Origin of the sequence: Streptomyces sp. NPDC059866 (assembly GCF_042731325.1) — a bacterium.
Taxonomy (GTDB): domain Bacteria; phylum Actinomycetota; class Actinomycetes; order Streptomycetales; family Streptomycetaceae; genus Streptomyces; species Streptomyces flavusporus.
Map to the genome: position 1 here is coordinate 1 of NZ_JBHWJT010000020.1, position 55,871 is coordinate 55,871.

A 55,871-nucleotide genomic window follows, 5' to 3' on the forward strand; every position below is an offset into this window, starting at 1 on the left:
GGACCGTCTTCCCCGATGTGGACGGCCGGCCCCACCAGGACATCCGTCCGGCCGGCCAGGCGCGGCCGGTGATGGAGGCCGAGACGGTCGCCGAGGCGGAGCTGGCCGGGGCGGTGGACCGGGCGGTGCGGTACGCGTTCGACCTGGCGACCGAACTGCCCGTCCGCGCAGCCCTGTTCACCATCGATGATGCCGTGGACGAGCATGTCCTGGTCCTGGTCATCCACCACATCGCCGGGGACGGCTGGTCGATGGGCCCGCTGGCCCGCGACCTGAGCACCGCCTACACCGCACGGCGCACGGGCCGGGCCCCGGTGTGGGAGCCGTTGCCGGTCCAGTACGCCGACTACACCCTGTGGCAGCGCCAGCTCCTCGGCGACGACAACGACCCCGACAGCCTCCTCGCCACCCAGCTCGGCTACTGGCGAAAGGCCCTGGCCGGGCTGCCGGAGCGCCTTGAGCTGCCCACCGACCGCCCCTACCCGGAGCAGGCCGGATACGACGGCGCATCCCTACCGGTGCAGGTGGACGCCGAGCTGCACCGGGCCCTGACTTCCCTGGCCCGCTCCAGCCAGACCACGGTGTTCATGGTGCTGCAGGCCGCTCTGGGTGTGCTGCTGCACCGTCTCGGCGCGGGGACGGACATCCCCATCGGCACGCCGGTCGCCGGCCGCGGTGAGGAGGAACTCGACGACCTGGTCGGCTTCTTCGTCAACACCCTCGTGCTGCGCACCGACCTGTCCGGCGACCCCACCTTCACCGAACTCCTCGACCGCGTCCGCGAGACGAACCTGAGCGCCTACGCCCACCAGGACATCCCCTTCGAGAGCCTGGTCGAAGCGGTCAACCCGACCCGGTCCCTGGCCCACCACCCCCTCTTCCAGGTCACCCTGGCCTTCAACAACACGCCGCGTGCGGCACTGGAGTTCGCGGGAGCCCAGGCCTCGGTGCAACCCGCAGCCGTGAGCGCGGCGCGTACGGACCTGGCACTGAGCCTGGCCGAGCGGCAGGACGAAGACGGTTCCCCCGACGGGATCGTCGGCTCCCTCACCTACCGCACCGACCTGTTCGAGCAGGACACGGTGACCGCCCTGGTGGAGCGGCTGCTTCAGGTGCTGCGCGCCGTCACGGACGCCCCCGGCCGGCGCGTCGGTTCGGTCGACATCCTGTCCGAGAGCGAGCGGCACCGGGTGCTGGACGAGTGGAACGACACCGCCACGCCCGTTCCCTGCGCCACGGTGCCCGAGCTGTTCCAGGCCCAGGCCCACGCCACCCCGGACGCCACCGCCCTGATCACCGACGGCACCCACACCACCTACGACGACCTCAACACCCGCGCCAACCGACTGGCCCGGCTGCTGACCGAGCACGGCGTGGGCCCCGAGCACATCGTCGCCCTCGCCCTGCCCCGCTCACCGGAACTGGTGATCGCACTCCTCGCAGTACTCAAAACAGGCGCCGCCTATCTGCCCATCGACACGGCCTACCCCGTCGACCGCATCCGCTTCATGATCCAGGACGCCCACCCCACCCTCGTCCTGACCCACACCACCACCTCCACCCCCTGGCCCGAGGACACCCCCACCCTCTGCCTCGACGACCCCACCCTCCAGGCCCGGTTGGCCGGGCTCGACGCGACCGACCCCGCCACCGCACCCGACCCCGCCCACCCGGCGTACGTCATCTACACCTCGGGCTCCACCGGCACCCCCAAGGGCGTCACCGTCCCGCACCGAGCGCTGGCCAACTTCATGGAGGACATGAAGAGCCGGGTCGGTGTCCGGGAGGGTGACCGGTTCCTGTCCGTGACGACGATCGCGTTCGACATCGCCGGGCTCGAGATCTACCTGCCGCTCCTGTGCGGCGCGGTGGTCGTCCTGCCCGGAGCCACGGTGGCGAACGATCCGCTCGCCATGGTCGAGCTGATCGCCGACGCCTCGGTCACCGTCGTCCAGGCGACGCCTTCGCTGTGGCGGGAGCTGGCGGCGGCATCCGGCGCGACGGGACTGGGGCTGCGTCGTGTGCTGGTGGGCGGTGAGGCGGTCTCCGCGCCCCTGGCGGAGACCCTCCGCGGGCTCGGCCGGTCGGTGACCAATGTGTACGGCCCCACCGAGACGACCATCTGGTCGACGGCTGTCGACCTGGACCGGCCCGGTGATGGAGCTGCTCCGTCGATCGGTCGACCGATCGCGAACACGCGGGTGTACGTGCTGGACGAGGGGCTGCGGCCGGTGGCGCCGGGAGTGCCCGGTGAGCTGTACATCGCGGGGGCGGGACTGGCCCGGGGTTATCTGAACCGGCCGGGGCTGACCGCGGAGCGGTTCACCGCCGATCCGTACGGCCCAGCTGGTGCGCGCATGTATCGGACCGGTGACCGGGCGTGCTGGAACGGCGATGGCACCCTGCGCTTCCTGGGCCGCGCCGACGATCAGGTGAAGTTGCGGGGCTTCCGTATCGAACTGGGGGAAGTCGAGGCCGCGTTGATGGCGTGTCCGGGTGTCGTGAACGCCGCCGTCGTGATCCGTGAGGACCGGCCCGGGGACCACCGCCTGGTGGGGTACACGGTGGTCGAGGAGGGAGCGGTCCTCGACCAGCAGGAAGTACGGGACCGGTTGGGCCGGCGTCTGCCCGAGTACATGGTGCCCACGGCCGTTGTCGGGCTCATCGAGCTGCCGTTGACGCCCAACGGGAAGCTGGACCGCAAGGCGCTGCCCGCGCCCGACCACGCCGGCGCCACCCCCACCCGGGCCCCCAGCACCCCGCACGAGCGGATCATCGCCGGCCTCTTCGCCGAAGTCCTCGGCCTGGACGTCGCCCGGGTCGGCAGCGACGACAGCTTCTTCGCCCTCGGCGGGCACTCGCTGCTGGCCATGCGCCTGATCGGGCGGATCCGTGCCGCGCTGGGTGCGCAGTTGCGGCCCAGGGACTTCTTCGAGGCGCCCACCGTGGCCGGGCTTGCCGAGCGGCTGCGCGGGGCGGCGAAGACGCAGGGCGACGTCCTGCTGCCGCTGCACCTGGAAGGGGAACGGGCACCGATCTTCTGTGTCCATCCGGCGGGTGGACACAGCTGGGGCTACTACCACCTCAAGGACCATCTGCCGCCGGGCCACCCGCTCTACGGCCTCCAGGCCCGCACCCTGCTGCAGGGCGCGGAACCCCCGGCCACGCTCGCGGCGATGGCGGCGGACTACGTCGAACAGCTGCGCTCCGTGCAGCCCAGCGGGCCGTACCACATCGTGGGGTGGTCGTTCGGCGGCCTGGTCGCCTTCGAGATGGCCACTCAACTCCAGGAGCAGGGCGAGGAGATCGCGCTCCTGGCGCTCCTTGACGCCTTCCCGGCCGTGGCGGAGGAGGGCGACGAGGTCGTACCCCCGGACGAGGACAGCATGCTCAGGATGATCGCAGCGAATGCCGGATACGACCCGAACACCATCAGCATCGTCGGTGCCGACGAGCAGCTGACCCCGACGGCCCTGAGCGAGTTCTTCCAGCAAGTCGGCGCGGTGATGGCGAACCTGACGGCGGACGACCTTCGCACCTTTGCGCACACGCTGCGGCACAACGCCGGCATCGGCGCCGCGTTCACACCCGGTGTGTTCCGCGGCGACCTGCTCCTGCTGACCGCGGCACTGGGCCGGGACGGGGCGCAGACCGTCCCCGACAAGGGACGTCAGGCCTGGATGGCACATGTCACCGGCCGGATCGACGAGCACCGCGTCCCGTGCCGCCACGACGACATGTTGATGCCTCACATCCTGGAAGTGGTGGGGGAGGCCGTCTCCCACGCCCTGGAGCAGGGGTCGGCGAACGTGCACGAGGCCCGGCTCCGGAGCCAGAACCAGAACCCATGAACAAGCACCCATGAACAAGCACCCATGAACAAGCACCCATGAACAAGCACCCATAAGCAAGCCCCCATCCACCAAGGAGCCAGGACATGACGAACCCCTTCGAGAACCCGGACGCCGCGTACATGGTTCTCGTCAACGACGAGAACCAGCACTCGCTCTGGCCGGTCGCCGTGGACGTGCCCGCGGGCTGGACCGTCGCGCACCCCAGCGACACGCGCGAGGCATGCCTGCGCTTCATCGAGGAGAACTGGACCGACATGCGTCCGCGCAGCCTTGCGCAGCGCATGGCGAGCAACTGACCACCGGGGGAAGGCAGGCATGTCCGTGTGAACCGGCCTTCCCTCGAGGAAGGGCAGATGATGACACCCAAGGACAAGGAGATGGAAAGAGCGTGGGGTCCTTGACCGCCCGTGCCGCTGCCGGCTACGACCGTGCGCGGCACGGCATCCACAATCTGCGCCGCGCCGAGGTCATAGCCGACCCCCGGAACTACTGGGAGGCGATTTCGGAGCTTCCGCCCGTCTTCTACGACGAGGTCGGAGGGGTCTGGGTCTGCTCCGGGTATGCCGAGTCGGTCGAGATCCTCGCCAACCACCGAGCGTTCTCGTCCGCCCGCCACCACGCCCCGGCCGACCTGGCGGCGCGCGGCATGAGCAGCATCGCGCCGATCGCCGAGATGCTGTCCGCCCAGTTCCTCTTCAACGATCCGCCCGAGCACACCCGGATCAGGAACGCCCTGCGCGGCGAGTTCTCACCGGCCAGCCTGCGCCGGCACGACCCGGCCCTGCGGAAGATCGCCGACGAGGTCCTGGACACGCTGCCCGAGGCCGGCACCATCGATCTGGTACGGGACTTCGCGGAGCGGCTGCCCGAGCACCTGATGACGTATCTGCTCGGTATGACGGGCCGCGGCGCCGAACTCACCGAGTGGGCCGACTCCTACGAGCGGCTGCTCAGCAGCGTCTCCACTTTTCCCAGCCGGGCCGACCTGGAGACGATCCCGCTCCTCGACAAGGCGCTCGACGGCCTGCGCCGACTGGCCGCCGAACGCCTCGCCGCGCCGGGCGACGACCTCGTCACCACACTGGCCACGGCCCTGCGGGACGACTTCGACGCCGGACCCTCGGGCGAACCGCCCGCCGAGCTCCTCCAGCTCGTCGCCGCCAACGCGATGGTGTTGGTCGCCGGCGGCTACCAGACGCTGACGCACCTCGTCTCCACCGGGCTGCTGCTGCTCGCCGAGCACCCGGAGCAGTTGCGGCGGCTGCGGCAGGACCCCTCGCTGGTCGACTCCGCCGTGGCCGAGGTGATGCGCATCGACGGGTCGAGCCAGTACGTGGGGCGGCACGCCGTCGGCGACATCGAGATCGGCGGGGTGCAGCTGACGGCCGGGGACGGAGTCCTCATCCTGCTCGCCGCGGCGAACCTCGACCCCCGCAAGTTCACCGACCCCACCGCCTTCGACATCGCGCGCAGCGAGGGCCGCCACCTCGGGTTCGGCTCCGGCGCGCACTACTGCCTGGGCGCGCCGTTCGCCGAACGCCTGGCGCGCTGGGCGATCCTCGGCTTCATCGACCGCTACCAGGAGTTCGGGCTCTCCCCGGTGGAGTCGGACCCGGTGGAGTGGGGGCCGCACTGCAACACCCGCTCCCGGCGCCGCGCCCTGGTGCTCGTCGGCTGCACGCCCGACTCCGTGATGCAGGACGGCCCGTCGGCCGGTCTTCCGCCCGCAGCCGAAGCGGCCGAAGCGGTGCCGGTGGCGAAGACGGTCAGCGATCTCGAACGGCACCAGATCGTCGCCGAGTGGAACGAAACCGGCGCCGACGACGGTGCTGCCCGGATCTGCTGGCAGCTGCTCTTCGAAGAGCGGGCCCGACTGGCGCCGGACAGCACGGCGGTCGAGGATGAGGGCGTCGCCTACTCGTACGCGGAGATCGACGCGCTGGCCAACGGGGCCGCGCACCGGCTGCGTGACCTCGGCGTGGAGCCCGAGACGGTCGTCGCGATCAGCATGGAACGCTCCGTGCAGCTCGTCGTCGCCATCCTCGCCGTGGCCAAGGCCGGCGGCGCCTTCCTGCTTGCCGCCGCCGACTGCCCCGGCGAGCGACTGAGGACCATGCTGGAGCAGACGTCGGCGCGGCTCGTCATCGCCGACGACGCCACCGCCGCCCGGATCGCGCCCCTGGACGTCCCGGCCGACGTCGTCCTTCTGGACCCGGCAGTGCGTGCCCCGGCCCCGCCGATCACCGGCGTCGTGCCGGGCAACACCGCCTATGTCGTGTTCACCAGCGGCACCACCGGGCGGCCGAAGGCCATCGCCAACAGCCACGAGGCGCTGACGAACCTGCACATCGCCCAGCGCAAGGTGTTCCGGATCCGGCCGCAGGACCGGGTGCTGCAGTTCCTGTCGCTGAACTTCGACGGCTGCATCTCCGAGGTCGTGCTCGCCCTGCTGTGCGGGGCGACCCTCGTCGTCGCACGGTCCGCACATCTGACGCCCGGACCGCCGCTGCTGCGGCTGCTGCGCGAGAGACGGGTGAGCGCCGCCATCATGACGCCGTCGGTGTGGTCGGTGCTTCCCCACGATCCGCTGCCCGACCTGCGCATCGCGGCCTTCGCGGGCGAGCGGCTGCCCGGTGACCTGGTCGGCCGCTGGACGGCGCCGGGCCGCAGGCTGCTCAACCTCTACGGGCCCGCCGAGGCGGCGATCTGGTCCACCTGGCACGAGTGCGCGGGTGAGGACGATCCGCCGATCGGGCGTCCGGTGGCGGGCAAGCGGGTCTACGTCCTGGACGACGAACAGCGGTTGCTGCCCGTCGGCAGCCCGGGCGAGCTGTACATCGCCGGTATCGGTGTCGGCCGTTATCTCGGCCGCCCCGACCTCATGGCCGACTCGTTCGTGCCCGACCCGTTCGCGGGGCGGCCGGGACGGCTGATGTACCGGACCGGTGACCTGGGCGTCTGGCGGGAGGACGGCTCCCTGGAGTACGTGGGCCGCCGCGACCGGCAGGTAAAGATCCGGGGGCAGCGGGTCGAGCTCGACGAGGTGGAGCGCGTGTTGGAGAAAGCGCCCGGGGTCGCAGCCTGTCACGCCGTCGAGCGCGACAACAGGCTGCACGCCCTTGTCGTGCCCAGGCAGCCGGGCTCCTGGGACGAGTCGGCGGTACGCCGCTATCTCGCCGAGCGTCTGCACGGCGGCATGATCCCGGCGACGTTCACCGTCATGGACCAGCTGCCGCTCACCACGAACGGCAAGGTGGGACAGCAGCAGGAAACAGCGACACCGGGGAACGGCGCTGTCCGGGCCGTGGGCTCGGCCGGGGCCGTCGCTCCCGCACCGGTGCCCGCGGCGCGTCCCGCTCCGGTGCTCGCGGTGCCTGCCGCACCCGTACGGGGCACCGGCGGGGGGCCCACCCGCGTCACATGGGAGCTGGCCCAGCTGTTCTCGTCGTGTCTGCGCGTGCCGCAGGCCCAGGTGAAGCTGGACACCGACTTCTTCTCGGCCGGGGGCGACTCACTGGCCATGGCCGAGTTCATGGCGGCCGCAGAGGACCGCTTCGGTGTGGTGATCGACGTACAGCGACTGCTCGACGAGCCGACCCTGGCCGGACTGGTGCAGCTCGTGAGCGAGGGGCGAGAGGCACAGTGAACGACACAGCGATACAGGCCGGGCCGGAACGGGCGCGGCCGACCGTCAACACCGTGGGAGGCGGAGCGGACACTGCTGCCCGGCCCGTGGTGATCGTGCACGGCTCCATGGACCGCAGCGCCGCCTTCCGCCGGGTGACCGACCACCTTCAAGACCGTACGGTGCTCGGCTACGACCGGCGCGGCTGGGGCCAGTCCCGCTCGCTCGGCGGTGCGGACGTCGACCACCAGGTGCACGTGGACGACCTGCACGCGGTCCTGGCGGAGCTGGATACGCCGGTCGTGCTCGGCCACAGCTACGGCGCTCTGGTGGCGATGGCCGCCGCGGCCGCCGCCCCCTCGCTCGTCGCCGGGATCGTCGCCGTCGAACCCCCGGTGCGCTGGCTGCCCTGGTGGCCCGCCGACGACCCCTGGGAGCAGACCGTGCGCAGGGCCGCCGCCGAGGGCGGCCCCGAACAGGCGACCCGGGCCCTGCTCACCGAACTCCTCGGCCCGGCAAGCCGGTTGCACCTGGCGCGCGCACAGCCGTCCGACCTCGCCGCGGACGGGGTGACCCTCATCTCCGAGATGACGGACCCCACCGTCGACCTGCCGCGCTTCGACCCGCTGACGTTCCCCACCCCCACCGTGGTGGTCGCCGGATCGCGGTCGGCCCCGCACCACCGGGACGTGGCGCGCCGGCTCGCCGAGCTGCTGCCGCACGGCCGGTTCGCCGAGATCCCCGGCGCGGGCCACGCATCGCACGTCAGCCACCCGCAGGAACTGGCCCGACTTGTACAAGAGATCGACCTGATCGAGGAGCAACGCCGATGATGCCCCCAGCGCTCGAGAACACCGTCTACGGACTCATCTCCACCCCGGTACTCCACATGGCCGTCAAGCGCGGAGTGTTCGCGTGCCTCATCGAGAACGGTCCGGACACCGCGGCGGGCCTCGCCGAGCGCCTCGGCATCGACCAGGACACCCTTGAGCGCATGCTGCTCGTCCTGACGTCCCTCGGGCTCGTCGAACGCGCTGGGGGCGGGGAGTTCTCCCTGATCTCCGATGCCGTGCCGTTCCTCGACCGCGGCAACAGCCGGTATCTGGGCGGCTTCATCGAGCACCTCACGCTGGAGACCCAGGGCCGCCTCGGCCGCCTGGACACCTACCTCACCGGAGGCAAGCCGGCCACGGAGGCATCCCCCTTCGACGACGTGTACCGCGACGCCGAGTCGTTGCGGGCCTTCATGCGCGCCATGTGGGACCTCAGCTTCGGCATGTCGCAGGAGCTCGCCGCCCTCGCGGGGATGGCCGGGACGAAGCGCCTCGTCGACGTCGGCGGCGCCACCGGGCCGTTCGCCGTGGCGGCACTGCTCGCCGAACCCGCTCTGCAGGCCACCGTCTTCGACATGCCGGCGGTCGGCCCCCTGGTCGGCGAGGATGCCGAGGCACGTCCGGTGGCCGACCGCCTCGACTTCGTCGGCGGCGACTTCTTCGCGGACGAACTTCCCCACGGTGACTGCCTCGCCTTCGGGTACATCCTCTCCGACTGGGACGACGACACCTGCGTCACGCTGCTGGAGAAGGCCTACCGCGCGTGCGAGACACCCGGCCGGGTCCTCGTCATGGACCGCCTCTTCGACGACGACCGCAGCGGTCCGCTGGCCACCGCCGCGATGAACCTGGTGATGCACATCGAGATGGCCGGGCGGCACCGCACCGCCGCCGAGTTCGTCGCACTGCTGGAGCGGGCCGGCTTCGGCGACTGCGAAGTACGGCGGGGCAACGGCGAGAAGCACCTGGTCATCGGGCACAAGAAGTAACCCGCAGGCGGTCGCCGGTGGCCAGGGCCGAACCCCCGTCGTGCGACGCGTCCGGCTCATTCGAGGACCGCGGCCCGCACGCACAGCACATCCGGCAGATGCGACGCCAACTGCCGCCAGCTGTCGCCGTCGTCGGCGGAGGCGTACAACTCGCCGTTCCGGTTGCCGAAGTACACGCCCGCCGGGTCCGCGTCGTCCGTGCACAGGGCGTCGCGCAGCACCGTGCCGTAGTGGTCCTCCTGCGGCAGACCGGCGGTGAGCGGCTCCCACGTGCTGCCCGCGTCCGCCGTGCGGAAGACCCGGCAGCGCCGGCCGGCGGGTACCCGGTCCGCGTCCGCGTTGATCGGGAACACGTACGCGGTGTCGCCGCGGTGGGGATGCGCGGCCGCGGCGAAACCGAACGTCGAGGGCAGGCCCTTGCCGATGTCGGTCCAGTGCGCACCGGCGTCGTCGCTGCGGTACACCCCCCAGTGGTTCTGCAGGTACAGCCGGTCCGGCGTCGACGCGTCCTGCGCGATCTTGTGCACGCACTGACCGAACTCCGGGCCGGGATCCGGCAGGAACACGGCGGAGACCCCGGAGTTGGACGGTGTCCAGCTGGCGCCGCCGTCCTTCGTACGGAACACCCCCGCCGTCGACACGGCGACCGTGACCGCCTGCGGATCGCGTCGGTCGGTGATCACGGTGTGCAGGCCCTCTCCGCCGCCGCCCGGCACCCACTTCGATCGCGTGGGGTGCTCCCACAGCGGACGGACGAGGTCGAAGTGCTCCCCGCGGTCCTCGGAGCGGTACAGCGCGGCCGGTTCCGTGCCCGCGTAGACCACGCCCGGCTCCGCGGCCGCCGGGTGCAGCTGCCACACCCGCTCCAGCGAAGCGCCCGTTTCCTTCGGGAACTTGACGGCCGGCTGGGCCGGTTCGGTCCACGTCCGGCCCAGGTCGTCGGAGTGGAACACCGACGGCCCCCAGTGCGCGCTGTCACCGCCCGCCAGTAGCCGCGGGGTGGCGCCGCGGGTGTCGATGGCGAGCGAGTACACGGCCTGTGCGTTGAAGTAGGGACTCTCGTCGAACTCCCAGGCGCCACCGCGCCGGCGCCCGATGAACAGGCCCTTGCGGGTGCCCACGGCGAGCAGTACCTCGGTCATTGCCGATCACCTCCGCGACGTCCTTGTCTCAGATACCGGCCAGTCTGCACCCCGGCACTGACAGTCCCCTCCCGGCATCGCTTCGTCGCAGGTCAGCGGGGTGTCGCCGGTCACTGCGCAGTCGCGCGCTGAGCATCGGCGAGCCGTTCGCCGTATGGGAGGGCGGTCGGTGATGTTCGTGCGCTCACAAGGAGGAAGCCTTCGATGGCGTTCCGTTGTCCGAAGGTGTGGCTGTGGCGCTGGCGGCGCAACCCGCTCAAGCGACGTGCCGACACGGTGGAGGCCTGGGTTCTGCTCGGCGCCGGGATGCTCACCGTCCTCGGCGGGGTGCTCGCCGGTCTGACGGTGGCTCGGTCCGTGGAACAGGAGCTCGCTCGTGAGCGTGCCGAGTGGCGGCCCGTGGCGGCGAGCCTGACCAAGGACGTCCCCGGAGCGTCGCGCGCGGCGGGCGGCGCGTCGAACGGTGAGCGGGTGTGGGCCGAGGTGCGCTGGACGGCGCCGGACGGTTCCTCGCGCACCGGCCAGGCCCGGGTCCGCCCCGGCAGCTCCGTCGGCACGCCGGTCACCGTGTGGACGGACCGCCGGGGCCGCCTGGTGACCGCGCCCGCCTCCGAGTCCCAGGCCCGGGTGCGGGCCTCGCTGACCGGCGGCCTCGCGGGTCTGAGCGCCGCCGTGGTGCCGTTGGCCGGCGGGCGCGCCCTGCTCGCCCGCCTGGAACGCCGCCGCCTGGACCAATGGGACCTCGACTGGGCGCGGTTCGATCCGCTGTGGGGGCGCAGGGCGGGCTGACGGGGCGGCGACGCGCCCCGCCGGCACGCTCAGTCCCCGCCGGGCAGCGCCCTGTTCAGGATCGCGTCGATGCCGGCCGCGTCGGGAAGCGTGCCGAACGCATGCCCCCAGTCGCCGCCGAGCCGTGTGGCGCAGAACGCGTCGGCGACCGCGGGCGGGGCGTACCGCACCAGCAGCGAGGCCTGCAGGGTGAGCGCCATCAGCTCCACGAGCCGCCGCGCACCGGTCGGCGAGGCCGTGGCCAGCCCCTGCTCCAGGCGGGACACGGCCGCGTCCAGCCGTGTGTCCGCGCCCTGCGCCAGGGCGAGCTCGTCGAACAGCGCCTGAGCGGTACCCGGCTCGCGGCTCAACGCCCGTAGCACATCGAGGGCGTTGACGTTCCCCGAGCCCTCCCAGATCGACAGCAGGGGCGCCTCACGGTAGTGGCGGGGCATGCCCGAGTCCTCCACATAGCCGTTGCCGCCCAGGCACTCCAGGGCCTCCGCGGTGAAGGCCGGTCCCCGCTTGGTCACCCAGTACTTGCCGACGGCGGTCGCGATCCGGCGGAACGCCGCCTCGCCCCTCTCCGCGCCCTCCCCGCGCACCGTCCGGTCGGCCGCACCGGCCAGCCGTAGCGTGAGCGTCGTGGCGGCCTCGGACTCCAGCGCGAGGTCGGCCAGGACGTTGCGCATCAGCGGCTGGTCGATCAGCCGCGCCCCGAACGCGCTGCGGTGCCGTACATGGTGGCCCGCCTCGACGAGTGTCTTGCGCATCAGCGTCGCCGAGGACATCACGCAGTCCAGCCGCGTGCAGTTGACCATCTCGATGATCGTCTTGACGCCTCGGCCCTCGGGCCCCACCAGCCAGGCCACGGTCCCGTCGAACTCGGGCTCGGAGGAGGCGTTCGAGCGGTTGCCCAGCTTGTCCTTCAGACGCTGGATGCGGAAGGTGTTGCGGCTGCCGTCGGGCAGGACGCGCGGCACGAAGAAGCAGGACAGGCCGCCCGGAGCCTGGGCCAGCACCAGGAAGACGTCGCACATGGGCGCCGAGGTGAACCACTTGTGCCCGCGCAGCGTGTACACGCCGGGCTCGGCGGTCGGCGTGGCCGTCGTCGTGTTCGTACGGACGTCGGAGCCGCCCTGCTTCTCGGTCATCCCCATCCCCGCGAGCAGACCGCGCTTCTCGGTCGGCACGCGCAGACCCGGGTCGTACTCCCGGCTGGTCAGCAGGGGTTCGTAGGCCTTCGCGAGCTCGGGCTGCCGACGCAGCACGGGGACGGCGGCGTACGTCATCGACGTCGGACAGCCGTGCCCCGCCTCGGTGTGTCCCCACACCATCCCGCCCGCGGTCCGGGCGACATGCGCTCCGGGCCGCTCGTCCGCCCAGGGCGCCCCCGCCAGCCCCTCGGCGACCGCGACCCGCATCAGGTGGTGCCAGCTCGGGTGGAACTCGACCTCGTCGACGCGGTGGCCGTACCGGTCGTGCGTGCGCAGCTCGGGCTCGTAGCGGTTGGCCTGCTCGCCCCACTCCTGCGCCTCGGCACTCCCGGCCCGCCGGCCGAGCCGCCGGATGTCCTCCTCGGCCCACGCCGCGCCCTCGCGGCGCAGCCCTTCGAGCAGGGCCGTGTCCTCGGACGCGTCATAGGGGGTCAGGGGAGGTGGCTGGTTGGTGACGTCGTGCGTCGCGGATCCCGGGTGCTGCTGCTCCTGCGCCGGTGTCGAGTGCGCCAGTGTCGAGGCCATACGCCGAGTGTTGCACTCCGGCTACAGCCGCAGCAATCCTGCAACATGAAAATCCACCGCGTACAGTACGTGGCCATGCGGGCGAACGTGACAGCGCAGCAGGTCGGCGGGGTCGAGCTGCGCCCGCTGTCCGCGAGGTCGGTCGTTCTCAGTCTGCTGCTGGGCTCGCACCCGCCCGAGCTGCCGGTGCGGGACCTCGTGCGCGGTGTGCAGCCGTTCGGCGTCGGCGGGTCCACGGTGCGGGCCGCGCTCAGCCGGATGGTGACCGCCGGTGATCTGCGGCGCGCGGGCGGCGTCTACCGGCTCAGCGAACGTCTGCTGGAGCGGCAACGCCGGCAGGACGAGGCCGTACACCCGCGCACGCGCGCGTGGGACGGCGACTGGGAGATGGTCGTGATCACCGCGACCGGGCGCGGAGCCGCGGAACGCGCCGACCTGCGCAGCCGGTTGACCGCCCTCCGGCTCGCCGAACTCCGCGAGGGTGTCTGGCTGCGGCCCGCCAACCTGCGCCGGTCTCTGCCGGACGACCTGGACCAGGTGGCCCAGCGCTACACGGCCCGTCCGGACGACCGCCCACCGCGCGAACTGGCCGCGAACCTCTGGCCGCTCGATGCCTGGTCCGCCACCGCCCGGGCCCTGCTCGCCCATGCCGCCGGGGCGGACCGCCCGGCCGACCGCTTCACCGCCTTCGCGGCCGTCGTACGCCATCTGCTCGCCGACCCCGTTCTGCCTCCCGAACTCCTCCCCGCCGACTGGCCGGGCACCGAGTTGCGCACCGTGTACGCGGACTACCAACGGGAGGTCACCGAGGCGGTACGCGCGCGTGGCCGCCGGGAATGACGCGGCGGCCGTCCGAAGCGCCGTGGGGGGACGCTTCGGACGGCCGCCTTCACCGTGGGGGGACTACCTGCCGGGTGGGGCTACCTGTAGGTGATGTCCGAGCTGGAGTACAGGCAGTTCGTACTGTCCGGGCCCGTGCCCACGGCGGTGTTGTTGTTGTACTTCTGGCAGGGGATGACCTTGCGGCCGGCGTCGTTGAGGATCGTGATGCCCCGCAGCGTCGCCACGTCGTTGCGGTTGACGTTGATGCCGACCAGGCGCGCGGTGGATCCGGTGCCGGTGACCTCGATGTTGCTGAGGTTGACCTTGCGCGTGTACTGCGTGGAGCAGTCACCGCACGAGCGGTACAGCGTCTTGAACTCCTGCACGGCGAAGTTGGAGATGTTCACCGTGCCGGGCCCGTTGTGCTGGAAGACCTTGTCGGCGGCCTTCTTGGCGCCACCGCCGATCACGTTGTAGGTGGAGCCGCCACGGAAGGTCGCGGCGTCCTCGCCGACATCCGCCCACCACACGTTCTGCAGGGTGCAGTTGCCCTCGCAGTGGATGCCGTCGGCGCCGGGCGCGCCGATGATGACGTTCTTCAGCGTCGCGCCGGGCGCGAGCTTGAAGATCGGGTCCTGGCCCTCCTCCTGGCCGTCACCGGCCAGGTCACCGGTGCCGTAGAACTGCTTCATGCCGTAGTCCTTGGTGCCGGACACGGAGATGGTGGAGGACGTCCCCTGGCTGCCGTTGGGTGTCGGCCAGGTGGCGGCGCTCGCCGGCGACACGCCGAGTGTCGTGATCATGACAGACGAGAGGCCGAGCGCGGCCAGCCCGCCGGTCAGTGCGCGCCGGCGGGCGCGGGGCTTTGCTGGTGAAGTCATGTCCCGATGCCTTCTTCCAGTTGGGGGGGGGTCAGATCTTTCCGGCGCCCGCGCCGGACGTCACCGAGGCGACGACGCCGGCCGCGGACTCCGCGGTGTAGCTGTAGGGCGGCGTGGTGAAGGTGCCGACCCGGGAGATCTCGGTCGCGGCCCCGCCGAGATCGTTGCCGCGCAGGTTCGCGTAGCCGTCCACGTCACTGCTGCGGTTCGTGGTCACAGCGGTCTTCGTGTCGCGGAAGACGTTGTTCTCCACGAGCATCTGGGCGCCCATGCGCGAGTGGCAGGCGGTGTCCGCGCCGGCCACGTAGTTGTTGTAGAAGTGCCCGGTGCCGAAGCGCAGGCTGGGGATGCGCGAGTAGACGTTGCTGAAGTGGTTGTGGTGGTACGTCACCTTCAGGTGCCCGGTGTCCTCGGACGCGTTGTTGTCGCTGTGGCCGACGAGTGAGCCCTTGAAGTGGTCCTTGAAGGTGTTCCAGGACACGGTGACGTCGTCCGAGCCGTGGTTGATGTCCAGCAGACCGTCGTAGTGGTCCTTGTCGTGCTCGCGGTCCGCCGAGAAGGAGTTGTGGTCGATCCACACCTTCGTCGACGCCTGGACGGTGATGCCGTCTGCGGGCGCGACCGGCTTGCTGATGTTCAGGTTGCGGACGACGACGTTGGAGACCTCCTTCAGGCGTAGTCCGCCACCGGTGAATCCCGACGACGAGCCGACGCCCAGGACGGTCGTGTTGGACCCGATGTCGACCTGACCGCTCAACGAGATCAGCCCGTTGACCCGGACGATCTTCGCCGTGTTGCCGGACACGGCCGACCTGAAGGCGTCGAGCGTCGAGACGGTCACCGCCGTGGCGCTGCCGCCGCCGGTCGCCCCGGCGCCGAACCCGATCGGTGAGCTCTCGGCCGCCCCGGCCGGCTGCGGGAGGGTGACGACGGCCGCCGTGGCGAGGGCCGCCGCGGCCGCCACCAGGGCAGATCTTTGCGCGGGTGTACGTGGGGGGACTGTGCGCATGGTGCGTCCCTTCGGGAGGGCTTGTTCGGTCCTGTACGTGAATGACGTACGCCATGGTGAACGCCTCGCGCGGGCAGGGTGGCGATTCCGGCCCAACGGGGCGTCGACCGGTCAGCCTGCTGAACGGAACGTAGGGGGCAAGCGCTTTCTAGTCAACGCTTTGCGCAGAACACATTCGGACACTCGGGAGCGCGCGCAGGAAGCGGCCGGAACCATGGTGGGGGAGCGCTTCTGTGACGGCCCGGCGCAGCCGCTGCGAGCCACACCGGTCACGCGGGTTCCCCTTCCGCGCGGATGACGTCGCGTTTCCCGGGAACACGGCGGGTGAAGAGAGCGGATCTCTCAGGGAGGCGTGGAGTGTCATGACAGCGCAGAAATCCTCGCCCGAGCCGGCGCAGCCGCTGCGCGCCACCGCTGCGACGCTGCGCGCCGTGCCGAGTGCCGCCGCCTCGACGCTGCGCAGGATGCCGGGTGCCGGGGTCGTGCGCAAGGTGCCCGAGACGGTGCGCCATGTGCCCGAGACGGTGCGCCATGCGCCCGAGACGGTGCGCCATGCGCCCGGAGCCGATGCGGTGCGCAAGCTGCCCGGTGCGGTGCGCAAGGTGCCCGGCGCCGACGCCGTGACCAAGGCGGCCGAAGGCGCACTGGACGCGGTCGGCGCCGTGTCGCCGCGTGGTCGGCGCATCGCCGTGTACACCGGCGCCGGCCTGCTCGGTGCCGCGGGACTCGTCGAGTGGCCCGTGGCCGTCACCGTCGCCGGCGTGGCCTGGCTCACCCAGCCCCGTCCGCACCACGACGGCGCCGCGGAAGAGAAGGGCGGGAAGGCCGAGAAGACGACGAAGGGCACCAAGACGGCCGCCGCCCGCCGTACGACAAGCGGTGGCAGCCGTTCGACGTCGACGAGCACGCGAACGTCCGGCAGCCGGAGCGGGACGTCCGCGCGCGGGAAGTCGGCAGCTGCCGGCAGCCGTACGTCGTCCACGGCGTCCACCAGCCGGCGTACGACTACGACGGCCAAGGGACGCACGTCCACGGCCAAGGGACGCACGTCGTCGACCGGCAGCCGTGCGTCGTCGTCCGCGAGTCGGAGCAAGGCGACCGCAGGCGGATAGGGAACGCGGGCCGGGAGCGCAGACTCCCGGCCCATCCGGAAACACGAGCTGAGGGATGAGATGGCGCTTGGGTTGCTGACGGGCTCGGCTGCGGTTCTCTCCGGCGGCGTACTGGCCGGGCCGGGGCTGCTGGTGAGCGGTGCCGCGCCCGCGGTCGGCGCGGCGGCGGGCGCCCTGGCCGGAACCGCACGGGCCGGGGTGCGTGGCGCGGACGCCCTGGTGCGGATGACGCGGGTCGCCCGTGCCGCAGTGCCGGGCGGCGATCGCCACTGGCGGTCGGGCCGGCGGGCACACCTCGCGCTGCGGCTCGCCGGACCGGAGACGGAACGGCAGGCGGTCGGGACGGCGCAGGCGGCGCGGCGGGTGGCCAGGGCGCTGGCGGAGCATCCGGACGTGGCGTCCGCCTACTGGGACGGTGGGCTGGCCCGGCTGGTGATCGTCGCGAGCGAGGACGCGCTGAGCGACCGGGTGGTGGAGAAGGCGAACGACCTCGCAGCCCGGCACGGACTGGTACCGGCGGACGACGACGTGGAGGAGTTCGCGCATCCGGGCGACCCGGGAGAGGTGCGGACCACTGCCGCGGCGCTCGCGGCCGATGCGGTGGGAGTCGTCGCCGCCGTCACCGGGTCGGCGCTCCGGTTGCCGGCCTCGCCCCGGTTCGTGACCGCGAGTGTGACGCTGCTGCGCGAGAACCCCCGCTTCCGCAGCTGGATGCGGTCCCGGTTCGGCCCTTCCCGTATGGACTTGATGCTGGCGGTCGTCAACGCGGCCGCCCACGGCGCGGGGCAGACACCGATCTCGCTGGTGCTCGACGGAGCCCTGCGTTCTTTCCAGCTCACCGAGACACTGGCCCGCGCGGCCGCCTTCGACGCGGTGCACGACCAGGTGTGCGGGCCCGGGCGCCAGGACGTGGCCGCGCACCGGTTCCCGCGCCCGCCGCTGCGGACCACACCGGTGCACGAGTACGCGGTCCACGCCGAGGCCGGCAGCCTGGCGGGCGCCGCCGCCACCTTGCTGGTCAAGCACAGCGGCACCGAGGCGGCCGAAGCGGTGCTCGCCGGCTCCCCGAAGGCCGCCCGCTACGGGCCCGCCTCCTTCCACGCCGTGCTGGGCTGTGCGCTCGCCCGCACCGGGGTGCTGGTGCGCAACATGCAACGGCTGCGGCAACTGGAGACGGTCCGGACGGTCTTCCTGCATCCCAGTGCGCTGCACACGGCCGAGGGCGACGCCGACCCGTGGGCCGAGGCCGTGCTGGACGCGACCCGGCGCGCCGGGCTGAAGGTCGTGGTCGTGGACGATCCGGCGCTCGGCGAGTTCACCGCCCTCGCCGACCACATCGTCGCCGCCGACCGGCCGGCCGACGAGGTGGTGAACGGGCTGCGCGGGCGCGGCGGTGTCCTGACGGTGGCCCGCCCGAGGTCGGCGACGGACACCGACGTCCTGGCCGGGCTGCTCGCCGGTGACGTGGCGGTCGCGCTCGCCGACGGGGACGCGGCCGTCGCGTGGGGTGCGGACCTCGTCGCCCCGGGCGGGCTGGTCGACGTGTGGCGGCTGCTCGCCGCGGTGCCGGCGGCCCGTAAGGTCGGCCGGCGTTCGCAGACCCTGGCCCGGTCGGGTGCCGCCCTGTCCGGGCTGCTGGTGGCTGTCGGGGAGTCCGGGAACGGTCCGCGCACCCCGCTGATCGGCCTGCGCCACGCACCCGTGGACGTGAGCGCGGCAGTCGCCCTGCTGAACGGGGCACGCGCCGCCGTCGGAGTGGCGGCCGCCCGGGCCCCGCACCCGCGGCCGCGGGTGGCCTGGCACGCCCTGAAGGTGAGCGACGTCCGTAAGCGGCTGGACCACGGGCCGGAACGACGGCCGACCCCCGTGCAGGAGGCGAGGAGCCGCGTCCGCAAGACGGCCGAGTCCGTCGCCCGCGTCCCCGCCCTGGCGCCGGCCCGGTGGTCGCTGCAACTCGGCCGGGCCGTACGCGGCGAACTGGACGACCCGCTCACCCCGGTCCTGGCGGTCGGCTCGGCCGCGTCGGCGATCCTCGGCTCCGTCGTGGACGCGCTGCTGGTCATCGGCGCCCTCGATCTGAACGCCCTGCTCGGCGGGGTGCAGCGGCTGCGGGCCGAGCGGGCGCTGTCCGGGCTGCTCGCGGAGCAGAAGCAGAAGGCCCGCGTCACCGCCGAGGACGCCTCGGCCGGGCCCCGCACGGTGGATGCCACCCGGCTGACGCCCGGTGATGTGATCGAGCTCGCGGCCGACGATGTCGTACCGGCCGACGCACGTCTGCTGTGGGAGGACGGCCTGGAGGTCGACGAGTCGGCGCTGACCGGCGAGTCCCTGCCGGTGAACAAGCAGACGGAGCCGACCCCGCGCGCCGCGGTGGCCGACCGCCGCTGCATGGTGTTCGAGGGCACGACCGTCGTCGCCGGACAGGCCAGGGCCGTCGTCGTGGAGACCGGCGACCGCACCGAGGCGGCCCGCGCCGTCCACCTCGCCGCCCGCACACCCCCCGCCGCCGGCGTCCAGGCCCGGCTGCAGGAACTCACCCGCAAGGCACTGCCGTTGACCATGGCGGGCGGCGCCGCGGTGACCGGCCTGTCGCTGGTGCGCGGCGCACCGATACGCCAGGCCGTCAGCGGCGGTGTCGCGGTGGCGGTGGCCGCCGTTCCCGAGGGACTGCCTCTGGTGGCCACGGTCGCGCAGCTGGCGGCCGCCCGCCGGCTCAGCCGACGTGGCGTCCTGGTCCGTGCTCCGCGCACGCTGGAGGCTCTCGGCCGGATGGACACGGTCTGCTTCGACAAGACCGGCACCCTCACCGAGAACAAGTTGCGCCTGGTCCGCGTGACCGACGTGGACGGTGCGGTCCGTACGCCGGACGAGGCCGCGGACTCGGTCACGATGCGGGTCGCGGTGCGCGCCTGCCCCCAGCCCGAGGAGGGGCCCGACCGGCCCGTGCACGCCACCGACGAGGCGGTCCTGGACGCGGCGCCGCGCGACCCCGAGTGGGTCCAGACCGAGGGCAGGCCGTTCGAGGCCGGCCGGGGCTACGCCGGCGCGGTGGGCCACGCGGCGGACGGTGAGCGCACGCTCGTCGTCAAGGGCGCGCCGGAGATCGTGCTGCCCGCCTGCCGCGACGTCCCCGACCACGCCTCCGGCAAGGCCCAGGAGCTGGCCCGCGACGGGCTGCGCGTCCTGGCGGTCGCCAGGCGGCGCCTGGCCGAGGACGAGAAGGACACCGAAGCGTGCGAAGCCCCCCTGGAGAAGCTGGAGTTCACCGGGCTGCTCGCGCTGGCCGACGTACCGCGCGAGACGTCCACGGCGCTCGTGCACGGGCTGCGCGAGGCGGGCGTACGACCGGTGATGCTGACCGGTGACCACCCGCAGACCGCCCGGGCGATCGCCCTCGACCTGGGCTGGCCCGAGGACACGGCTGTGATCACCGGCGACGAACTGGCCGCCGCCGACCGCTCGGAACGCTCCCGCATGCTGCACGACGTGGGCGTCGTGGCCAGGGTCGCGCCCGAGCAGAAGCTCCAGGTCGTCGAGGCGCTGATGGACGCCGGCCGAGTCGTCGGGATGGTCGGCGACGGCGCCAACGACGCCGCCGCCATCCGCGCCGCCGACATCGGCGTCGGGATCAGCGCCCGCGGCTCGGCGGCCGCCCGCAACGCCGCCGACCTGGTGCTCACCAACGGAGACCTCACCGTCCTCGTCGAGGCCGTCGCCGAGGGCCGCGCCCTGTGGCACAGCGTCGCCGACGCCGTCGCCATCCTGATCGGCGGCAACGCGGGCGAGGTCGGCTTCGGCATCCTGGGCACCCTCCTCCAGGGCGCGGCGCCGCTGTCGACCCGTCAGATGCTGCTGGTGAACCTGTTCACGGACCTGTTCCCGGCGATGGCCGTGGCGGTCACGCCGCAGAAGGACCCGGCCGAGGACGCGAGCGCCGGCAGCCAGCCGTTGGGGACGACGCTGCTCGGCAGCCCGCTGATGCGGCAGATCCGGCACCGCGCACTGACCACGTCTCTCGGCGCGGTCACGGCCTGGCTGATCGGCCGCTTCACGCCGGGCTCGGCCCGCCGGACGACCACGATGGCCCTGTGCGCCGTGGTCGGCAGCCAGCTCGCCCAGACCCTCGCCGACCGCCGCGACAGTCCACTGGTCCGCGTCACCGTGTTCGGCTCCGCCGCCGCCCTGGTCGCCCTGGTCGAGACGCCGGGTCTCAGCCAGGCCTTCGGCTGCACGCCGCTCGGCCCGTTCGCCTGGGCCGGCGTGCTGGCGGCGATCGCCCTGGCGGTGACCGGCCAGCGGGCGCTGCCCCCGCTGGAGCGAGCGGTCGTCCGGCTGAGCCACTGACCAGTGACGCGGCTGAACCGGACGAAGTGGAGCCGCCCTCTAGACGGCCTCTTCCCGGGGCTTTCCGACGTGCTTCCCGGCGCCGCCGACCGGCAGTCCTCCCGCCTCGGTGAGATCTGAACCCGCCTTCGCGGGAAGGTGGTTGAAGAGCAGGTTGAGTACGATCGCCGTCAGGCAGCCGGCGCTGATCCCGCTGTGCATGATCGTCTGGAACCAGTCCGGGAACCGGTCGTAGACCGTCGGCACACCGACCGGCAGCACACCCATGGCCACCGACACGGCCACGACCGTCAGGTTGTGATTGCCCCTGAAGTCGACCTCGGCCAGGGTCCTGAGGCCGCTGGCGGCGACCGTCCCGAACATCACCAGGCCCGCGCCGCCGAGGACCGGCGCCGGAATCGCCGCGACCACCGCGCCCAGCTTGGGCAGCAGGCCGAGCAGCACCAGGATGCCGCCCGCCGCCGCGACGACCCAGCGGCTGCGCACCCGGGTCATACCGACGAGGCCCACGTTCTGCGCGTACGCGGTGTAGGGAAAGGTGTTGAAGACACCGCCGAGAACGGTCGACAGACCGTCGGCGCGCAGCCCGTCCGCAAGAGAGCGGGGCTCGACCTTCCGCCCGGTCATCTCACCGACCGCGATGAAGTCACCGGTCGTCTCCGTCATGCACACCAGCGCGACCACCAGCATGGACACGATCGCCGACACCTCGAAGGTCGGCGCCCCGAAGTGGAACGGCGTGCTGATCCCGACCCAGTCCGCGTCGGAGACCCCGCCGAAGTCCGTGAACCCGAACGGCACCGCGACCGCGAGCCCCACCGCGATCCCGATCAGCACCGCGATCCGGCTCAGGAACACCGGCGCGAACCGCTGCACGCCCAGCACCACCGCCAGTACGAACGCGGCGAGCGCCAGGTTCTTCGGCTCCCCGAAGTCCTCGGCCCCCGCACCGCCGGCGGCCCAGTTGCCCGCCACCGGCAGCAGCGAGATACCGATGATCAGAATCACCGTGCCGGTGACCAGCGGCGGGAAGAACCGCAGCAGCTTGCCGAAAACGGGTGCGAGCAGCACGATCGCGAGTCCCGCGACGATCACCGAGCCGTAGATCGCGGGCAGTCCGCCGCCGGTCGTCCCGATCATGACCATCGGCGAAACGGCCGCGAACGTACAGCCCTGCATGATCGGCAGTCGCACGCCGAACCGCCAGAAGCCGATGCACTGGATGAGCGTGGCGATGCCGCACACCAGCAGATCGGCGGTGATCAGATACGCCAGATCCGCCGGCGGCAGCTTCATCGCACCGCCCACGATCAGCGGTACGGCCACCGCGCCCGCGTACATGGCGAGCACATGCTGCAGCCCGAAGGCGGCCAGCTGCCGTACGGGTGGGACCTCGTCGACGGGATGGACGGGCGCGGTCGATGCCATGGGCACTCCAGAGCGGCGGTGAGCGGGGAACATCCGAACTGCAGGAGACCGTAAGCAGCTTGAACAGTTTGTTGATTTCCGTCTCGTTGCAGCCGTGTGTCCTGCCCGCCGGCGGCGCCGGGTTCTGCTACGAGTCGACCCCGCGCGCCGCGGTCAGCAGCGACTCCCAGTCGGGCAGCTTGACCACGCTCCGCCCGAGCGAGGCCCCGAGTTCCGCCTCGGCCCGCTCGATGGCCCGCCACCCCGCCCACTCGACCGGCTCGACGCCCTCGGCCCGCAGCGCCGCGAGGGGATCCTCGGGGACTTCCTTCCCTACGAGAACGGGGGCGTCCTCGAGCAGCGACAGCACCGTCTCCTTGGCGCACGGGCGGTTGGTGCCGATGACACCCGTCGGACCCCGCTTGATCCAGCCCGCCACGTACTCGCCCGGCGCCACGACCCCGCCGCGCAGCACCCGGCCGGCCAGCTGCGGTACCGTGCCGGTCGCCGGGTCGAAGGGCAGCCCCTCCAGCGGCACTCCGCGATAGCCCACCGACCGCAGCACCAACTGGGCCTCGATCTCCTCGTACCGGCCCGTCCCCGTCACGCCGCCCTGCCCGTCCGGCAGCGTCCGTTCGAACCGCACCGCGCCCACGCGCCCGCCCTCGGCGAGCAACTCCACCGGGCGCAGGAAGAACCGCAGCCCGATCCGGCGCGGAAGATCCCTGGCCGGCTGGGCGGCCCAGCCCCGCAGCACCTCCACGTTGCGGCGCTGCGCGGCCGGCAGCGCGGACGGGTCGACGTACGCCGGATCCAGCGCCAACTCCTCCGGATCCACGTTCACTTCGGCACCCGGCAGAGAGCCCAGCTCGCGCAGCTCCTTGGTGGTGAAGCGGGCCTGCGAAGGGCCGCGCCGCCCCACCATGTGGATGTCCGTCACCCGGCTCGCCCCCAGCGCGGTCAGCGCCGACTGCGGCATATCGGTGGGGCTCAGCTCGGCCGCGCCGCGCGCCAGGATCCGGGTGACGTCCACGGCGACGTTCCCCACGCCGATGACCACGGCCGACCGGGCGCCGAGCACGAACCCGTCCTCCACGGCGTCCGGATGCGCGCTGTACCAGGACACGAACTCCGTCGCCGAGAAGCTGCCCGGCAGATCCTCCCCGGGGATCCCGAGATGCCGGTCGGTCGCGGCTCCCACGCAGTACACGACCGCGTGGTACAGCTCCCGCAGCCGGGCGGCCGGCACTCCGCCGGCGCCGACCTGGACGCCGCCGAGGAACCGCACCCGCTCGTGCTCCAGCACCGTCCGCAGATTGTTCTGCAGCGACTTGATCTTCTCGTGGTCGGGTGCCACGCCGTAGCGCACCAGACCGTACGGGCACGGCAGCCGGTCCAGGACGTCGACGAACACGGTGGGGTCCAGCTGGACAAGGCTCTGGGCGGAGTAGACCCCGCTCGGCCCGGAGCCGACGACGGCGACACGCAGCACGGCGGAACTCCTTCGTCCGGTGGCCCGGCGGATCGTCCGGTGCATCACAGGAGATCGCTGACGGCTCCAGCATGGCACCGCTGCCGCTCCGCTGACAGGGTGCCGCGCCAAGGACGGACGCGTGTCCGTTCGTATGGAGTGTGATCATGCGGTTACGTTGCGTGCGTGCTGGAAGCATCCTTTCTTGATCTTTCTGATCGCCGTCCGGAGGACGGTGCGGTGGCCGTGTGGCCCGCGTGGGAAGTGCGCGAGGAGAGCGGCGCGACGGCGTGGTTCCATGTGCGGCTCGACTTCGCCGACGGCGCCCGGGTCGACGCGCTCGCCGTGGCGGCCGACGGCTGCGTCAACCTCGAGGACGTCCGGGCCCGCCCCGCGCTGTCCCTCGACGATCTGGCGGTGTTCGCCGACTGGATCGAAGAGCCGCTGTTCTCGGTGTGCGGCGGCGTGGCGGCCGAGCCGTTGCAGAGGGAGCCGGCGGGCGGCAGGCGCGCCCGCCCCGCCTGGCCGCGCGGCATCGAGGGGAGCCGGCTGGTGGCGCAGGAATACCGCGCCGCGCAGCACGAGGGGCTCGACCCCGTCCTCGCGGTGATGTGCGCCACCGGGCACAGCCGCCGCCGGTCGCTCAGGCTGATCGCCCAGGCACGGGACGCGGGCTTCCTGACCCCGCGTCACGCACGGCGCTGAGCGGGCCCGGCGGGCGCAGAGGTCACCCGGGCGCGGAGGTCACAGCATTCCGCGCATGCGCGTGATCTCGCTCGTCTGCTGGGCGACCACGTCGTCGGCCATCTCCTCGATCCGCACGTTGTTGCCCTGCGACTTCACATCCGTGGCCATCGTGATCGCCCCTTCGTGATGGGTGATCATCAGCGTGACGAAGAGCTGGTCGAACGCCTTTCCCTCCGCCGCGCGCAGGTTCTTCAACTGCGCCTCGGTGGCCATCCCGGGCATCGGGCCGTGGTGGTGGCCGTCGCTCTTCTCGTCCTCGCCGTGCGTTTCCAGCCAGCTCCTCATCGCCGCGATCTCGGGACCCTGCGCGGCCTCGATCCGCTCCGCCAGCTTCTTCACCCGCGACGACTCGGCGCGTTCCGGGGCGAGTTCGGTCATCTCCAGGGCCTGGGAGTGGTGCTCGATCATCATCCGCGCGTAGTCGATGTCCGCCGAGTTGGGCGTGTCGTCGTCGGCGCGCTGCTGTGCGGCGTCCTCGGCGGACATCGTGCGGTTCGCCTCGCCGGGCTTGCCGGGCACGAGCACCGAGGGGCCGCTCGCCCGGTCCGGCTCCGCGTCGGAGCCGGAGTCGCAGCCCCCGAGCGCGAGGGCGGCCAGGGTGGCCAGTGAGGCCGCGGTGAGTGAAGCGCGCGACGCTCGACGGAAGGGCACAACGACCTCCTGTGGCAGGCGGAGTGAGGGGGCACCTTGTGGGTGCTGGTGACCGTCCTAACACACGCTTCCGCTCATGAACGAGCGAAAACCTTCATTACATGTTCGTTGCCCCCTGTTGATCTGTGCATGCTGAAGACGATACTTCGGGGGTCCGTGAACCGTTCCCTGGCGAACGGAACAAGGGAGGAAGCAGTGACCCTGTTGAACAACCCCCGAACGCGGCGCAGACGCCTGGGAGTTGCCGCGGCAGCGGCCGGACTCCTGGCCGCGCTGCTGACGGTCCATCCGGCGGCCGCGACCCCCGACCCGGGGGACGGCCCGGCGACCGACAAGGAGGTGTCCCGCAGCGCCCAGGCCGAGGTGCGCGAGGCCCTGGAGAGCGGGGAGATACCCGGCCAGGACGAGGTCGTCCACTCGGACAACATCGAGCACGTCACGAACATCCCCAAGGACGTGCTGCCCGGCACCAATTCGGATCTCGCCTTCCAGGGCAGGTACGCCTTCGCCGGCAACTACGACGGCTTCCGCATCTTCGACATCAGCAACCCGAAGTCGCCGAAGACGGTCGCCCAGGTGCTGTGCCCCGGCTCGCAGAACGACATCTCCGTCTCCGGCAACCTGCTGTTCCTGTCCACCGACTCCTCGCGCAGCGACAGCAGTTGCAACAGCACCACGCAGCCGGTGACCGAGAAGTCCTCCTGGGAGGGCATGAAGGTCTTCGACATCAGCGACAAGCGCAACCCGAAGTACGTCGCCGCCGTCGAGACCGCCTGCGGTTCCCACACCCACACGCTGGTGCCCGAGCGCAGGAACGTCTACATCTACGTCTCCTCGTACTCGCCGAACGCCGCGTACCCCGACTGCCAGCCGCCGCACGACGGCATCTCCGTCATCAAGGTGCCTCGCAACGCGCCGGAGAAGGCTGCGCTCGTGGGCTTCCCGGTGCTCTTCCCCGGTGAGGGCCCGGACGGCGGCGGCAACCCGGGCGGGCCGACCAACCCGGGTGTCTCCAAGACGACCGGCTGCCACGACATCACCGTGCTGCCCTCACAGGACCTGGCGGCGGGCGCCTGCATGGGTGACGGCATCCTGTTCTCCATCAAGGACCCGGAGCGCCCGAAGGTCATCGACCAGGTGCAGGACAACGTGAACTTCGCGTTCTGGCACTCGGCGACCTTCAACCAGGACGCCGACAAGGTCGTGTTCACCGACGAGCTGGGCGGCGGTGGCGCGGCCACCTGCAACGAGGAGATCGGCCCGAACCGCGGCGCCGACGGTATCTACGACATCGTCGGCAAGGGCGACAACCGCAAGCTCGTCTTCCGCAGCTACTTCAAGATCGACCGCCACCAGGCGGACACCGAGGTCTGTGTGGCTCACAACGGCTCGCTGATCCCGGTCAAGGGCAAGGACATCATGGTCCAGGCCTGGTATCAGGGCGGCGTCTCCGTCTGGGACTTCACCGACTCCGCCCACCCGAAGGAGATCGCCTACTTCGAGCGCGGTCCGCTGACCACCGACCGGGTCACGACGGCCGGCTCCTGGTCGGCGTACTACTACAACGGTTACATCTACTCGAACGACATCGCCAAGGGCTTCGACGTCCTGAAGCTCGACGACCGGCGCACGGACCCGGCGAAGCGTGTCCGTCTGCACGAGCTCAACGTGCAGACGCAGCCGGACTACTTCGACTGATCCGAGGCCGGCCGGCCGAGGGCCGGTGTGTCTGCCGGGTCTGTCGCGAAGAACCGTGACAGGTCCCCGTCGCGTGTCCCGTCGGGCGTTTCGGCGTCCGGCGGGCACCCGAGCTCCCAGTCGAGCCGGTAGCGCCGGAACAGCTCGGTGCGCAGGGGAGCGACCGGCATCCCCACGTTCGGCAGCACCATCGCGTAGACGGCCCCCATGAGCAGGGCGCGCAGCATCGCATAGTCGGCCTCGGCGTTCCGGGAGCCGTGCCGGGCCACGGTGTCCCGCAGCAGCTCGGCGAGCCGCTGCTGCTCCGGGCACTGCACGAAGCCCTCGGTGTCCAGCAGTCCCGCCATGTGCTGGCGCATCAGCACGGTCCGGTCCCGGGCCAGGCCCAGGATCGCGTCGATGGCACGCGCCATCCGCTCCCGGCCGTCCTCCGTGCGCGGTTCGCGCTCCAGCGCCTCCTCCAGCGTGCGGTGCATCAGCCGGTGCACGGCGGACTGCACGAGCTGGCGTTTGCCGGGGAAGTAGTACGACACCAGTCCGCGCGCCGAGCCGGCCCGGTCCGCGATGTCGCCGAGGGTCGTGGCCTCGTATCCCCGCTCACTGACCAGCTCGACCGCCGCCTGCAGGAGCCGCTCCCGGGAACGCCGCCGCAACTCTTCATTGACCGAAGCGCTGCGGGGGGTCATGCTGTAACTCCTGCGTTGACTGGCTGCCAGCCAACTATACTCGGAACGTCCGTCCCGGGCCCTGCGGGGCCGGGACCGGCGGTGCCGTCTGTCTCGGGCGACGCGGGGGATCGTCCGAGACAGACGGTCATGTCACGGGACGGTCGACCAGGTCCAGCACCGGGCGCAGCCCGTCGGGCCGCTCGTCGGCCGGCAGGTGGTGCACGAAGTGGACCGCGCAGCCCAGGGTGGCCGCGCCGCCGTCCGCCCGGGGTTCGTCACCCACCATCAGCACCTGCCGGGGATCGGCGCCGAGCTCCGCGCAGGCCGCAGCGAACAGCCGCGGATCCGGCTTGCGGATGCCGTGCTCGTAGGACAGGACGTACGTGCCCACGTAACGGTCGAGCCCGTGCGCGCGGAACACCGGGCGCAGGTCCCAGCCGATGTTGCTCACCACGCCGATGCCGACTCCCCGCTCGTGCAGCGTCCGAAGCACCTCGGCTGCGTCCGGGTACGGCGTCCACGCGGCCGGGGTCATATGGCGGTCGTAGAGCGCGTCGTGCAACCCGGGTTCGGGCAGCGGCACTTGGCGGGAGAGGCCGGTGTAGGCGGCCCGGTGCTGCGCCGAACTCTGGTCCCGGACCTCCCACACGTCGGCCAGTTCGACGGGCACCCGCTCCGGGAACGCGCCGCCGGGCAGCGCCCCGGCCGCCTGCAGCGCCTGCGCGGCCCTGCCGAACTCGGGCTCGGGCAGCGGGACATCGGCCTCGGTCAGTACGGCGCGCAGCCAGGACTCGGTGGACTCGACACGGAAGAGGGTTCCGGAGAAGTCGAACAGCACGGCGATCATGCGGCGATCCTATGAGCCCGCGTTCCACGCCGAAGGCGGTTCGCCTCCGGGTGTGGTCAGGGTCGCCACCGTTCGTGGGCGGTCACCGCGAGCGTCACCACCGTCGCGCCCAGCAGCCAGCCGCCGACGACGTCCGAGGTCCAGTGCACGCCGAGCCACACCCGGGTCAGCCCCACGCCGAGCACGGACACCGCGGCCACGACGAGGGCCGTACGGCGCAGGGCGCGATCGGCGCCGTGGCGGTGCAGGAGCCACAGGAGCAGGCCCAGTACCACCGTGGCGGTCATGGCGTGGCCGGAGGGAAAGGCCGCGTAGTGGGCGGAGTCGACCGGATCGGACCAGACGGGGCGCGGGCGGTCGACCGCGGCCTTCAGGAACTGTTGCGTCGCCGTGCTCAGGGTGACGGTGACCACCAGCCACGCCGCGGTCCACCACGCCGAGTGTCTCCACACCAGCCACACCACGACCGCCCCGCACAGGATGCGCATCGTCAGCGGGTCCCAGATCCAGTCCGTGAGGATGCGGCACACCTGCGTGATCCCGGACTCCTCGACCGCCCAGCGATGGGTGGTGCGGGAGACGTCGCCGTCCAGGTTCATGAGGGGGTGCCACTCGGCGGCGACCAGGACGAGGAGCAGGAGGGAGCACACCGCCAGCGTGAGGGGTGTCCGGTGGGCGGTGCGGTACTCCGGCGGTCGGGGTGGGGATTCGACGGTGGGGATGTGCATGGTGCGATCCTCGCCGACCGGTGGGGCAGGAGGCGACCCCCTCCCAGGATGCGCCTACCCCAGTGCCCGCAACCCCGGTACGAACGCCACCAGCACCGGCACGACCGGCACGAGCGCGGCCGTCGCCGTGAGCCGCAGCCGCCGGACAGCGGTGAGCCGGTCCGGGGGAGTGAGCAGCCGGTGCACCCGCTGCGGCACATGGGCCTGCGGTGTCGGGCAGGGACCGAACACGCCCCGGTCCTCGTTGACTCCCACCAGCGCGAGTGCAGTGGTCAGCCGCCCGAAGCGGCGGGAGGCCATGTCGTCCGCGGCGAGCTCCACCAGGCGGTGCATCTCGTCGCGGAACGCGGCGAACACCGGCACCCGCGGGAACCCGCACGCCAGTGCGGCCGAGCAGTGCAGCAGCCAGTCGTGCCGGGCCCGGGCATGTCCCTGCTCGTGTGCGAGGAGGGCGTCCAGTTGCTGTCCCTTCAGCCGGCGCAGGGCGGCGGTGGTGAGGACGAGCCGGGGTGCCGTGCCGGGCAGCCACCAGGCGTCCGGCCGCTCACCCTCCAGGACGACGAGCCGACCGTTCCCCGGCTCCTCACCCGGCAGCAGCGGGGCCCGCACGAGGAGTTCGGCGCGTCGCCGCCGACGCCGTGCCTGCGCCCGTACGACCTCCCGGACCAGCATCACCGCGGTCCAGACGGCGCCCGACGCGAGCGCGAGCGCTGTCGTCGCCGCCCAGGGGCCGGTCGTACTCAGCGCATAGGCCTCCACGACCGCGCGCGGTGCCGGTGCGAACACATGGCCGCGCACCGCCTGCCAGGCGGCTGCCGCGCTGAGCGTCATCGACAGCGCGCAGCACAGCAGTACGGCCACCACCACGCACTGCCAGACCCACAGGGCAACCACCGGTTCACGGTCCGGCCAGTCGGTCCGGGCGAGCAGCCGTGGGGCCAGGACGGCGGTCAGGGCGCCGAGCAGCAACAGTGCCGCGGGGACCATCATGAGGACACCTTATGAGCGCCGGCTCAGCGGGAGGCTCGCCTTCCCGCAAAGTGACACAGACCACGGGGCTCGTACCGTCCGCGTCCGCCGCCCCCTCACAGCGTCAGCAGCATCGCGACCATGGCGATGCCCATCGACAGCCGGCAGGCCCGCGCCAGCTCGGGCCGGTCGCCCCACCCCACGGTGCGGGGGGCGCCCGCCACGGCCGGGGCAGGTATCAGGCGCACTCCGCCGAGCAGCACATATCCGGTGAAGTAGAGCAGCAGGAGCCCGGTGAGCAGGGGGAGTCCGGCGCCGCCGTGTCCGTGTCCGGGGGCGTCGTTCGGGGTGCCGGCCATGACCACCGCCATGTAGACCATGGCCGAGGCGCCCACCAGGTGGTGCAGATGGCGGGCCCCGCCGCGGGCGGCCCACAGGGCGCGCAGTGCGGCCGCGCCGAACAGGGCCGCGAAGGCGGGCCAGGCCCAGGCCGGCGGTGTGTACACGGCCGTCGGTACGGCCATCGCGGCCATGCCGAAGCCCATCAGCGCCTCGTCTCCCGCGGCCCGGCGCTGTTCCTCGACGGTGCTGCGCAGCCGCAGCAGGCAGTAGGCGCCGGTCACCGCGCACAGCGCGACCAGCAGCCAGCCGGACGCAGCCGGTCCGTGCACGCGCACCTCCCTGCCCGAGGGGCCGTCGACAGGGTGTCGACGGTCGGTCTAGGGATGCCCGGTCCGTACGGCGCGCACGCGAGCGCAAGGGTGTACGCGGGGGGCATTCGCCGGAGCGGGGGCGGCACCGGGAGGCCGTCCCGCCCGATTTCTTTTACTGGTAAAACACCCGTTAAACTGTTTGATATGAGCAGTGCGACCCCCGCCCCCACAACCCAGCGCCTACGCCGGCTCCCGCTCACCGGTGTGCTGCGCCTCGGCCGTCCCTCCGACATCTGGTTCAAGCCCGCGCTGAGCGTGGTCGCCGCGGTCGCCCCGCCCAACCTGACCCTCCTGGCGCTCGGCCGCCTCGACCTGGCCGTCTACACGATGGCCGGATCCCTGTGCGCCCTGTACGCCCACAACCGTCCCTACGCCGCCCGGGCCAGGGCGCTGGCGTGGGTGGTGCTGGGCATGCTCGGCGGGCTCGCCGTCGCCCTGGTCACGGCCTCGCTCACCACGAACGCCGCCGTGCTGGTCACCGTCGGCGCCCTGCTGGCTGCCGTACAGAAGGTGCTGTGCGACGCGACGCGCATCGGACCGCCGGGCAACGTCATCCTCACCTTCGTCAGCTCCGCCGCGCTGTTCGCCCCGCAGACCCTGGCCCAGATCCCCGGCCACCTGGCGCTGGGCGTCGTGGCGGGCGTCTGGTCCTGGCTCGTCTGCATGGCGCCGGCCCTGGTCCGCCCGTACGGCCCGGAGCGCCGCGCCACCGCACACGCCCTGAACGCCGCCGCCGCGTACGCCGACACCCGCGGCACCGGAGACGCGCACGCCCGGGCCGTCGCGGCCGCCGCCGTGCAGGCCGCCTGGCAGTCGCTGCTGTCCGTCCGCGCCCGCTCCACGACCCGGCGTGCCCTGCAGCGTCTCGTCGTCCGCGCCGAGGCAGCCCTGGCAGCGCCCGCCGACACGGATCCGGCATGCCTGCGTGCCTGGGCCCGTGAACTGCGCGGCACCCGGTCCGTGCCGCACCCGGGTGACGTGGACGCCGACGAACTGCTCGGCGTGGACATCGACCTCGCTGCCCCGAAGCAGCCGCTGCGGCGCGCCCTCGCGCCCCTCGCCCCGATCGCCCTGCGTACCGCCCTCGGCTGCGCCCTCGCCGGATACGCCTCCCTCGCCCTCGGTATCGGCCGCCCGTACTGGGCCCTGGTCACCGCCGCCGCCCTCTACCAGGCCAACCTCACGCTCACCTGGAGCCGGGGCGTGCAGCGCGTCGTCGGCAACCTCGCGGGGGCCCTCCTCTTCGCCGCCGTCGCCCCGCTCGCCCACCTCGGCCCCGCGGCCCTCGTGCTGTGCTGTCTCGCCTTCAACTTCGGGGCGGAGGCGCTGATCGGCCGCAACTACTGGCTCGGCAGTGTCTGCGTGACCCCGATGGCGCTGCTCATCACCGAGTTCACCGGGTTCCAGGACCCCGGAACGCTGATCGTCGAGCGGGTCGTCGACACCCTCGTCGGCGCGCTGGTCGGCCTCGTGGCCGCCGTCGCCGTCACCAACCGGCGTGCGGGCGACCGCCTCGAACGTGCCGTGGCCGTCGCCGAGCGCGCCCGGGAGCGCACCGCCCGCCTGCTGGCCGAGCCGCACCCGGACGCCGGTGCTCTTCAGGCCGCCCGCCGAAGCCTCGCCGCCGCCCTGGCCGACCTGCGCGCCACCGCGGATGCCGCGTCCGGCGAGTGGTGGCAGCGGGCCCTGCCCCAGGAGCGGGTCGTGCTCGTCGAGCAGTCGGGACACCGTACGCTCGCGGCGACGGTACGGCGCCAAGGCCCGGACCTGGACCGGGACACGGGTATGACGACGGAGGACGCACGGCCATGACGGGGACGAACCGGCGGCGGACGACCGGGCACGAGACGACCGGCGCGACGGGGCGCGACGCCGGTGCTGCGCGGGGCGACACGGTCGCCGCGGTCGTCCGGCAGTGGCAGTCCGTGCGTCCCGACCTCGACACCGGCCCCATGGAGATCATCGGCCGGGTCAACCGCTGTGCGGCCCTGCTCCAGCAGGCCGAGGACGCACCGTTGCGCCGGGCCGGGCTCAGCCGGCCCGAGTTCGACCTGCTCGGCGCGTTGCGCCGCACCGGTCACGAGCTGACGCCGGGCGAACTGGCCCGGGAGACCTTCTCCTCCGGTGCCGCCGTCACCAAACGCCTCAAGCACCTCACCGAACGTGGCTTCGTGGAGCGACGCGGTGACGCCCGTGACCGCCGCGTCGCCCACCTTCGCCTCACGGACGCCGGACGCGACCTGGTCGACGCGATCCTGCCCGAGCAGCTCGCCTACGAGACCGCTGTTCTGTCCGGCATGGGCACCCCGGCGCAGGGCGAACTCGCCGCGCTGCTGGGTGAGTTGCTCGAGCAGCTGGAGGGGCGGCTCGGGGCACTGCGGGTCTGAGCGGCCACCCGGCGTTCACGACGGTGCGCTCAGAGCACGTCGAGCCGGTCGGTGCGCAGCCGCTCCAGACCGGCCCCGACCGACTGCACGAGGCTCTTGCGGTGGTTGCCCGCGGCATTGACGTCACCGTCGCGGATACCGCAGGTGTACTTGCCGGCCGGCACGAACTGGTCGCGCCGCCCTTCAGCAGGGCGCCGAGACTCGGCTCGCTCATGCGCAGTGCAACGCACGGTGCTCTCCCCTTCGGGCCCCTCGGGCGGATCGTGCTCACGACGCCAGGAGCTCGAGCACACTCCGGTGCAAACGCCCCGGTTCAGCCCTCGTGGCCTGCGAGATACACGCCGAAGACGGCACCCTGTGGATCGCGCAGCACCGCGATGCGCGGTCCGTCCGGCACGGAGGTGGGCTCCATGAGGGCCGTGCCGCCCGCCCCGGTCGCCGCGGCGGTGGTGTCGTCCACGTCGGCCACGGCGAAGTACGGCAGCCAGTGCGGCGGCACCTCGTGCGGGAACTTGTCGTCCATGGTCATCATGCCGCCGAAGTCCACCCCGGCGATGCCCCACTGGGTGTAGTGCTCCGAGGCGTTGACGGTCCAGCCGAAGACGGTGGTGTAGAAGTCCCGCGCCCGCGCGGGCTCCCGGGTCATCAGCTCCACCCAGCCGAGCGAGCCCGGCGCGTTGAACAGCCCGGCGCCCTCGAAGGCGCGGGGCTGCCACAGGGTGAAGGCGGCGCCGGACGAGTCGGCGGCCACCGCGAAACGGCCCATGTCGAACACGTCCATCGGCCCCAACAGCACCGTCCCGCCGGCCGCCGTGATCTCCCGTGCGCTCTCGTCCGCGTCCCGGACCGAGAACGACACGGTCCAGGCGACCGGCTGTCCCTCCTGGTACAGCGGCGACAGCGCGGCGACCGGTGCGTCGCCCAGATACGCGACCGTGTAGCCGCCGGCCTCCTGACGTGGATCCGTCTCGGCCCGCCAGCCGAACAGCTCGCCGTAGAACCGCTTGGCGGACTCCAGATCGCTGGTCCCCAACTCGGCCCAGCAGGGCCCGCCGACCACCGGCTTGTCGAGCCTCATCCGACGTCCCTTCCGCAGCGCGAACCCACACCAGCACGCTAGCGCCGCCCACTGACAGCGGCCATCCGGGACTCCCTCGCGCCGGGCGCCGCGCCCGGCGCACGCTCACCGGGGATCAGGTCCCGGGCCGGTACCGGATCGGATGGTCCGCGGGCACCTCCACCAGCACGATCGGCGTGCCGTCCGGATCCGCGATCCACATCTCGATCAGCCCCCACGGCTCGCGCAGCGGCGGCCGCACGATGTCGACGCCCTTGGCCCGCAGCTCCTCCTCGGCCGCGGTCACGTCGTCGACCTGGAGCCAGAGCCGTACGGCCGGGGACGGCGGGGTCTCGGACCGGCCCGAGATCTCCAGGAAGCCGCCGCCGAGGAAGTAGACGGTGCCGCGGTCCGGCCCCGTACCGAACTCGCGGTAGACGGCGAGGCCCAGCTGTTCGCCGTAGAAGACTCGGGACCGCTCGGCGTCGGTGGGGCGGAGCAGGGTCCGGCTGCTGAGTACGTGCACCATGCACCCGGAGCCTAGTGGGAGGGCTACTCTCGTCCGTGCCCGAGCCACGCCCGAGAAACCGGAGAGACGCTCCCATGGACACCGCCGCCACCGCTGCCACCGGACTGATCTTCCGCGACGCCACCGACGCCGACGTCGAGGCGCTGGTCGCGCTGATCGAGTCGGCGTACCGGGGCGACTCCAGCCGGGCCGGATGGACCACCGAGGCGGACATCCTTCAGGGACAGCGGACCGACCCCGAAGGCGTCCGGGCCGTGATCAAGTCGCCCGACAGCAGGCTGCTGACGGTGGAGCGGGACGGGGCGGTCGTCGCCTGCTGCCAGCTCGAGCACCGCGGTGACCATGCCTACTTCGGGATGTTCGCGGTCAGCCCGCGGCTCCAGGGCGCCGGCCTCGGCAAGGTGATCATCGCCGAGGCGGAGCGGCAGGCCCGCGCGACCTGGGGCGTGACGCAGATGCACATGACCGTGATCTCCGTACGCGAGGACCTCATCGCCTGGTACGAGCGGCGCGGTTACCGCCGTACCGGAAAGATGACGCCGTTCCCGTACGGCGACGAGCGGTTCGGCATCCCGCAGCGCGACGACCTGCAGTTCGAGCTGCTGGTCAAGGAACTCGCCTGAGCCGTACGCCGCGGTGTCTCAGGCCGTGAACCGGCCGGTGCGTTTGATCTCCGGGTAGTCGGTCGTCGCTCCGTCCAGCTCCAGCGCGCGGACGAGGCGCAGGTGTTCCTGCGTGTTCACCACCCAGCCGATGATCCGCAGGCCGGCCTCGCGCGCGTGCTCCACGACCTCCAGGGTGAGCCGGCGGATGTTCAGGCAGACGGTCGCCGCCCCGGCCTCGACGGCGCGCTCCACGATGTCGGTGCCGTACCGGCTGCCGATCAGCGCGGTCCGCACCCCGGGCAGCAGCCGGGCGATCTCGGCGATGGCCTCGTCGTGGAACGAGGACACCTCGATCCGCTCCACCAGGTCCCGTTCGCGCATGACCTCCGCCAGCGCCCGCGCGGCGGCCACGTCCTTGATCTCGGCCTGCAGCGGCGCGTCGACCGCGTCCAGGACCTCCTTGAACACCGGGATCCGTTCGCCCTGTCCGGCGTCCAGGGCCCGCAGCTCGGCGAGGGTCTTCTCGGCGACCGGACCGGTGCCGTCGGTCGTACGGTCCACCTCGGTGTCGTGCAGCACGACGAGGGCGCCGTCCTTGCTGAGGTGCAGATCGAGTTCGATGACGTCGAGGCCGGCCTGTTCGGCGGCGACGAAGGAACGCAGGGTGTTCTCGGGTGCGACACCCATGACTCCGCGGTGACCGATGGTGAGGAAGTTCAAGGTCCGACTCGCTTCCTTTGACGGCGGCGGCAGGGATCGCGCGGACCGGGACGGCCCTGGGCGCGACAGGGCCGCAGCCTAGTGGCCTGTCCCGTCGATGAACCCCTGCCTACACGTCGGTATCGGAACGACGGCGGGGCGGACGTGGTGCCCTCTCGGCCGGCGTTCCCCGGCGGCGGCGGCGCTCCGGTGGCCGACAGGAAAAAGTTCGGTAACGATGGGGATGCACAGGATAATTTCCCGCAGCTCCCCTTGCTGGGAGAAACCGCCTATGCATACGGTGTGCTTACGCAAGGTTCTCCAGTGGAGGATGGGACATGACGGAAATTCTTGTGCAGGCGGGTGCGGAGGAGCAGGTTCCTCCCGTGGCCAGGGTGGTGGAGCATCCGGCGTGGCCCGTGCTCAAGGATGCCGTGGAGCAGATCCGGCCATGGCAGTCCAAGGACGGATCGATCGACTTCGACGCCGAGGGCGCCCCGGCCCCCGCGGACGCCGAGCTCGCCGTGCGCCGGATCGCCGACGCCGTCGAGGAACTGTCCCCGCTGCTCCCGCACGACGCCGCCTACCACGCGGCGCTGGTGAAGGACCTGCGCCGCTGGGCCGACGACGGCTTCAAGGTGCCCGACTTCCTCGACTCGCTGCTCGCCTTCCAGCCCGCGGCGAACCGCCGGGACGGCCTGCAGCACCTGGTCGTCTTCCCGATGTACACCCAGAACGGCAACCCCGACCGCAACTTCGAGGCGGTCGTGCTGCGCATGGTCTGGCCGGACTGGCTGGCCGAACTGGAGCGCACCCGCTACGACAACCCGCTGTTCTGCGGCATCAAGTTCGAGGACTTCACGGCGGGCTACGACACCAACTCCGCCGTCCTCTTCCCCGAGACCATCGCCGTGCGCGAGGCCCCCGAGCGCTTCACCTGGGGCGGCATCTTCTGCGACCGCGAGGCCGCCCGCTTCCGCCGCGTCACCGCGGCCGCCGTCGACACCCTCGGCCTGGAACTGCCCGAGGACATCGCCGCGATGGTTCACGACCAGAAGCGCAGCGAAGAGGCCTTCGTGCTGTGGGACATGGTCCACGACCGCACCCACAGCCACGGCGACCTGCCCTTCGACCCGTTCATGATCAAGCAGCGCCAGCCGTTCTGGATGTACGGCCTGGAGGAGCTGCGCTGCGACCTCACCGCCTTCAAGGAGGCCGTGAAGCTTCAGACCGAGGGCGTCCCGCAGGCCCGTGACGTGCAGTACGCGGTGCTCTTCGACCGCATGTTCCGCTTCCCGGTCACCGGCGAGCGCGTGCGCAACTACGACGGCCTCGGCGGCCAGCTCCTCTTCGCCTACCTGCACAAGCACGACGTCGTCCGCTGGACCGACAACAAGCTGTCCATCGACTGGCAGCGCGCCCCGCAGGTCACCAACCAGCTGTGCGCCGAGATCGAGCAGCTGTACCGGGACGGCATCGACCGCCCGAAGCTCGTGCACTGGTTCGCCGGGTACGAGCTGGTCTCGACCTATCTCGCCCCGCACCCGGGCTCCAAGTGGGCCAAGGGCCCCGACGCCCTGGACCTGACCCAGCCGCCGCGCAAGCTCGTCGATGATGTGCTTCCGGACGAGTTTCCGCTGAGCATGTTCTATGAGGCGCTGTCCAAGAAGCTGAAGAACGTGATTGCGTCGACCAGGGGCATCACTGCGGACAGCACCGAGCGGGTCGCCGCGTGAGCGATCTCGTCCAGAACACTGCTCAGGAGGCGAGGATCATGGGGAACGGCGCTCTCAGCGGTGCGGTGGTCGCGGTGGCCGGCGCGGGTGGACCCGCCGGGCGGGCGGCGCTGCTCAGGCTGGCCGAGGCGGGGGCGACCGTCGTCGGCGCGGACAACGACCCGGAGCGGCTGGCGGAAGCCGTGGACGCGGCCAGCTACGCGCACGGCGGCGCCACCGTCGTCGGCGACACGGTGGACCTGCTCGACCGGCAGGCCTCCCAGGACTGGGCCAACCGCATCGAGAAGGACTTCGGTCGTGTCGACGGCCTGGTCCACCTCGTCGGCGGCTGGCGCGGCAGCGAGACGTTCACCAAGACCAGCCTCGACGACTGGGACTTCCTCGAGCTGCTGCTGGTCCGCACCGTGGCGCACACCTCCCTCGCCTTCCACGAGGCGCTGCAGCGCAGCGACCGCGGCCGGTACGTCCTGATCAGCGCCGCGGGAGCCACCAAGCCCTCCGCCGGCAACGCCGCCTACGCCGGCGCCAAGGCCGCCGCCGAGGCGTGGACGCTGGCCCTGGCCGACTACTTCCGCAAGGCGGGGGGGCCGGAGGGGCCGACGTCCGCGGCTGTCATCCTGGTGGTGAAGGCGCTGGTGCACGACGCGATGCGCGCCGAGCGACCCAACGCGAAGTTCGCGGGCTTCACCGACGTCAAGGACCTGGCGGAGGCCATCGTCGGCGTCTGGGACAAGCCCGCCGCAGAAGTGAACGGAAACCGTCTGTGGCTGACCGAGAAGCCGTGAACCCCCCGAAGACCGACGCGTGTCGCCATCACGACCCGGAGGTCCGCGGTTTCGCCAGTGACAACTACGCCGGGGCCCACCCCGAGGTGCTCGCCGCCCTGGCCCTGGCCAACGGCGGCCACCAGGTCGCGTACGGCGAGGACGCGTACACCGAGAACCTCCAGCGGATCGTCCGCAGCCACTTCGGGGCCACGGCGGAGGCCTTCCCGGTCTTCAACGGCACCGGCGCCAACGTCGTCGCACTCCAGGCGGTCACCGACCGCTGGGGTGCGGTGATCTGCGCGGAGAGCGCGCACATCAACGTCGACGAGGGTGGCGCGCCCGAGCGGATGGGCGGCCTGAAGCTGCTCACCGTCCCCACACCCGACGGCAAGCTCACCCCCGAGCTGATCGACCGGCAGGCGTACGGCTGGGAGGACGAGCACCGCGCGATGCCGCAGGTCGTCTCGATCACCCAGAGCACCGAACTCGGCACCCTTTACACGCCCGACGAGATCCGCGCCATCTGCGAGCACGCCCACGCGCACGGCATGAAGGTCCACCTCGACGGCTCCCGGATCGCCAACGCGGCCGCCTCCCTGAACGTGCCGATGCGCACGTTCACCAACGCGGTCGGCGTGGACATCCTCTCCCTCGGCGGGACCAAGAACGGCGCCCTGTTCGGCGAGGCGGTCGTCGTCATCGACCAGGACGCCGTCAGCCACATGAAGCACCTGCGCAAGCTGTCCATGCAGCTCGCCTCCAAGATGCGCTTCGTGTCGGTGCAGTTGGAGGCGCTGCTCGCCAAGGACCTGTGGCTGCGCAACGCCCGCCACTCCAACGAGATGGCCCAGCGCCTCGCCGAGGGAGTCCGCGCCGTGCACGGTGTCGAGATCCTCTACCCGGTGCAGGCCAACGCGGTCTTCGCCCGCCTGCCGCACGACGTGAGCGAGCGCCTGCAGAAGCGGTTCCGCTTCTACTTCTGGGACGAGGCAGCCGGCGACGTCCGCTGGATGTGCGCCTTCGACACGACGGAGGAGGACGTGGACGCGTTCGTGGCGGCGCTCAAGGAGGAGATGGCTCGATAGCGCCTCCTTGCGTGGGCATGCGCCTCCGTATAGATATGCGGCAACCCGAAAAGTCATTGACGCTTGGGTGGCCGCATTTCTATGCTCTGCGGGCATGGAGCTGATCCAGGAAACCCCGGACCTGTCCGCCTACTTGGCAGCCGACGAGGCCATCGACCATGACCGTCCGCGGGTGAGGGACACGGCGGCCCGGCTCGCGGCGGCAGCATCGGACTCGTATGACTATGCGCGCATGGCGTTCGAGTTCGTGCGTGACACCATTCCGCACTCGCAGGACTCCGGTGATCCCCGCGTCACCTGGCGCGCGTCCGACGTGCTGGAGCAGGGGACGGGCATCTGCTACGCCAAGGCCCACGCGCTGGCGGCGCTGCTGCGGGCCGAGGACATCCCGACGGCGCTCTGCTACCAGCGGCTGGCGCACGACGACGGCGACGGGCATGTCGTGCACGGGCTTGTCGCCGTACGGTTCAACGGCGCCTGGCACCGGCAGGACCCGCGCGGCAACAAGGCGGGCGTGGACGCCCGGTTCTCCCTCGGCGGGGAGCGCCTGGCCTTCACGCCCGATGCGAAGTCCGGCGAGTCGGACTATCCGGTGCTGTACGCGAAACCGCACCCGGTTGTCCTCGGCGCCCTGCGGGCCGCCCCCGACCGGCCGTACCTGTGGAAGACGCTCCCCACCGCACTCTGAGGTCCAGGAACGGTCAGCGGGCCTCGGCCGCGCGTACCTCCTCCGGAGTCGGCGCCGTGCCGCCGAGATGGGCCGGCAGCCACCACGTGTCGTCCGGGCCCTTGGGGCGTACCGGGTAGGCACGCTGGGCGGCCTCCAGCAGTTCCTGGACCCGCTCGCGCAGCTGCCGGGTGATCGCGCCGGCGTACTTGTCGCGCGAGGCCTCGAGCGCCTCGCCGACCCGGATCGTGATCGGCGTGTGGCTGCGCCGGAAGTTGCGCGGGTGGCCCTTGGTCCACAGCCGCTGCGTGCCCCACACGGCCATCGGGACGAGCGGGACGCCCGCCTCCTGGGCCAGTCGGGCGGCGCCGGACTTGAAGCCCTTCAGGGTGAACGACTGCGAGATCGTGGCCTCGGGGAACACGCCGACCACCTCGCCGGAGCGCAGTGAGTCCAGGGCGTGCGCGTAGGCCGCCTCACCCTGCTTGCGGTCCACCGGGATGTGCTTCATGCCGCGCATCAGCGGGCCGGAGATCTTGTGCCGGAAGACGGACTCCTTCGCCATGAAACGCACCAGGCGCTTCTGGGGGAGCGCGGCCAGGCCGTTGAAGATGAAGTCCAGATAGCTGATGTGATTGCTCACCAGCACGGCGCCGCCCGAGCGCGGGATGTTCTCCGACCCCTTGCAGTCGATCTTGAGGTCCCAGGCCTTGAACATCGTGAGGGCGAGACCGACGACGGGGCGGTAGACGAGTTCTGCCATGGGCGGCGTGGACCCTTCCTGCTCTGCCTGGGAAGGGATTCCCGGCGGAAAAGCTACGGAGCCGTAGGTTTACGGCATCTCGCAGATCGTGCCCCAAGAACGGCCGGGGAGCCAGCCCTCGTGCCCGGCCGACACGAGATCCTCGTCACGTCGGCCGGTGATCCACCTCGTGCTTTTAACGGTCTTTTACTTTGCGCGTACCGCCACTCGTTGGGCCATCAGGTACAACTCGCATCCCGGGCAGCACCCGAACGCGGCATTGAGGAAGGCGGCGCCGAGCGCCGAACCGCGGCCCTCTCACGTCGATGTCCATGAAGCCGGCATCCCGCAGCGGACCCGCTTCCGGGAGGTGGGAATCTTTGCGGTCTCGTGAACGCTTGTGCAGGTGATGGCGGGGCTTGTGGTGTGCCTTGCGGTGCTCGCGGCGGTGAGCGTCCACGGCGTGCTGCACCGGTGGCGGAACGGGAGAGTGTGCGTGCGCGGGCGTGACGAGGGGAAGCGGCTCGGTGCGGCCGAGCTGGGCGCGGAACTCGGCGATCGGGCCACGCTGGTGCAGTTCTCCAGCGCCTTCTGCGCACCCTGCCGGGCGACCCGGCGCATTCTCGACGAGGTGGCCGGTCTGGTCCCCGGCGTCACCCATGTCGAGATCGATGCCGAGGCCCACCTGAACCTCGTCCGCACCCTCGACATCCTCAAGACGCCGACCGTGCTGGTGCTGGACGCCGACGGCCGTGTCGTGCGGCGGGCCACGGGGCAGCCGCGCAAGGCCGATGTGATCGCCGCACTGGGGGAGGCGGTCTGAGTGCCGATGCTCAGGAGGCCGTTTCCGCATGCCGGAACGAACTTGACTGCGTACACCACCTATCGTCAGCCTGGCCGTATGCCTTCGGAACTCCTTCTCTTCGGGCGGGTCCATGTCGACCTCGTCCGCACCGCGAGCGCGTGCTGTCCGGGCTGTTGAACCGCCCCGGACTGCTCCCTCGCCCCTGACAGAAGGTCAACTTCATGACGGCCATCCCCGGCCTAGCCGCCCCCCGTACCGCCTCCCCCGACCTGCTCCGTGCCGTCTTCCGTCGGCACGCGGCCGGAGTGGCGGTGATCACCGCGCGGGGCGACGACGGCCCGGTCGGCTTCACCGCCACGTCCCTCACGTCGGTCTCCGTGGAGCCGCCGATGCTCTCCTTCGGGATCGGTACGGGCTCCTCCAGTTGGGCGGCGATCTCCGAGGCCGAGCACGTGGGGGTCCACATACTCGGCGAGCACCAGCAGGAGTTGGCCGCCACCTTCGCCCGGAGCGGCGCCGACCGGTTCGGCGCTCCCACCGGCTGGCGCGAGGGCCCTGAAGGCGTTCCCGTGCTCGACGACGTGCTGGCCTGGCTGGTGGGCCGGGTCCACGCGCGCGTGCCCGCCGGCGACCATCACCTCGTGCTCGCGGAGGTCGTTCTCGGTGATCCGGCCGGGGCGGGCCGCCCGCTTCTGTACCACCAGGGGCGCTTCAATGCCCTGCGTGACTGAGCGCGGTCCGACCGCCCTGCGAAGCCGTCCGGTTCCGGTTACGCTGCGTTGCGAAGGTCACAGTTCAAAGCGCTTGCTTAGCGGGAACGAACTGGGTGTACTGACGAGTAATATTTCGTTCGGAGGCGAGGGTCGCCCCGACCGGGATCGGCCGCTTCAGGCGCCTATGCTGCCTGCAAGCAGGCAGCCGAGAAATGACGATGCAGTAGGAGAGCCGGCGTGAGCTTGAGGATCGTTGTCACTGTGAAGTACGTGCCCGACGCCACTGGCGACCGGCACTTCGCCGATGACCTGACCGTCGACCGGGACGACGTGGACGGTCTGCTCTCCGAACTGGACGAGTACGCGGTCGAGCAGGCGCTGCAGATCGCCGAGGACGCGGACGACGCCGAGGTCACCGTCCTGACCGTGGGCCCGGAGGACGCCAAGGACGCGCTGCGCAAGGCCCTGTCCATGGGTGCCGACAAGGCGATCCACGTCGAGGACGACGACCTGCACGGCACCGACGCCATCGGCACCTCGCTGGTGCTGGCCAAGGCGATCGAGAAGGCGGGCTACGACCTGGTCATCTCCGGCATGGCCTCCACCGACGGCACCATGGGCGTCGTCCCGGCCCTGCTGGCCGAGCGTCTGGGCGTCCCGCAGGTGACCCTGCTGTCCGAGGTCTCCGTCGAGGACGGCACGGTCAAGGGCCGCCGCGACGGCGACGCCGCCTCCGAGCAACTGGAGGCCTCCCTGCCGGCCGTCGTGTCGGTCACCGACCAGTCCGGCGAGGCGCGTTACCCGTCCTTCAAGGGCATCATGGCCGCCAAGAAGAAGCCGGTTCAGTCCTGGGACCTGTCCGACCTGGACATCGAGGCCGAGGAGGTCGGTCTCGAGGGCGCCTACACCACCGTGGACGCCGCGACCGAGCGTCCGGCCCGCACGGCCGGCACGATCGTCAAGGACGAGGGCGAGGGCGGCAAGCAGCTCGCTGAGTTCCTCGCGAGCCAGAAGTTCATCTGAGCTCGAATTCGCTGACCGCCCCTCATACTTCGCAAGCAGGAGAGAAGAAGTCCCATGGCTGAAGTTCTCGTCTACGTCGACCACGTGGACGGTGCCGTCCGCAAGCCCACCCTGGAGCTGCTGACCCTGGCCCGCCGCATCGGCGAGCCCGTCGCCGTCGCCCTGGGCAACGGCGCCGCCGACACCGCCGCCACGCTCGCCGAGCACGGCGCGGTCAAGGTGCTCACCCACGACGCCGCCGAGTACGCCGACTACCTGGTCGTACCGAAGGTGGACGCCCTGCAGGCCGCCGTCGGGGCCGTCTCCCCGGCCGCGGTGCTGGTGCCCTCCTCCGCCGAGGGCAAGGAGATCGCCGCCCGTCTGGCGCTGCGCATCGGCTCCGGCATCATCACCGACGCCGTCGACCTGGAGGCCGGCGACGAGGGTCCGGTGGCCACCCAGTCGGTGTTCGCCGCGTCCTTCACCACCAAGTCCCGGGTCTCCAAGGGCACCCCGGTCATCACGGTCAAGCCGAACTCGGCCGCCGTGGAGGCCGCCCCGGCCGCAGGCAGCGTCGAGGCGCTGTCGGTGACCTTCTCCGACCAGGCCACCGGCACCAAGGTCACCGCGCGCACCCCGCGTGAGTCGACCGGGCGTCCGGAGCTGACCGAGGCCGCGATCGTCGTCTCCGGCGGCCGTGGCGTCAACGGCGCGGAGAACTTCGCGATCATCGAGGCCCTCGCCGACTCCCTCGGCGCGGCCGTCGGTGCCTCGCGTGCCGCGGTGGACGCGGGCTGGTACCCGCACACCAACCAGGTCGGCCAGACCGGCAAGTCCGTCTCGCCGCAGCTGTACATCGCCTCCGGCATCTCCGGCGCGATCCAGCACCGCGCCGGTATGCAGACCTCGAAGACGATCGTGGCCGTCAACAAGGACCCCGAGGCCCCGATCTTCGAGCTCGTCGACTACGGCGTCGTCGGCGACCTCTTCGACGTCGTCCCGCAGCTCACCGAGGAGATCAAGGCCCGCAAGGGCTGATCGTCCGCAGGCTGTACGAGGCCCCCGTGACCACGCGCCGGTCACGGGGGCCTCGGCTCATCCCAGGGTCAGCGACGCCTGGACCGGCAGATGGTCGCTCGGGAACTGCCCGTCCACGGAGAAGGTGTTGATGTCCGCCCGGTGCACGGTGACGCCCGGCGTGGCCAGAATCCAGTCGATGCGGTCGCCGCCCGGTGTCAGCGGCCGGTAACCGTGGAACGTCGCGTACAGCGCGCTGCGCTCGGCCGCCGTCTCCCAGGTGTCGACGAGCCCGGCGCCCAGCATCGTGTCGTAGACCGGGTCCTTGTGGGCCGCAACGTTGAAGTCGCCGGTCACCAGCAGCGGCAGCGAACGGTCCAGCCCGGAGATCCGCTGCACGGTCAGGTCGGCGGCACGCGCGCGTGCGTCCTGGCTGCGGTTGTCGAGGTGGGTGTTGAGGAAGTAGAACTCCCGGCCGGTGTCCCGCAGATCGCGGAAGCGGACCCAGGTGACCATGCGGATGGACCCGCCGCCCCAGGTGTTCGACCCGATCACCTCCGGGGTGTCGGAGAGCCAGAAGTGGTCGTACTCGACGGGGGCGAGACGGCGCGTGTCGTAGAAGATCGCCATGAACTCGTCGCGGCTGCCGCCCGCACGGCCCGTGCCGATCCAGTCGTAGTGCGGCCCGAGAGCGGCCTCGATGTCCTGCAGTTGCTGGTAGAGGCCCTCCTGGGTGCCGATGACGTGCGGGCGCTCGCGGCGCAGCAGTTCGCGCATCACCGGTCTGCGCACCGCCCAGCTGTTCGGTTCACTGGTGCTCGCGAAGCGCAGGTTGAAGGACATGGCCTCCAGGTGCAGGCCGGCGGAAACCTCGGCCGACGCGGGAAACGGGGACAGTGCTGTACTGGACAGGGGCAGGGCGACCGCTGCGGCTAACGCGGTCTTCAGGCCCAGACGGCGCGTGACTCGGCTGTGGTTCGGCACGGTGGCTCCTTCGTTGGGGACTGCCGGGCGGAGTCGTGCGTACCGAAGTGTTCTACCGCCGTATGAGATGAGCGTGAACATGCCGAAAGTTCGCGGTGGCACCGTAAGGAAGCGGTGTTGACCAGGCGGAAGGTCCCCGGATAACTTCGTTCTACGGATTGTTGATTCCGTAAAGCGGAAAACTGGAGGGTGTGGGATGGGTCAGGGGCAGCAGGAGCAGGTGGCGACGAGCCTGGCGGCCACGGTCAGCGAGGAGATCAGCGCCTCCCTCGCACCGGTCGACGCCGAACTGGAGCGCCGCTACCCCGGAGACCCCGGCACTCGCCAGCCCGTCCACACCGTCTACGTCCCCGGCGACGCCTTCGCCGCCGATATCATCCGCTCCTGGGGCGAGCAGGCCCTTGCCGCCCTCGACGCACACGCACCGGACGCCGCCTCCTTCGCGGCCGTCCTCGGCCTCCCCGACGACCTCGCCGAGCCCGTCCACGACCGGGTCCGCGCCAAGCTGGAGCGTGAGCCGATCGAAGACCTGCGCGTCGACTTCGAGGACGGCTACGGCCCCCGCCCCGACGCCGAGGAGGACGAGACGGCCGCCCGCGCCGCCCGGCTGATCGCGGAGGCGTACGAAAACGGCACCGCGGCCCCGTACATGGGCATCCGCATGAAGTGCATGGAGGCCGCCGTCCGGGACCGGGGCATCCGCACCCTCGACATCTTCCTCACCGGCCTGATGAAGGCCGGCGGCCTGCCCGACGGGCTGGTCCTCACCCTGCCCAAGGTCACCTACCCCGAGCAGGTCACCGCCATGGTCCGGCTCCTCGAGGCCTTCGAGAAGGCGCACGCGCTGGAGCCCGGGCGGCTCGGCTTCGAGATACAGATCGAGACCAGCCAGTCCATCCTCGCCACCGACGGCACCGCCACCGTCGCCCGGATGATCCAGGCCGCCGAGGGCCGCGCCACCGGACTGCACTACGGCACCTTCGACTACAGCGCCTGCCTCGGTGTCTCCGCCGCCTACCAGGCCGGCGACCACCCGGCTGCCGACCACGCCAAGGCGATCATGCAGGTCGCCGCCGCGGGCACCGGCGTCCGTGTGTCGGACGGCTCCACCAACGTCCTGCCGGTCGGCCCGACCGAGCAGGTCCACGACGCCTGGCGCCTGCACTACGGCCTCACCCGCCGCGCCCTGGCCCGCGCCTACTACCAGGGCTGGGACATGCACCCCGGTCACCTCCCGACCCGCTACGCGGCCGTCTACGCCTTCTACCGCGAGGGCTTCGAACAGGCCGCCGCCCGCCTCGCCCGCTACGCGGGCCGCATCGGCGGCGACGTCATGGACGAGCCGGCCACCGCCAAGGCCCTTGGCGGCTACCTGCTGCGCGGCCTGGACTGCGGGGCTCTCGACATCGCCGAGGTCGCCCGGCTGACCGGCCTGACCCGGATCGACCTGGAGGGCTTCGCGGCGCCCCGGCGGGGCGATCTGACGGCCTCGGCCAAGTAGCGGCTCACAACTTACGCCCCGGTACCCGGACTCCCGGTCTGCTGAGCTCGTACGTACCGCTCCAGGCCGGAGGCCGTTACCAGCTTCTCCTCGGCGAACAGCCGAGTGCCCCGCTCGCACAACTGCCGGTCGGCGCGGGCCCGTGCGCAGAACTCCGCGGGCGTGGCGCCGAACAGCTTTCGCAACCGGGGCAGGGTGACGAGGAGTTCGGTGAGCAGGGCGCGCTGCCCGGGATGCGTGCGGGGCGCGGGGGAGCCGTTGTGCAGGACGCCATGGCGGTTGACGTACACGTACGCGCCGGGCAGCGGCTCGCCGTTCTCCAACTCGATCCGCACCTCGGGCGCGGGCAGCCAGGCGCGGGCGAAGTTGCCGTGCGGCAGCGGCACGCCCTCACTCGTATCGATCACCGCGAGCTGCTCGGCGTCGAGCCAGGTGATGAACAACTCCCGTACGACTCCCGGCGCGTCGAAGGGGGAGGCGCTCACATAGCCGAGGCGGCTCACGTGGGCGGAGACACCCACGTCGATGCCGGTGACCCGGACCTTGACCATCGGGACGGGCGAGGTGATCCCGAACTCGGCCATCTTGTGGCGCAGTTGGCCGGGGCAGGCGTTGGAGCCGACGGCGAGGACCGGGGTGCGGTCCTCGTGCACCAGACGGGTGAGCGGCAGCAGCCGGTCCCCGTCGAGCAGCCCCGACATCTGCGGCCAGGCACCCGGATAGCTCAGTGGACGGTCGCGGGGCGCTTCCGCCAGCCCCAGCGCCTCCAGGGTGCGGCCGGGCCCGTCATGCCGTTGCTGCTTCGAGTGGTCCTCCATCGGCCGCTCAGTCCGCCGGCGGCAGCTCGCCCGAGCCGCGGGTGATCAGCCGGGTCGGCAGTTCGATGCGCTCCGGGACGACGAGCGAGCCGTCCAGCTGGCGGAACAGCCGCTCCGCGGCAGTGCGGCCGAGGGCGGCCGCGTCCTGGGCGACGACGGTGACGCCCGGCTGGAGCAGATCGGCGAGTTCGATGTCGTCGAATCCGACCAGGGCGACCTGCCGGGACTGCTCGGCCAGCACACGGATCACGGTGACCGTCACGCGGTTGTTGCCCGCGAAGACCGCGGTGACCGGGGCGGGGCCGGAGAGCATCTCCTCGGCCGCCCGGCGCACCCGGCGCGGATCGGTGATGCCCAGGGACATCCAGGACTCCTCGACGGGTATGCCGGCGTCCTCCATCGCCGCCCGGTAGCCGCGCAGCCGCTCCGCGGCGGTGTGGATACGGGGCATGTCGCCGATGAAACCGATCCGCCGGTGACCGTGCGCGATCAGGTGCGCGACGCCGTCCCGGGCGCCGCCGTAGCTGTCCGACAGGACGACATCGGCGTCGATCTTCCCGGCCGGACGGTCCACGAACACCGTGGCGACGCCCGCCTTGAGCTCGGGTTCCAGATAGCGGTGGTCGTCACCGGCCGGGATGACGACCAGCCCGTCCACCCGCCGCGCGCACAGCGCCAGCACCAGCTCCTGCTCGCGCTCGGGGTCCTCGGCGCTGGAACCGTTGATCAGCAGGGCGCCGTGGGCGCGCGCCACCTCCTCGACCGCACGGCTGAGCGGCCCGTAGAACGGGTCGGCCAGGTCCTCCAGGACCAGCCCGATGCTGGCCGTACGGCCCTTGCGCAGCACCCGCGCGCTGTCGTTGCGCCGGAAGCCGAGCGCCTCGATGGCCTCCTGGACACGGCGCTCGGTCTCCGGCGTGACCCCCGGTTCACCGTTGACGACCCGGGAGACCGTCTTCAGTCCGACCCCGGCACGGGCCGCGACGTCCTTCATGGTCGGCCGGTTGCCGTAGCGGTTCGCGGAGAGATTCGCGGAGAGGCGGTCTGCTCGGCGGTGGGTCTCGGGCACGGTGCGGTGTCCTGTCCTGTGGTCCACGGGGATGCGTCGGTCCATGGTTTGTATGAGGATGTGGCGTCGAGCATAGAGCCTGGACAACGTTGTCAGACGCAGGGGAGACTGTCCACCGCAATCTCCGGCCCGCGCCCCACCGCTGGACCGGCCAGCCTTGCCCAGCCCTTTTACCCAGCCCTTTTACCCAGGTTGACGGGGAGATCCGACACTGATGCACACCGACCTCGTGGCCGCGCTCGACATCGGCGGAACCAAGATCGCAGGCGCGCTGGTGGATGGCGGCGGCCGGATCGTGGTGCGCGCCCAGCGCCCCACGCCCGCCCAGCAGGACGGCGACACCGTGATGCGGGCGGTCGAAGAGGTGATCGGCGAGCTGACCGCGGCGCCGCTGTGGGGCCGCGTGAACGCCGTCGGCATCGGCAGCGCAGGTCCGGTGGACGCCTCGGCGGGCACGGTCAGCCCCGTGAACGTGCCCGGCTGGCGCGACTATCCACTCGTGGAGCGGGTCCGGGCTGCGGTCGGCGGACTGCCCGTCGAGCTGATCGGCGACGGCGTCGCGATCACTGCCGCCGAGCACTGGCAGGGCGCCGCACGAGGCCACGACAACGCGCTGTGCATGGTGGTCTCCACCGGCGTCGGCGGTGGCCTGGTCCTGAACGGCCGCCTTCACCCTGGCCCCACCGGCAACGCAGGCCACATCGGTCACATCAGCGTGGACCTCGACGGCGATCCCTGCCCGTGCGGTGCGCGCGGCTGTGTGGAGCGCATCGCCAGCGGCCCCAACATCGCGCGCCGCGCCGTGGAGGCCGGCTGGCGGCCCGGCCCGGACGGCGACACCTCCGCCGCCGCGGTGGCCGCCGCCGCACGCGTCGGCGACCCGGTCGCCGTGGCCTCCTTCGAACGCGCCGCCCAGGCCCTGGCTGCCGGTATCGCGGCCACCGCGACCCTCGTCGAGATCGACATCGCGGTCATCGGCGGGGGAGTGGGCAAGGCGGGCGACGTCCTCTTCTCCCCCCTGCGCAAGGCCCTCGGCGACTACGCAACGCTGTCGTTCGTCCAAGGGCTGAAGGTGATGCCGGCTCAGATGGGCACGGACGCGGGCCTGGTGGGGGCCGCCGCGGCCGCCCTGGCGAGCCGGACGGACGCCACGGCGGCGGGGGTGTGAGCGCCACCGGCAGGAACGTTCACCCCCGGTCGGACAGGGTCCCCCGAGCCGACAGACCCGGGACAGGTGCGTGACCCCGGACCGGGTCCGTCGGTTGAACCGGACATGAAGAAGCGCAGCATGCTCGCCATCGCCTCCCTCGCCACCGGATTCGTCGTCGCGGCGGTCACTCCCTCCCACGCCGGCGGTGAAGAACCGGGCAACCCCAAGGTGGACGACACCCTCAGCACCCTCGACAGGACCAGCGTGACCGACGGTCCGACCCTGGACGACCGCACCCCTGGCGGGCAGGAGAGCTGACGCAGCCGCCACAGCCGCATCACGAGGCGCCGGCCCCCGGAACGGGGTGCCGGCGCTTCCGCTTGTGCACCCTCAACTGGGCCTGGTTTCCGTGGCAGGGTGGAACGGGCAAGCCACAGGGGTCCAACAGAAGAGGGGGAAACGTGACCGTCGTCTGGATCAACGGCGCGTTCGGTGCGGGGAAGACCACCACCGCACGGGAACTGATCGAACTGATCCCGAACAGCACGCTCTTCGACCCCGAGGTCATCGGCGGCGAACTGACACACCTGCTGCCGGCCAAACGCCTCGCCGAGGTCGGCGACTTCCAGGACCTGCCGATCTGGCGACGCCTCGTCATCGACACCGCGGCCGCGCTGCTCGCCGAACTCGGCGGCACCCTCGTCGTGCCCATGACCCTGCTGCGCCAGGAGTACCGCGACGAGATCTTCGGCGGTCTCGCAGCCCGCCGTATCGCCGTCCGGCATGTGCTTCTCACCCCGGCCGAAACGATCCTGCGCGACCGAATAGCGAACCGTGAGCTCCCGCCCGACGTGCCCGACGGAGAGATACGCACACGCCAGTGGTCGTACGACCGCATCGAGCCGTACAAGGCCGCCCTCGCCTCCTGGCTGACCGCCGACGCCCACCCCATCGACAACGGCGCCCTTCCCCCGTACGAGACCGCCTCCCGTATCGCCGAGGCCGTCGCCTCCGGGGCCGCGCCCGTCTGTGACATCGTGCAGACCCCCGAACCCACCGCCGAGACGCTGGCCGCCGGTGTCCTCCTCTTCGACGAAAAGGGCCGCGTGCTGCTCGTCGACCCCACCTACAAGGCGGGCTGGGAGTTCCCCGGCGGTGTCGTCGAACCCGGCGAGGCGCCCGCCCGGGCCGGCATGCGCGAGGTCGCCGAGGAGACCGGGATCCACCTCGACGACGTACCCCGCCTGCTGGTCGTCGACTGGGAGGCGCCCGCACCGCCCGGCTACGGCGGGCTGCGCCTCCTCTTCGACGGCGGAAGCCTCGACTCCGCCGAGGCCCGTGAGGTGCTGCTGCCCGGACCCGAGTTGCGCGCCTGGCGCTTCGTCACCGAGGAGGAGGCCGCCGGCCTGCTGCCGCCGGTGCGCTACGAGCGGCTGCGCTGGGCACTGCGGGCCCGCGAACGCGGCGCGGCGCTCTACCTGGAGGCCGGGATCCCGGTCGGCTGAGCGCAGCTGTCCGCGCTCAGCCGGGGGCGTGGCGGAGGCCGGTCAGCTCGCCGCGTAGTTGCGCAGGAACACGGCCTCCGCCACCGACAGCCGCTCCAGTTCCTCGGGGGACACGCTCTCGTCCACGGCGTGGATCTGGGCCTCCGGCTCGCTCAGACCGATGAGGAGGATCTCCGCGCGCGGGTAGAGCGCGGCGAGGGTGTTGCACAGCGGGATCGAGCCGCCCTGTCCCGCGTACTGCATCTCCTGGCCCGGGTATGCCACCGCCATCGCGTCGGTCATCGCCTGGTACGCCGGGCTGGTGGTGTCGGCGCGGAACGCCTGGCCCTGGCCGATCTGCTCGGTGCTCACCCGTGCACCCCACGGAGTGTGGGTCTCGATGTGCGCCTGGAGCAGCTTGGTCGCCTCGGCCGCGTCCACGCCCGGCGGCACCCGCAGACTGATCAGCGCCCGGGCGCTCGCCTGCACGGACGGGGTGGCGCCGACGACCGGCGGGCAGTCGATACCGAGCACGGTGACCGCCGGACGCGCCCAGATCCGGTCGGCGACCGTACCGGAGCCGATCAGACCGACGCCGTCGAGCACCTTGGCGTCCTTGCGGAACTGCTCGTCCTCGTACTGCAGACCCTCCCACTGCGCCTCGGACGTCAGTCCGTCGACCGTCGTCGAACCGTCCTCGGCGCGCAGCGAGTCCAGTACGCGGATCAGCGCGGCCAGCGCGTCGGGCGCCGCGCCGCCGAACTGGCCCGAGTGCAGGTTGCCTTCGAGCGTGTCGACCCGCACCCGTACGAGGGTCATGCCCCGCAGGGTCGAGGTCACCGTCGGCAGCCCGACGCGGAAGTTGCCCGCGTCGCCGATGACGATCGTGTCGGCCTCCAGGAGCTCCGGGTGCTCCTCGGCGTACCGCTCCAGGCCGCCCGTGCCCGTCTCCTCGGACCCCTCGGCGATCACCTTGACGTGCACCGGCACGCCGCCGTTCGCCTTCAGCGCGCGCAGCGCCAGCAGGTGCATGATCACGCCGCCCTTGCAGTCGGCGGCACCGCGCCCGTACCAGCGGCCGTCGCGCTCGGTCAGCTCGAAGGGCGGGGTCGTCCAGGCGGCCTCGTCCAACGGCGGCTGCACGTCGTAGTGCGCGTAGAGCAGGACGGTCTTCGCGCCCTCGGGACCGGGCAGGTAGCCGTACACCGACTGCGTCCCGTCCGGGGTGTCGAGCAGCGCCACGTCCTCGAAGCCCTCGGCGCGCAGCGCGTCCGCCACCCAGCGTGCGGCGCCCTCGCTCTCGCTCCGCGGGAACTGGTCGAAGTCCGCCACCGACTTGAAGGCCACCAGCTCGGTGAGCTCCGCCTTCGCCCTGGGCATCAGCGAGGCGACGGTCTCGGCGACCGGATTCGACGACATGGGCACGCTCCTCGTAGGTGCGACGTTGTACTTCTCGGTACGGGTCTGCGCGGTGGGCCCGTGGTGTGGTGCACGGACATCCGCTGCGGTGCGCACGGATGACCGCGCGCGTGTAGGCGCGTCCTGGTGGGCGGGCGCATACGCTGCCGATCCTCCCACAGCGGTCGGCGGCGATGCCCGCCGTAGGATGCGGGGGACAGATGCGGCAGGCGGCGGATCGGGAGCAGCAGACCATCGTGAGCAGCGAGAACTCTTCGGCGGACGACGACGTGCGGCAGGTGTGGGACGTCGTCGTGGTGGGTGCGGGACCCGCAGGGGCTTCGGCCGCCTACGCGGCGGCGGTCGCGGGACGGCGCGTGCTGTTGCTGGAGAAGGCGGAGCTGCCCCGGTACAAGACGTGCGGCGGAGGGATCATCGGCCCTTCGCGCGACGCACTGCCGCCGGGCTTCGAACTGCCCCTGCAGGACCGGGTGCACGCGGTGACGTTCTCCCACAACGGACGGTTCACCCGTACCCGGCGCTCCAAGCAGATGCTCTTCGGGCTGGTCAACCGGCCCGAGTTCGACCAGCAGCTCGTCGAGCAGGCCCAGAAGGCGGGCGCCGAACTCCGCACGGGTGTCACGGTGTCGCGGGTCGAGCAGCACGGACCGGCGGTGCCCGACCGGCGTACGGTCGCCGTCGTCCTGCAGGGCGGTGAAACGGTGCTGGCACATGCGGTGGTCGGTGCGGACGGCAGCGCCAGCCGCATAGGAGCCCACGTCGGCGTCAAGCTCGAGCAGGTGGACCTCGGCCTGGAGCTGGAGATCCCGGTTCCGGAAACGGTCGCCGAGGACTGGAAGGGGCGTGTCCTCATCGACTGGGGGCCGATTCCCGGGAGTTACGGCTGGGTCTTCCCCAAGGGTGACACGCTGACGGTCGGAGTGATCTCCGCACGCGGTGAAGGCGCCGTGACCAAGCGCTACTTGGAAGACTTCGTCGGGCGGCTGGGACTCGCCGGTTTCGAACCGAGCATCTCCTCCGGCCACCTGACCCGGTGCCGCGCAGACGACTCGCCCCTGTCGAGGGGGCGGGTGCTGGTATGCGGGGACGCGGCGGGGCTGCTGGAGCCGTGGACCCGGGAGGGCATCTCCTTCGCGCTGCGGTCGGGGCGGCTCGCGGGGGAGTGGGCGGTGCGGATCGCCGAGGCGCACGACGCGGTGGACACCCGTAGGCAGGCCCTGAACTACGCGTTCGCGATCAAGGCGGGTCTGGGCGTGGAGATGGCCGTCGGCAAGCGCCTGCTGACGGTGTTCGAGCGGCGTCCCGGTCTCTTCCATGCGGCCGTGACCGGGTTCCGGCCCGCATGGAAGGCGTTCATGGACATCACGCGCGGCGCCACGTCCCTGGGAGAGATCGTCCGCGGTCATCCCCTGGCCCAGCGCGCCCTGACCGCGCTGGACCGCCGGCCCACGCCGGGTGGCGAGGTCAGCTCCTGACGCCCGTGGCGTTTGTGTAGGTGATCCGGAAGACGGGGTGGTCGGGGGCGATGCGGCGCAGCTCCTCGTCCGAGGAGTCGGGACCGACACCTTTGAAGAAGACGCCGACTTCGGCCTTCCAGCGCTTGAGATAGGCGCGCAGCAGCGCGGGCTTGTCGTCGTCGGCGATCTCGGTCGCGGTGAACACGTCCACGTTCTTGCCGAGTCTGAGCTCGCCGCCGCCCGCGGCCCGCATGTTGTGCGTCCACTGGACGTGGCCGCGAGGGGCGACGAGGTACTGCTGTCCGTCCACGGTCAGCAGGTTCACAGGGGTGGTCCGCCACGCGCCGCTCTTGCGGCCGCGGACCGCGAGGACCCGGGAGCCCCAGATACTGATGCCGCGACGGGTCATCCAGGCCACCGCGCGATTGAAGACGTTGACGGTGAACCAGCCGGGCTTCTGGACGTGGGTGGACATGCGGACTTCCTCCTGGAAGCGGGGATGGGCGGCCGAAGTGGGAGTGGGCGGCCGAAGGGCAGCCGGAGTGGCAGGGGAGGGGCGGGAAGTGTGAGCGGTGCTCTCGCTTGAGAGTAGTGTGGCGGAGATCGATGCTCTAAAGCAAGAGCGGTGCTCTCTTTGTTGAGCGATGCTCTGTCGGGTGGGGGCTGCGTGCTGGCGGAGTGGTGCTCGGTTGTGTGAGCGCCGCTCTCGCAACGAAGCACCAGTCACGAAACGGCGCACCGCTCACGCCGTAGAGCAGCGCTCCGGAACATGGGAAACTTCCCCCATGTCCAGCAATCCCACACACGGCGCCCGCGCCCGAGCCAGGATCGAAGTCACCGCGGCCATCAAGGACGAGGCCCGCAGACAGCTCGCGGCCGAAGGGGCCGCCAAGCTCTCGCTGCGCGCGGTCGCCCGCGAGCTCGGCATGGTCTCGTCCGCCGTCTACCGCTACTTCCCCAGCCGCGACGACCTGCTCACCGCGCTCATCATCGACGCGTACAACTCCCTCGGCGAGGCCGCCGAGGCAGCGCACGACGCGGTCGCCGAGGCCGGCCCCGTGCAGCGTTGGGAATCCGTCTGTGCGGCCGTGCGCACCTGGGCGCTGACGCATCCGCACGAGTACGCGCTGATCTACGGCTCCCCGGTGCCCGGCTACT

At 71.6% G+C, this 55,871-nt stretch carries 50 protein-coding genes and 2 pseudogenes (1 of these 52 running past the window's edge); 29 read left to right on the forward strand and 23 right to left on the reverse strand.

Going from position 1 to position 55,871, the window contains the following annotated elements:
* From ACFV7R_RS28830 to ACFV7R_RS28850, 5 genes are all read left to right on the forward strand, one after another.
* Window positions 1–3,851: amino acid adenylation domain-containing protein (locus ACFV7R_RS28830; protein WP_385268568.1), on the forward strand; the 3,851-nt coding region annotated here is incomplete at its 5' end.
* A gap of 86 nt (window positions 3,852–3,937) precedes the next feature.
* Window positions 3,938–4,150, forward strand: coding sequence for an MbtH family protein (locus ACFV7R_RS28835; protein ID WP_129796513.1), 213 nt, complete (start codon window positions 3,938–3,940; stop codon window positions 4,148–4,150).
* A gap of 92 nt (window positions 4,151–4,242) precedes the next feature.
* Window positions 4,243–7,500 carry an amino acid adenylation domain-containing protein gene (locus tag ACFV7R_RS28840; RefSeq protein ID WP_385268570.1) on the forward strand — a complete coding sequence of 1,086 codons (3,258 nt, stop codon included), beginning with the start codon at window positions 4,243–4,245 and terminating at the stop codon, window positions 7,498–7,500.
* Entirely contained in the window at window positions 7,497–8,312 is an 816-nt protein-coding gene (locus ACFV7R_RS28845) for an alpha/beta fold hydrolase (protein WP_385268572.1), read from the forward strand. The genes ACFV7R_RS28840 and ACFV7R_RS28845 overlap by 4 nt, the downstream gene beginning before the upstream one ends.
* Complete coding sequence (locus ACFV7R_RS28850) at window positions 8,309–9,301, forward strand: methyltransferase (RefSeq protein ID WP_385268574.1); 993 nt, start codon at window positions 8,309–8,311, stop codon at window positions 9,299–9,301. The genes ACFV7R_RS28845 and ACFV7R_RS28850 overlap by 4 nt, the downstream gene beginning before the upstream one ends.
* Window positions 9,302–9,357: 56 nt before the next feature.
* Here the strand turns inward: ACFV7R_RS28850 and ACFV7R_RS28855 are convergent, their stop codons facing one another.
* Window positions 9,358–10,443, reverse strand: a complete 1,086-nt coding sequence (locus tag ACFV7R_RS28855; protein ID WP_385268576.1) for a WD40/YVTN/BNR-like repeat-containing protein — start codon at window positions 10,441–10,443, stop codon at window positions 9,358–9,360.
* A gap of 204 nt (window positions 10,444–10,647) precedes the next feature.
* Here ACFV7R_RS28855 and ACFV7R_RS28860 point away from each other — a divergent pair, with 204 nt between their 5' ends.
* Window positions 10,648–11,232: a hypothetical protein gene (locus ACFV7R_RS28860; RefSeq protein WP_385268578.1), complete on the forward strand. Its 585-nt coding sequence runs from the start codon at window positions 10,648–10,650 to the stop codon at window positions 11,230–11,232.
* 29 nt (window positions 11,233–11,261) lie between these two features.
* Here ACFV7R_RS28860 and ACFV7R_RS28865 read toward each other — a convergent pair whose 3' ends face one another.
* Window positions 11,262–12,953 carry an acyl-CoA dehydrogenase family protein gene (locus ACFV7R_RS28865; protein ID WP_385268579.1) on the reverse strand — a complete coding sequence of 564 codons (1,692 nt, stop codon included), beginning with the start codon at window positions 12,951–12,953 and terminating at the stop codon, window positions 11,262–11,264.
* A 75-nt stretch (window positions 12,954–13,028) separates the two neighbouring features.
* On the opposite strand from ACFV7R_RS28865, the gene ACFV7R_RS28870 reads away from it, so the two are divergent.
* Window positions 13,029–13,793: a PaaX family transcriptional regulator C-terminal domain-containing protein gene (locus ACFV7R_RS28870; RefSeq protein ID WP_385268581.1), complete on the forward strand. Its 765-nt coding sequence runs from the start codon at window positions 13,029–13,031 to the stop codon at window positions 13,791–13,793.
* Between the two features lie 80 nt (window positions 13,794–13,873).
* On the opposite strand, the gene ACFV7R_RS28875 is transcribed toward ACFV7R_RS28870, so the two are convergent.
* Entirely contained in the window at window positions 13,874–14,656 is a 783-nt protein-coding gene (locus ACFV7R_RS28875) for a pectate lyase (RefSeq protein ID WP_385268583.1), read from the reverse strand.
* A gap of 31 nt (window positions 14,657–14,687) precedes the next feature.
* Entirely contained in the window at window positions 14,688–15,665 is a 978-nt protein-coding gene (locus tag ACFV7R_RS28880; protein WP_385268585.1) for a polysaccharide lyase family 1 protein, read from the reverse strand.
* A gap of 362 nt (window positions 15,666–16,027) precedes the next feature.
* Between ACFV7R_RS28880 and ACFV7R_RS28885 the strand changes: the two genes are divergently transcribed.
* Window positions 16,028–16,777 carry a hypothetical protein gene (locus ACFV7R_RS28885; RefSeq protein WP_385268587.1) on the forward strand — a complete coding sequence of 250 codons (750 nt, stop codon included), beginning with the start codon at window positions 16,028–16,030 and terminating at the stop codon, window positions 16,775–16,777.
* Window positions 16,778–16,837: 60 nt separating this feature from the next.
* Window positions 16,838–21,121 carry a cation-translocating P-type ATPase gene (locus ACFV7R_RS28890; RefSeq protein WP_385268589.1) on the forward strand — a complete coding sequence of 1,428 codons (4,284 nt, stop codon included), beginning with the start codon at window positions 16,838–16,840 and terminating at the stop codon, window positions 21,119–21,121.
* A 39-nt stretch (window positions 21,122–21,160) separates the two neighbouring features.
* Here ACFV7R_RS28890 and ACFV7R_RS28895 read toward each other — a convergent pair whose 3' ends face one another.
* Both ACFV7R_RS28895 and ACFV7R_RS28900 read right to left on the reverse strand, forming a co-directional pair.
* On the reverse strand, window positions 21,161–22,549 hold the full coding sequence (locus tag ACFV7R_RS28895) for a nucleobase:cation symporter-2 family protein (protein ID WP_385268591.1): 1,389 nt from the start codon (window positions 22,547–22,549) through the stop codon (window positions 21,161–21,163).
* A 127-nt stretch (window positions 22,550–22,676) separates the two neighbouring features.
* Window positions 22,677–24,020: an FAD-dependent oxidoreductase gene (locus ACFV7R_RS28900; protein ID WP_385268593.1), complete on the reverse strand. Its 1,344-nt coding sequence runs from the start codon at window positions 24,018–24,020 to the stop codon at window positions 22,677–22,679.
* Window positions 24,021–24,239: 219 nt separating this feature from the next.
* Between ACFV7R_RS28900 and ACFV7R_RS28905 the strand changes: the two genes are divergently transcribed.
* A complete protein-coding gene (locus tag ACFV7R_RS28905; protein WP_385268868.1) occupies window positions 24,240–24,704 on the forward strand; it encodes a DUF6214 family protein in 465 nt (154 codons plus the stop codon).
* A 39-nt stretch (window positions 24,705–24,743) separates the two neighbouring features.
* Here ACFV7R_RS28905 and ACFV7R_RS28910 read toward each other — a convergent pair whose 3' ends face one another.
* A complete protein-coding gene (locus tag ACFV7R_RS28910; RefSeq protein WP_385268595.1) occupies window positions 24,744–25,397 on the reverse strand; it encodes a DUF305 domain-containing protein in 654 nt (217 codons plus the stop codon).
* 195 nt (window positions 25,398–25,592) lie between these two features.
* Here ACFV7R_RS28910 and ACFV7R_RS28915 point away from each other — a divergent pair, with 195 nt between their 5' ends.
* Window positions 25,593–27,095, forward strand: a complete 1,503-nt coding sequence (locus ACFV7R_RS28915; protein WP_385268597.1) for an LVIVD repeat-containing protein — start codon at window positions 25,593–25,595, stop codon at window positions 27,093–27,095.
* Here the strand turns inward: ACFV7R_RS28915 and ACFV7R_RS28920 are convergent.
* The 5 genes from ACFV7R_RS28920 to ACFV7R_RS28940 all read right to left on the reverse strand — a co-directional run bounded on the left by ACFV7R_RS28920 (window position 27,083) and on the right by ACFV7R_RS28940 (window position 30,978).
* Window positions 27,083–27,781: a TetR/AcrR family transcriptional regulator gene (locus tag ACFV7R_RS28920; RefSeq protein ID WP_385268599.1), complete on the reverse strand. Its 699-nt coding sequence runs from the start codon at window positions 27,779–27,781 to the stop codon at window positions 27,083–27,085. The two genes, ACFV7R_RS28915 and ACFV7R_RS28920, sit on opposite strands and share 13 nt — an antisense overlap.
* A 127-nt stretch (window positions 27,782–27,908) precedes the next feature.
* Entirely contained in the window at window positions 27,909–28,610 is a 702-nt protein-coding gene (locus ACFV7R_RS28925) for an HAD family hydrolase (protein WP_385268601.1), read from the reverse strand.
* A 56-nt stretch (window positions 28,611–28,666) separates the two neighbouring features.
* Window positions 28,667–29,338 carry a phosphatase PAP2 family protein gene (locus tag ACFV7R_RS28930; RefSeq protein ID WP_385268603.1) on the reverse strand — a complete coding sequence of 224 codons (672 nt, stop codon included), beginning with the start codon at window positions 29,336–29,338 and terminating at the stop codon, window positions 28,667–28,669.
* Between the two features lie 54 nt (window positions 29,339–29,392).
* Entirely contained in the window at window positions 29,393–30,328 is a 936-nt protein-coding gene (locus ACFV7R_RS28935; protein WP_385268605.1) for a M56 family metallopeptidase, read from the reverse strand.
* A gap of 95 nt (window positions 30,329–30,423) precedes the next feature.
* Window positions 30,424–30,978 (reverse strand): DUF5134 domain-containing protein, encoded by a 555-nt coding sequence (locus ACFV7R_RS28940; RefSeq protein WP_385268607.1) that lies wholly within the window; start codon window positions 30,976–30,978, stop codon window positions 30,424–30,426.
* Between the two features lie 186 nt (window positions 30,979–31,164).
* Between ACFV7R_RS28940 and ACFV7R_RS28945 the strand changes: the two genes are divergently transcribed.
* Both ACFV7R_RS28945 and ACFV7R_RS28950 read left to right on the forward strand, forming a co-directional pair.
* Window positions 31,165–32,832 (forward strand): FUSC family protein, encoded by a 1,668-nt coding sequence (locus tag ACFV7R_RS28945; RefSeq protein ID WP_385268609.1) that lies wholly within the window; start codon window positions 31,165–31,167, stop codon window positions 32,830–32,832.
* The gene (locus ACFV7R_RS28950; protein ID WP_385268610.1) at window positions 32,829–33,407 is read left to right on the forward strand and encodes a MarR family winged helix-turn-helix transcriptional regulator; all 579 of its coding nucleotides are present in this window, start codon (window positions 32,829–32,831) and stop codon (window positions 33,405–33,407) included. The genes ACFV7R_RS28945 and ACFV7R_RS28950 overlap by 4 nt, the downstream gene beginning before the upstream one ends.
* Window positions 33,408–33,439: 32 nt before the next feature.
* On the opposite strand, the pseudogene ACFV7R_RS28955 reads toward ACFV7R_RS28950, so the two are convergent.
* The 3 genes and pseudogenes from ACFV7R_RS28955 to ACFV7R_RS28965 form a co-directional block, all read right to left on the reverse strand.
* Window positions 33,440–33,592, reverse strand: a pseudogene (locus ACFV7R_RS28955) (aldo/keto reductase); the annotation flags it as partial.
* Window positions 33,593–33,720: 128 nt separating this feature from the next.
* Window positions 33,721–34,485 carry a VOC family protein gene (locus tag ACFV7R_RS28960; RefSeq protein ID WP_385268612.1) on the reverse strand — a complete coding sequence of 255 codons (765 nt, stop codon included), beginning with the start codon at window positions 34,483–34,485 and terminating at the stop codon, window positions 33,721–33,723.
* 115 nt (window positions 34,486–34,600) lie between these two features.
* Complete coding sequence (locus tag ACFV7R_RS28965) at window positions 34,601–34,993, reverse strand: VOC family protein (protein ID WP_385268614.1); 393 nt, start codon at window positions 34,991–34,993, stop codon at window positions 34,601–34,603.
* Window positions 34,994–35,067: 74 nt separating this feature from the next.
* On the opposite strand from ACFV7R_RS28965, the gene ACFV7R_RS28970 reads away from it, so the two are divergent.
* On the forward strand, window positions 35,068–35,616 hold the full coding sequence (locus tag ACFV7R_RS28970) for a GNAT family N-acetyltransferase (protein WP_385268616.1): 549 nt from the start codon (window positions 35,068–35,070) through the stop codon (window positions 35,614–35,616).
* Between the two features lie 18 nt (window positions 35,617–35,634).
* Here the strand turns inward: ACFV7R_RS28970 and ACFV7R_RS28975 are convergent, their stop codons facing one another.
* Window positions 35,635–36,318: a glycerophosphodiester phosphodiesterase gene (locus tag ACFV7R_RS28975; RefSeq protein ID WP_385268618.1), complete on the reverse strand. Its 684-nt coding sequence runs from the start codon at window positions 36,316–36,318 to the stop codon at window positions 35,635–35,637.
* Between the two features lie 317 nt (window positions 36,319–36,635).
* On the opposite strand from ACFV7R_RS28975, the gene ACFV7R_RS28980 reads away from it, so the two are divergent.
* From ACFV7R_RS28980 to ACFV7R_RS28995, 4 genes are all read left to right on the forward strand, one after another.
* Window positions 36,636–38,033, forward strand: coding sequence for a DUF6421 family protein (locus ACFV7R_RS28980; RefSeq protein ID WP_385268620.1), 1,398 nt, complete (start codon window positions 36,636–36,638; stop codon window positions 38,031–38,033).
* 38 nt (window positions 38,034–38,071) lie between these two features.
* Window positions 38,072–38,818, forward strand: a complete 747-nt coding sequence (locus tag ACFV7R_RS28985; protein ID WP_385268622.1) for an SDR family NAD(P)-dependent oxidoreductase — start codon at window positions 38,072–38,074, stop codon at window positions 38,816–38,818.
* The gene (locus tag ACFV7R_RS28990) at window positions 38,815–39,885 is read left to right on the forward strand and encodes a threonine aldolase family protein (RefSeq protein ID WP_385268624.1); all 1,071 of its coding nucleotides are present in this window, start codon (window positions 38,815–38,817) and stop codon (window positions 39,883–39,885) included. Before ACFV7R_RS28985 ends, ACFV7R_RS28990 begins: the two co-directional genes overlap by 4 nt.
* A 94-nt stretch (window positions 39,886–39,979) precedes the next feature.
* A complete protein-coding gene (locus ACFV7R_RS28995; protein ID WP_385268626.1) occupies window positions 39,980–40,573 on the forward strand; it encodes a transglutaminase domain-containing protein in 594 nt (197 codons plus the stop codon).
* A 13-nt stretch (window positions 40,574–40,586) separates the two neighbouring features.
* Here the strand turns inward: ACFV7R_RS28995 and ACFV7R_RS29000 are convergent, their stop codons facing one another.
* On the reverse strand, window positions 40,587–41,315 hold the full coding sequence (locus ACFV7R_RS29000; RefSeq protein WP_129796480.1) for a lysophospholipid acyltransferase family protein: 729 nt from the start codon (window positions 41,313–41,315) through the stop codon (window positions 40,587–40,589).
* 186 nt (window positions 41,316–41,501) lie between these two features.
* Window positions 41,502–41,588: pseudogene (locus ACFV7R_RS29005) on the reverse strand (DUF4395 domain-containing protein); the annotation flags it as partial.
* A 115-nt stretch (window positions 41,589–41,703) separates the two neighbouring features.
* Here ACFV7R_RS29005 and ACFV7R_RS29010 point away from each other — a divergent pair.
* From ACFV7R_RS29010 to ACFV7R_RS29030, 5 genes are all read left to right on the forward strand, one after another.
* Window positions 41,704–42,117 (forward strand): TlpA family protein disulfide reductase, encoded by a 414-nt coding sequence (locus ACFV7R_RS29010; protein ID WP_385268870.1) that lies wholly within the window; start codon window positions 41,704–41,706, stop codon window positions 42,115–42,117.
* Between the two features lie 78 nt (window positions 42,118–42,195).
* A complete protein-coding gene (locus tag ACFV7R_RS29015) occupies window positions 42,196–42,276 on the forward strand; it encodes a putative leader peptide (protein ID WP_385268872.1) in 81 nt (26 codons plus the stop codon).
* Window positions 42,277–42,320: 44 nt separating this feature from the next.
* Window positions 42,321–42,830, forward strand: a complete 510-nt coding sequence (locus ACFV7R_RS29020) for a flavin reductase family protein (protein ID WP_129796476.1) — start codon at window positions 42,321–42,323, stop codon at window positions 42,828–42,830.
* Between the two features lie 219 nt (window positions 42,831–43,049).
* Window positions 43,050–43,835 (forward strand): electron transfer flavoprotein subunit beta/FixA family protein, encoded by a 786-nt coding sequence (locus tag ACFV7R_RS29025; protein ID WP_385268628.1) that lies wholly within the window; start codon window positions 43,050–43,052, stop codon window positions 43,833–43,835.
* Window positions 43,836–43,889: 54 nt separating this feature from the next.
* Window positions 43,890–44,852 carry an electron transfer flavoprotein subunit alpha/FixB family protein gene (locus tag ACFV7R_RS29030; RefSeq protein ID WP_385268630.1) on the forward strand — a complete coding sequence of 321 codons (963 nt, stop codon included), beginning with the start codon at window positions 43,890–43,892 and terminating at the stop codon, window positions 44,850–44,852.
* Window positions 44,853–44,909: 57 nt separating this feature from the next.
* Here the strand turns inward: ACFV7R_RS29030 and ACFV7R_RS29035 are convergent, their stop codons facing one another.
* Window positions 44,910–45,815 carry an endonuclease/exonuclease/phosphatase family protein gene (locus ACFV7R_RS29035; protein ID WP_385268632.1) on the reverse strand — a complete coding sequence of 302 codons (906 nt, stop codon included), beginning with the start codon at window positions 45,813–45,815 and terminating at the stop codon, window positions 44,910–44,912.
* Between the two features lie 196 nt (window positions 45,816–46,011).
* On the opposite strand from ACFV7R_RS29035, the gene ACFV7R_RS29040 reads away from it, so the two are divergent.
* Window positions 46,012–47,316 carry a DUF6986 family protein gene (locus ACFV7R_RS29040; protein ID WP_385268634.1) on the forward strand — a complete coding sequence of 435 codons (1,305 nt, stop codon included), beginning with the start codon at window positions 46,012–46,014 and terminating at the stop codon, window positions 47,314–47,316.
* Between the two features lie 11 nt (window positions 47,317–47,327).
* On the opposite strand, the gene ACFV7R_RS29045 is transcribed toward ACFV7R_RS29040, so the two are convergent.
* Both ACFV7R_RS29045 and ACFV7R_RS29050 read right to left on the reverse strand, forming a co-directional pair.
* A complete protein-coding gene (locus ACFV7R_RS29045) occupies window positions 47,328–48,134 on the reverse strand; it encodes a hypothetical protein (protein ID WP_385268636.1) in 807 nt (268 codons plus the stop codon).
* Between the two features lie 7 nt (window positions 48,135–48,141).
* Window positions 48,142–49,248, reverse strand: a complete 1,107-nt coding sequence (locus ACFV7R_RS29050) for a LacI family DNA-binding transcriptional regulator (protein ID WP_224734266.1) — start codon at window positions 49,246–49,248, stop codon at window positions 48,142–48,144.
* A gap of 169 nt (window positions 49,249–49,417) precedes the next feature.
* Between ACFV7R_RS29050 and ACFV7R_RS29055 the strand changes: the two genes are divergently transcribed.
* From ACFV7R_RS29055 to ACFV7R_RS29065, 3 genes are all read left to right on the forward strand, one after another.
* Complete coding sequence (locus ACFV7R_RS29055) at window positions 49,418–50,371, forward strand: ROK family protein (protein WP_385268639.1); 954 nt, start codon at window positions 49,418–49,420, stop codon at window positions 50,369–50,371.
* 105 nt (window positions 50,372–50,476) lie between these two features.
* On the forward strand, window positions 50,477–50,671 hold the full coding sequence (locus tag ACFV7R_RS29060; protein ID WP_385268640.1) for a hypothetical protein: 195 nt from the start codon (window positions 50,477–50,479) through the stop codon (window positions 50,669–50,671).
* 143 nt (window positions 50,672–50,814) lie between these two features.
* A complete protein-coding gene (locus ACFV7R_RS29065; protein WP_129796461.1) occupies window positions 50,815–51,858 on the forward strand; it encodes an NUDIX hydrolase in 1,044 nt (347 codons plus the stop codon).
* A 42-nt stretch (window positions 51,859–51,900) separates the two neighbouring features.
* On the opposite strand, the gene ACFV7R_RS29070 is transcribed toward ACFV7R_RS29065, so the two are convergent.
* Window positions 51,901–53,256, reverse strand: a complete 1,356-nt coding sequence (locus tag ACFV7R_RS29070) for a dipeptidase (RefSeq protein WP_385268642.1) — start codon at window positions 53,254–53,256, stop codon at window positions 51,901–51,903.
* A 236-nt stretch (window positions 53,257–53,492) separates the two neighbouring features.
* Here ACFV7R_RS29070 and ACFV7R_RS29075 point away from each other — a divergent pair, with 236 nt between their 5' ends.
* On the forward strand, window positions 53,493–54,731 hold the full coding sequence (locus ACFV7R_RS29075; RefSeq protein WP_385268644.1) for a geranylgeranyl reductase family protein: 1,239 nt from the start codon (window positions 53,493–53,495) through the stop codon (window positions 54,729–54,731).
* Here ACFV7R_RS29075 and ACFV7R_RS29080 read toward each other — a convergent pair.
* Window positions 54,721–55,188 carry a nitroreductase family deazaflavin-dependent oxidoreductase gene (locus ACFV7R_RS29080; protein ID WP_385268646.1) on the reverse strand — a complete coding sequence of 156 codons (468 nt, stop codon included), beginning with the start codon at window positions 55,186–55,188 and terminating at the stop codon, window positions 54,721–54,723. The genes ACFV7R_RS29075 and ACFV7R_RS29080 overlap by 11 nt on opposite strands.
* A gap of 310 nt (window positions 55,189–55,498) precedes the next feature.
* Between ACFV7R_RS29080 and ACFV7R_RS29085 the strand changes: the two genes are divergently transcribed.
* Window positions 55,499–55,871: the 5' end (the start) of a TetR/AcrR family transcriptional regulator gene (locus tag ACFV7R_RS29085; protein WP_385268648.1), read on the forward strand. The gene runs 395 nt beyond the window's last position; only the first 373 of its 768 coding nucleotides appear in the window; its start codon is at window positions 55,499–55,501; the stop codon falls past the right edge of the window.

What these genes read in the sequence shown, in the direction of transcription:
- ACFV7R_RS28835 (WP_129796513.1), top strand. Translation starts at nt 3,938, where the DNA reads ATGACGAACCCCTTCGAGAACCCGGACGCCGCGTACATGGTTCTCGTC.
- ACFV7R_RS28850 (WP_385268574.1), top strand. Translation starts at nt 8,309, where the DNA reads ATGATGCCCCCAGCGCTCGAGAACACCGTCTACGGACTCATCTCCACC.
- ACFV7R_RS28855 (WP_385268576.1), bottom strand. Translation starts at nt 10,443, where the DNA reads ATGACCGAGGTACTGCTCGCCGTGGGCACCCGCAAGGGCCTGTTCATC.
- ACFV7R_RS28860 (WP_385268578.1), top strand. Translation starts at nt 10,648, where the DNA reads ATGGCGTTCCGTTGTCCGAAGGTGTGGCTGTGGCGCTGGCGGCGCAAC.
- ACFV7R_RS28865 (WP_385268579.1), bottom strand. Translation starts at nt 12,953, where the DNA reads ATGGCCTCGACACTGGCGCACTCGACACCGGCGCAGGAGCAGCAGCAC.
- ACFV7R_RS28870 (WP_385268581.1), top strand. Translation starts at nt 13,029, where the DNA reads ATGCGGGCGAACGTGACAGCGCAGCAGGTCGGCGGGGTCGAGCTGCGC.
- ACFV7R_RS28875 (WP_385268583.1), bottom strand. Translation starts at nt 14,656, where the DNA reads ATGACTTCACCAGCAAAGCCCCGCGCCCGCCGGCGCGCACTGACCGGC.
- ACFV7R_RS28880 (WP_385268585.1), bottom strand. Translation starts at nt 15,665, where the DNA reads ATGCGCACAGTCCCCCCACGTACACCCGCGCAAAGATCTGCCCTGGTG.
- ACFV7R_RS28885 (WP_385268587.1), top strand. Translation starts at nt 16,028, where the DNA reads ATGACAGCGCAGAAATCCTCGCCCGAGCCGGCGCAGCCGCTGCGCGCC.
- ACFV7R_RS28890 (WP_385268589.1), top strand. Translation starts at nt 16,838, where the DNA reads ATGGCGCTTGGGTTGCTGACGGGCTCGGCTGCGGTTCTCTCCGGCGGC.
- ACFV7R_RS28895 (WP_385268591.1), bottom strand. Translation starts at nt 22,549, where the DNA reads ATGGCATCGACCGCGCCCGTCCATCCCGTCGACGAGGTCCCACCCGTA.
- ACFV7R_RS28920 (WP_385268599.1), bottom strand. Translation starts at nt 27,781, where the DNA reads ATGACCCCCCGCAGCGCTTCGGTCAATGAAGAGTTGCGGCGGCGTTCC.
- ACFV7R_RS28925 (WP_385268601.1), bottom strand. Translation starts at nt 28,610, where the DNA reads ATGATCGCCGTGCTGTTCGACTTCTCCGGAACCCTCTTCCGTGTCGAG.
- ACFV7R_RS28930 (WP_385268603.1), bottom strand. Translation starts at nt 29,338, where the DNA reads ATGCACATCCCCACCGTCGAATCCCCACCCCGACCGCCGGAGTACCGC.
- ACFV7R_RS28935 (WP_385268605.1), bottom strand. Translation starts at nt 30,328, where the DNA reads ATGATGGTCCCCGCGGCACTGTTGCTGCTCGGCGCCCTGACCGCCGTC.
- ACFV7R_RS28945 (WP_385268609.1), top strand. Translation starts at nt 31,165, where the DNA reads ATGAGCAGTGCGACCCCCGCCCCCACAACCCAGCGCCTACGCCGGCTC.
- ACFV7R_RS28950 (WP_385268610.1), top strand. Translation starts at nt 32,829, where the DNA reads ATGACGGGGACGAACCGGCGGCGGACGACCGGGCACGAGACGACCGGC.
- ACFV7R_RS28960 (WP_385268612.1), bottom strand. Translation starts at nt 34,485, where the DNA reads ATGAGGCTCGACAAGCCGGTGGTCGGCGGGCCCTGCTGGGCCGAGTTG.
- ACFV7R_RS28965 (WP_385268614.1), bottom strand. Translation starts at nt 34,993, where the DNA reads ATGGTGCACGTACTCAGCAGCCGGACCCTGCTCCGCCCCACCGACGCC.
- ACFV7R_RS28970 (WP_385268616.1), top strand. Translation starts at nt 35,068, where the DNA reads ATGGACACCGCCGCCACCGCTGCCACCGGACTGATCTTCCGCGACGCC.
- ACFV7R_RS28980 (WP_385268620.1), top strand. Translation starts at nt 36,636, where the DNA reads ATGACGGAAATTCTTGTGCAGGCGGGTGCGGAGGAGCAGGTTCCTCCC.
- ACFV7R_RS28985 (WP_385268622.1), top strand. Translation starts at nt 38,072, where the DNA reads ATGGGGAACGGCGCTCTCAGCGGTGCGGTGGTCGCGGTGGCCGGCGCG.
- ACFV7R_RS28995 (WP_385268626.1), top strand. Translation starts at nt 39,980, where the DNA reads ATGGAGCTGATCCAGGAAACCCCGGACCTGTCCGCCTACTTGGCAGCC.
- ACFV7R_RS29000 (WP_129796480.1), bottom strand. Translation starts at nt 41,315, where the DNA reads ATGGCAGAACTCGTCTACCGCCCCGTCGTCGGTCTCGCCCTCACGATG.
- ACFV7R_RS29010 (WP_385268870.1), top strand. Translation starts at nt 41,704, where the DNA reads ATGGCGGGGCTTGTGGTGTGCCTTGCGGTGCTCGCGGCGGTGAGCGTC.
- ACFV7R_RS29015 (WP_385268872.1), top strand. Translation starts at nt 42,196, where the DNA reads ATGCCTTCGGAACTCCTTCTCTTCGGGCGGGTCCATGTCGACCTCGTC.
- ACFV7R_RS29020 (WP_129796476.1), top strand. Translation starts at nt 42,321, where the DNA reads ATGACGGCCATCCCCGGCCTAGCCGCCCCCCGTACCGCCTCCCCCGAC.
- ACFV7R_RS29030 (WP_385268630.1), top strand. Translation starts at nt 43,890, where the DNA reads ATGGCTGAAGTTCTCGTCTACGTCGACCACGTGGACGGTGCCGTCCGC.
- ACFV7R_RS29040 (WP_385268634.1), top strand. Translation starts at nt 46,012, where the DNA reads ATGGGTCAGGGGCAGCAGGAGCAGGTGGCGACGAGCCTGGCGGCCACG.
- ACFV7R_RS29045 (WP_385268636.1), bottom strand. Translation starts at nt 48,134, where the DNA reads ATGGAGGACCACTCGAAGCAGCAACGGCATGACGGGCCCGGCCGCACC.
- ACFV7R_RS29050 (WP_224734266.1), bottom strand. Translation starts at nt 49,248, where the DNA reads ATGGACCGACGCATCCCCGTGGACCACAGGACAGGACACCGCACCGTG.
- ACFV7R_RS29055 (WP_385268639.1), top strand. Translation starts at nt 49,418, where the DNA reads ATGCACACCGACCTCGTGGCCGCGCTCGACATCGGCGGAACCAAGATC.
- ACFV7R_RS29060 (WP_385268640.1), top strand. Translation starts at nt 50,477, where the DNA reads ATGAAGAAGCGCAGCATGCTCGCCATCGCCTCCCTCGCCACCGGATTC.
- ACFV7R_RS29070 (WP_385268642.1), bottom strand. Translation starts at nt 53,256, where the DNA reads ATGTCGTCGAATCCGGTCGCCGAGACCGTCGCCTCGCTGATGCCCAGG.
- ACFV7R_RS29080 (WP_385268646.1), bottom strand. Translation starts at nt 55,188, where the DNA reads ATGTCCACCCACGTCCAGAAGCCCGGCTGGTTCACCGTCAACGTCTTC.